59 protein-coding genes and 2 tRNA genes (2 of these 61 only partly in view) are annotated in these 57671 nt (G+C 30.3%); 36 read left to right on the top strand and 25 right to left on the bottom strand.

Translation table 11 applies throughout. The features are described 5' to 3' along the window. Together V7R38_RS04610 and V7R38_RS04605 are read left to right on the top strand one after the other, a co-directional pair. Positions 1-647 carry the 3' portion of an aldose 1-epimerase gene (locus V7R38_RS04610; protein WP_334056234.1) on the top strand. It extends 145 nt beyond the left edge of the window, so the window shows 647 of its 792 coding nt (coding positions 146-792); its start codon lies off the left edge, out of view; it ends in the stop codon at positions 645-647. A 4-nt stretch (positions 648-651) separates the two neighbouring features. Then, on the top strand, positions 652-1221 hold the full coding sequence (locus tag V7R38_RS04605; RefSeq protein ID WP_334056233.1) for a pseudouridine synthase: 570 nt from the start codon (positions 652-654) through the stop codon (positions 1219-1221). Here V7R38_RS04605 and V7R38_RS04600 read toward each other — a convergent pair. The 4 genes from V7R38_RS04600 to V7R38_RS04585 all read right to left on the bottom strand — a co-directional run bounded on the left by V7R38_RS04600 (position 1218) and on the right by V7R38_RS04585 (position 3853). Then, positions 1218-1658: a GNAT family N-acetyltransferase gene (locus V7R38_RS04600; RefSeq protein ID WP_015481499.1), complete on the bottom strand. Its 441-nt coding sequence runs from the start codon at positions 1656-1658 to the stop codon at positions 1218-1220. The genes V7R38_RS04605 and V7R38_RS04600 overlap by 4 nt on opposite strands. After that, positions 1658-2092: a ribose 5-phosphate isomerase B gene (gene rpiB / locus V7R38_RS04595; protein ID WP_334056232.1), complete on the bottom strand. Its 435-nt coding sequence runs from the start codon at positions 2090-2092 to the stop codon at positions 1658-1660. The genes V7R38_RS04600 and rpiB overlap by 1 nt, the downstream gene beginning before the upstream one ends. A 573-nt stretch (positions 2093-2665) precedes the next feature. Beyond that, positions 2666-2839: a hypothetical protein gene (locus V7R38_RS04590; protein ID WP_015481501.1), complete on the bottom strand. Its 174-nt coding sequence runs from the start codon at positions 2837-2839 to the stop codon at positions 2666-2668. Positions 2840-2917: 78 nt separating this feature from the next. Further along, complete coding sequence (locus tag V7R38_RS04585) at positions 2918-3853, bottom strand: diacylglycerol/lipid kinase family protein (RefSeq protein ID WP_334056231.1); 936 nt, start codon at positions 3851-3853, stop codon at positions 2918-2920. A gap of 112 nt (positions 3854-3965) precedes the next feature. Here V7R38_RS04585 and rnr point away from each other — a divergent pair, with 112 nt between their 5' ends. The 4 genes from rnr to tatA all read left to right on the top strand — a co-directional run bounded on the left by rnr (position 3966) and on the right by tatA (position 7528). After that, positions 3966-6185 carry a ribonuclease R gene (gene rnr, locus V7R38_RS04580; protein WP_334056230.1) on the top strand — a complete coding sequence of 740 codons (2220 nt, stop codon included), beginning with the start codon at positions 3966-3968 and terminating at the stop codon, positions 6183-6185. Positions 6186-6194: 9 nt separating this feature from the next. After that, on the top strand, positions 6195-6518 hold the full coding sequence (locus V7R38_RS04575) for a YbjQ family protein (protein ID WP_015481504.1): 324 nt from the start codon (positions 6195-6197) through the stop codon (positions 6516-6518). A gap of 89 nt (positions 6519-6607) precedes the next feature. Next, positions 6608-7297 carry a head GIN domain-containing protein gene (locus V7R38_RS04570; RefSeq protein WP_334056229.1) on the top strand — a complete coding sequence of 230 codons (690 nt, stop codon included), beginning with the start codon at positions 6608-6610 and terminating at the stop codon, positions 7295-7297. Between the two features lie 42 nt (positions 7298-7339). Then, on the top strand, positions 7340-7528 hold the full coding sequence (gene tatA / locus V7R38_RS04565) for a twin-arginine translocase TatA/TatE family subunit (RefSeq protein WP_015481506.1): 189 nt from the start codon (positions 7340-7342) through the stop codon (positions 7526-7528). A 180-nt stretch (positions 7529-7708) separates the two neighbouring features. On the opposite strand, the gene V7R38_RS04560 is transcribed toward tatA, so the two are convergent. The 5 genes from V7R38_RS04560 to V7R38_RS04540 form a co-directional block, all read right to left on the bottom strand. Next, a complete protein-coding gene (locus tag V7R38_RS04560; RefSeq protein WP_334056228.1) occupies positions 7709-8590 on the bottom strand; it encodes a LytR/AlgR family response regulator transcription factor in 882 nt (293 codons plus the stop codon). Positions 8591-8613: 23 nt separating this feature from the next. Continuing rightward, positions 8614-9540, bottom strand: coding sequence for an SPFH domain-containing protein (locus V7R38_RS04555; protein WP_334056227.1), 927 nt, complete (start codon positions 9538-9540; stop codon positions 8614-8616). 151 nt (positions 9541-9691) lie between these two features. Then, entirely contained in the window at positions 9692-10240 is a 549-nt protein-coding gene (locus tag V7R38_RS04550; protein WP_015481509.1) for a hypothetical protein, read from the bottom strand. Continuing rightward, on the bottom strand, positions 10240-11763 hold the full coding sequence (gene gltX / locus V7R38_RS04545; RefSeq protein ID WP_334056226.1) for a glutamate--tRNA ligase: 1524 nt from the start codon (positions 11761-11763) through the stop codon (positions 10240-10242). The genes V7R38_RS04550 and gltX overlap by 1 nt, the downstream gene beginning before the upstream one ends. A 77-nt stretch (positions 11764-11840) precedes the next feature. Next, entirely contained in the window at positions 11841-12680 is an 840-nt protein-coding gene (locus V7R38_RS04540) for a transporter (RefSeq protein WP_334056225.1), read from the bottom strand. A 111-nt stretch (positions 12681-12791) separates the two neighbouring features. On the opposite strand from V7R38_RS04540, the gene V7R38_RS04535 reads away from it, so the two are divergent. Genes V7R38_RS04535 through V7R38_RS04520 form a run of 4 tightly spaced genes read left to right on the top strand, consistent with a single transcriptional unit; the run spans position 12792 to position 19408 of the window. Beyond that, positions 12792-16160 carry a DUF4175 family protein gene (locus V7R38_RS04535; protein WP_334056224.1) on the top strand — a complete coding sequence of 1123 codons (3369 nt, stop codon included), beginning with the start codon at positions 12792-12794 and terminating at the stop codon, positions 16158-16160. Positions 16161-16163: 3 nt separating this feature from the next. After that, positions 16164-16577, top strand: coding sequence for an rRNA maturation RNase YbeY (gene ybeY / locus V7R38_RS04530; protein ID WP_334056223.1), 414 nt, complete (start codon positions 16164-16166; stop codon positions 16575-16577). A 44-nt stretch (positions 16578-16621) separates the two neighbouring features. Beyond that, positions 16622-18499, top strand: coding sequence for a tRNA uridine-5-carboxymethylaminomethyl(34) synthesis enzyme MnmG (mnmG, locus tag V7R38_RS04525; RefSeq protein WP_334056222.1), 1878 nt, complete (start codon positions 16622-16624; stop codon positions 18497-18499). 48 nt (positions 18500-18547) lie between these two features. Then, complete coding sequence (locus V7R38_RS04520) at positions 18548-19408, top strand: class I SAM-dependent methyltransferase (protein ID WP_334056221.1); 861 nt, start codon at positions 18548-18550, stop codon at positions 19406-19408. Positions 19409-19549: 141 nt separating this feature from the next. Here the strand turns inward: V7R38_RS04520 and V7R38_RS04515 are convergent, their stop codons facing one another. The 5 genes from V7R38_RS04515 to panB all read right to left on the bottom strand — a co-directional run bounded on the left by V7R38_RS04515 (position 19550) and on the right by panB (position 22828). After that, complete coding sequence (locus tag V7R38_RS04515) at positions 19550-19948, bottom strand: DoxX family membrane protein (protein ID WP_334056220.1); 399 nt, start codon at positions 19946-19948, stop codon at positions 19550-19552. A gap of 17 nt (positions 19949-19965) precedes the next feature. Then, positions 19966-20352 (bottom strand): VOC family protein, encoded by a 387-nt coding sequence (locus V7R38_RS04510; protein WP_334056219.1) that lies wholly within the window; start codon positions 20350-20352, stop codon positions 19966-19968. Positions 20353-20354: 2 nt separating this feature from the next. Further along, on the bottom strand, positions 20355-20813 hold the full coding sequence (locus V7R38_RS04505) for a DUF1801 domain-containing protein (protein WP_334056218.1): 459 nt from the start codon (positions 20811-20813) through the stop codon (positions 20355-20357). A 33-nt stretch (positions 20814-20846) separates the two neighbouring features. After that, on the bottom strand, positions 20847-21785 hold the full coding sequence (locus V7R38_RS04500) for a 2-hydroxyacid dehydrogenase (RefSeq protein ID WP_334056217.1): 939 nt from the start codon (positions 21783-21785) through the stop codon (positions 20847-20849). 224 nt (positions 21786-22009) lie between these two features. Further along, entirely contained in the window at positions 22010-22828 is an 819-nt protein-coding gene (panB, locus tag V7R38_RS04495; RefSeq protein ID WP_015481520.1) for a 3-methyl-2-oxobutanoate hydroxymethyltransferase, read from the bottom strand. Positions 22829-22951: 123 nt separating this feature from the next. On the opposite strand from panB, the gene V7R38_RS04490 reads away from it, so the two are divergent. The 4 genes from V7R38_RS04490 to V7R38_RS04475 all read left to right on the top strand — a co-directional run bounded on the left by V7R38_RS04490 (position 22952) and on the right by V7R38_RS04475 (position 25044). Further along, positions 22952-23431 carry a nuclear transport factor 2 family protein gene (locus V7R38_RS04490; RefSeq protein WP_334056216.1) on the top strand — a complete coding sequence of 160 codons (480 nt, stop codon included), beginning with the start codon at positions 22952-22954 and terminating at the stop codon, positions 23429-23431. A gap of 30 nt (positions 23432-23461) precedes the next feature. Next, positions 23462-24028, top strand: coding sequence for a sigma-70 family RNA polymerase sigma factor (locus V7R38_RS04485; RefSeq protein ID WP_334056215.1), 567 nt, complete (start codon positions 23462-23464; stop codon positions 24026-24028). A gap of 3 nt (positions 24029-24031) precedes the next feature. Beyond that, on the top strand, positions 24032-24295 hold the full coding sequence (locus V7R38_RS04480; RefSeq protein ID WP_015481523.1) for a hypothetical protein: 264 nt from the start codon (positions 24032-24034) through the stop codon (positions 24293-24295). 104 nt (positions 24296-24399) lie between these two features. Then, positions 24400-25044: an O-methyltransferase gene (locus V7R38_RS04475; RefSeq protein ID WP_334056214.1), complete on the top strand. Its 645-nt coding sequence runs from the start codon at positions 24400-24402 to the stop codon at positions 25042-25044. Between the two features lie 3 nt (positions 25045-25047). On the opposite strand, the gene V7R38_RS04470 is transcribed toward V7R38_RS04475, so the two are convergent. Beyond that, complete coding sequence (locus tag V7R38_RS04470; RefSeq protein ID WP_015481525.1) at positions 25048-25332, bottom strand: Sec-independent protein translocase subunit TatA/TatB; 285 nt, start codon at positions 25330-25332, stop codon at positions 25048-25050. A 249-nt stretch (positions 25333-25581) separates the two neighbouring features. Here V7R38_RS04470 and V7R38_RS04465 point away from each other — a divergent pair, with 249 nt between their 5' ends. Continuing rightward, positions 25582-26079 (top strand): hypothetical protein, encoded by a 498-nt coding sequence (locus tag V7R38_RS04465; RefSeq protein WP_015481526.1) that lies wholly within the window; start codon positions 25582-25584, stop codon positions 26077-26079. An 89-nt stretch (positions 26080-26168) separates the two neighbouring features. Continuing rightward, positions 26169-26405, top strand: a complete 237-nt coding sequence (locus V7R38_RS04460; RefSeq protein ID WP_334056213.1) for a hypothetical protein — start codon at positions 26169-26171, stop codon at positions 26403-26405. Between the two features lie 3 nt (positions 26406-26408). Here the strand turns inward: V7R38_RS04460 and V7R38_RS04455 are convergent, their stop codons facing one another. Further along, a complete protein-coding gene (locus tag V7R38_RS04455; protein WP_334056212.1) occupies positions 26409-26867 on the bottom strand; it encodes an RNA methyltransferase in 459 nt (152 codons plus the stop codon). Continuing rightward, a complete protein-coding gene (mutS, locus tag V7R38_RS04450; protein WP_438825591.1) occupies positions 26857-29436 on the bottom strand; it encodes a DNA mismatch repair protein MutS in 2580 nt (859 codons plus the stop codon). The genes V7R38_RS04455 and mutS overlap by 11 nt, the downstream gene beginning before the upstream one ends. A gap of 156 nt (positions 29437-29592) precedes the next feature. Between mutS and V7R38_RS04445 the strand changes: the two genes are divergently transcribed. After that, on the top strand, positions 29593-30126 hold the full coding sequence (locus V7R38_RS04445) for an RNA methyltransferase (protein WP_334056210.1): 534 nt from the start codon (positions 29593-29595) through the stop codon (positions 30124-30126). 119 nt (positions 30127-30245) lie between these two features. On the opposite strand, the gene mgtE is transcribed toward V7R38_RS04445, so the two are convergent. The 4 genes from mgtE to V7R38_RS04425 are packed head-to-tail and all read right to left on the bottom strand — an operon-like array spanning position 30246 to position 34541. Then, positions 30246-31598, bottom strand: a complete 1353-nt coding sequence (gene mgtE / locus V7R38_RS04440) for a magnesium transporter (protein ID WP_334056209.1) — start codon at positions 31596-31598, stop codon at positions 30246-30248. Beyond that, positions 31588-32391, bottom strand: coding sequence for a 16S rRNA (adenine(1518)-N(6)/adenine(1519)-N(6))-dimethyltransferase RsmA (gene rsmA / locus V7R38_RS04435; RefSeq protein ID WP_334056208.1), 804 nt, complete (start codon positions 32389-32391; stop codon positions 31588-31590). Before rsmA ends, mgtE begins: the two co-directional genes overlap by 11 nt. 4 nt (positions 32392-32395) lie before the next feature. Beyond that, positions 32396-32725, bottom strand: coding sequence for a DUF4286 family protein (locus V7R38_RS04430; protein WP_015481533.1), 330 nt, complete (start codon positions 32723-32725; stop codon positions 32396-32398). Between the two features lie 10 nt (positions 32726-32735). Next, the gene (locus V7R38_RS04425; protein WP_334056207.1) at positions 32736-34541 is read right to left on the bottom strand and encodes a tetratricopeptide repeat protein; all 1806 of its coding nucleotides are present in this window, start codon (positions 34539-34541) and stop codon (positions 32736-32738) included. A gap of 123 nt (positions 34542-34664) precedes the next feature. Here V7R38_RS04425 and V7R38_RS04420 point away from each other — a divergent pair, with 123 nt between their 5' ends. After that, the gene (locus V7R38_RS04420; protein ID WP_015481535.1) at positions 34665-34808 is read left to right on the top strand and encodes a hypothetical protein; all 144 of its coding nucleotides are present in this window, start codon (positions 34665-34667) and stop codon (positions 34806-34808) included. Here the strand turns inward: V7R38_RS04420 and serS are convergent. Together serS and V7R38_RS04410 are read right to left on the bottom strand one after the other, a co-directional pair. Beyond that, the gene (serS, locus tag V7R38_RS04415) at positions 34801-36075 is read right to left on the bottom strand and encodes a serine--tRNA ligase (protein ID WP_334056206.1); all 1275 of its coding nucleotides are present in this window, start codon (positions 36073-36075) and stop codon (positions 34801-34803) included. The two genes, V7R38_RS04420 and serS, sit on opposite strands and share 8 nt — an antisense overlap. A gap of 60 nt (positions 36076-36135) precedes the next feature. Beyond that, entirely contained in the window at positions 36136-37068 is a 933-nt protein-coding gene (locus V7R38_RS04410; RefSeq protein WP_334056205.1) for a bifunctional riboflavin kinase/FAD synthetase, read from the bottom strand. Between the two features lie 191 nt (positions 37069-37259). On the opposite strand from V7R38_RS04410, the gene V7R38_RS04405 reads away from it, so the two are divergent. From V7R38_RS04405 to V7R38_RS04385, 5 genes are all read left to right on the top strand, one after another. Further along, a complete protein-coding gene (locus V7R38_RS04405) occupies positions 37260-40073 on the top strand; it encodes a TonB-dependent receptor (RefSeq protein WP_334056204.1) in 2814 nt (937 codons plus the stop codon). Between the two features lie 18 nt (positions 40074-40091). Next, the gene (locus V7R38_RS04400; protein WP_334056203.1) at positions 40092-41627 is read left to right on the top strand and encodes a G-D-S-L family lipolytic protein; all 1536 of its coding nucleotides are present in this window, start codon (positions 40092-40094) and stop codon (positions 41625-41627) included. 159 nt (positions 41628-41786) lie between these two features. Beyond that, positions 41787-41858, top strand: a tRNA-Gly gene (locus V7R38_RS04395). A gap of 22 nt (positions 41859-41880) precedes the next feature. Continuing rightward, a tRNA-Leu gene (locus tag V7R38_RS04390) sits at positions 41881-41966 on the top strand. Between the two features lie 168 nt (positions 41967-42134). Next, entirely contained in the window at positions 42135-43580 is a 1446-nt protein-coding gene (locus V7R38_RS04385) for a BLUF domain-containing protein (RefSeq protein ID WP_334056202.1), read from the top strand. A gap of 4 nt (positions 43581-43584) precedes the next feature. Here V7R38_RS04385 and V7R38_RS04380 read toward each other — a convergent pair whose 3' ends face one another. Then, positions 43585-44400: a helix-turn-helix transcriptional regulator gene (locus tag V7R38_RS04380; RefSeq protein ID WP_334056201.1), complete on the bottom strand. Its 816-nt coding sequence runs from the start codon at positions 44398-44400 to the stop codon at positions 43585-43587. 93 nt (positions 44401-44493) lie between these two features. Continuing rightward, positions 44494-44616 carry a hypothetical protein gene (locus V7R38_RS04375; protein ID WP_334056200.1) on the bottom strand — a complete coding sequence of 41 codons (123 nt, stop codon included), beginning with the start codon at positions 44614-44616 and terminating at the stop codon, positions 44494-44496. A 140-nt stretch (positions 44617-44756) separates the two neighbouring features. Here V7R38_RS04375 and V7R38_RS04370 point away from each other — a divergent pair, with 140 nt between their 5' ends. From V7R38_RS04370 to V7R38_RS04310, 13 genes are all read left to right on the top strand, one after another. Further along, entirely contained in the window at positions 44757-45338 is a 582-nt protein-coding gene (locus tag V7R38_RS04370) for a HupE/UreJ family protein (protein WP_334056199.1), read from the top strand. A gap of 58 nt (positions 45339-45396) precedes the next feature. Further along, complete coding sequence (locus V7R38_RS04365) at positions 45397-45822, top strand: deoxycytidylate deaminase (protein WP_015481543.1); 426 nt, start codon at positions 45397-45399, stop codon at positions 45820-45822. Further along, on the top strand, positions 45815-47386 hold the full coding sequence (locus V7R38_RS04360) for a S41 family peptidase (protein WP_334056198.1): 1572 nt from the start codon (positions 45815-45817) through the stop codon (positions 47384-47386). The genes V7R38_RS04365 and V7R38_RS04360 overlap by 8 nt, the downstream gene beginning before the upstream one ends. A 15-nt stretch (positions 47387-47401) precedes the next feature. Further along, the gene (locus tag V7R38_RS04355) at positions 47402-48166 is read left to right on the top strand and encodes a UDP-2,3-diacylglucosamine diphosphatase (protein ID WP_334056197.1); all 765 of its coding nucleotides are present in this window, start codon (positions 47402-47404) and stop codon (positions 48164-48166) included. A gap of 118 nt (positions 48167-48284) precedes the next feature. Beyond that, entirely contained in the window at positions 48285-49274 is a 990-nt protein-coding gene (locus V7R38_RS04350) for an AAA family ATPase (protein WP_015481546.1), read from the top strand. A 57-nt stretch (positions 49275-49331) separates the two neighbouring features. Further along, the gene (locus tag V7R38_RS04345; RefSeq protein WP_334056196.1) at positions 49332-50201 is read left to right on the top strand and encodes a DUF58 domain-containing protein; all 870 of its coding nucleotides are present in this window, start codon (positions 49332-49334) and stop codon (positions 50199-50201) included. Positions 50202-50209: 8 nt separating this feature from the next. After that, entirely contained in the window at positions 50210-51124 is a 915-nt protein-coding gene (locus V7R38_RS04340; RefSeq protein WP_334056195.1) for a BatD family protein, read from the top strand. Then, positions 51111-52118, top strand: coding sequence for a vWA domain-containing protein (locus V7R38_RS04335; RefSeq protein ID WP_334057109.1), 1008 nt, complete (start codon positions 51111-51113; stop codon positions 52116-52118). Before V7R38_RS04340 ends, V7R38_RS04335 begins: the two co-directional genes overlap by 14 nt. Further along, positions 52119-53168, top strand: a complete 1050-nt coding sequence (locus V7R38_RS04330) for a vWA domain-containing protein (protein WP_334056194.1) — start codon at positions 52119-52121, stop codon at positions 53166-53168. A gap of 1 nt (position 53169) precedes the next feature. After that, complete coding sequence (locus tag V7R38_RS04325) at positions 53170-53997, top strand: tetratricopeptide repeat protein (protein WP_334056193.1); 828 nt, start codon at positions 53170-53172, stop codon at positions 53995-53997. Between the two features lie 21 nt (positions 53998-54018). After that, complete coding sequence (locus tag V7R38_RS04320; RefSeq protein ID WP_334056192.1) at positions 54019-55782, top strand: BatD family protein; 1764 nt, start codon at positions 54019-54021, stop codon at positions 55780-55782. 1 nt (position 55783) lies between these two features. Then, a complete protein-coding gene (locus tag V7R38_RS04315) occupies positions 55784-56542 on the top strand; it encodes an SH3 domain-containing protein (protein ID WP_334056191.1) in 759 nt (252 codons plus the stop codon). Positions 56543-56680: 138 nt separating this feature from the next. Beyond that, a protein-coding gene (locus V7R38_RS04310) for a SulP family inorganic anion transporter (RefSeq protein ID WP_334056190.1) crosses the window boundary here: on the top strand, positions 56681-57671 show its 5' portion. 587 nt of this gene lie beyond the right edge of the window; only the first 991 of its 1578 coding nucleotides appear in the window; the start codon lies at positions 56681-56683; its stop codon lies off the right edge, out of view.

Below are 57671 nucleotides of genomic sequence, written 5' to 3'. Positions count from 1 at the left end.
CTGTTATTGGGCCTACCTCTATGAATAATTACAGAATGCATACCAAAAAAGGTGAGGCCATACAAGATCAGCATGGTTTACTTCGTGAATTAGACTATGAATTATTTTATAAAGATAATGCTTGTGTAAAATTTATAAAAAGTTATGCTGCTAATACTAAAATTAACAATGCAAAGTTTCCAGAAAAATCTACTGAATCGCTTTTAAATTGGCCTTTTGATTTTACCTTCGAAAAACACTTTACATTAAAAGAAGGTATGCTAGAAATAAATTTTATTATTAACTCAGAAGAAGGTATGCCTTACATGTTGGGTTATCATCCTGCATTTATGTTGTCTGACAGTGGTAAAGAAACTTTAATTGCTAATGATAAAAATATCACATTAGAAAATATTTACGAAGCTGGGCATAATGCATTTCCTGTTTTAAATACAGATAAGATTGTTCTTAAAAATATAGATAAAAACGATTTAGAAATCACAACTACAGGTTTTGATAATTTTATGTTATGGACACAGGTTGATAACATGTTATGTATAGAACCTATTACACAATATACCTCTTATACAGATCAGAAATTTTCTGAAGAAAACATGCGTCTTTCTAAAGGTAAAAATGAATTTTCTGTGAAGTTAAAAGTTATTTAAGTTCATGAAAGAACATCGTCATTTTATCCTTCATAAACCTTATGGTTATTTATCTCAGTTTATCACCAATCAAACTAAGAGAAAGAAAAAAATGTTAGGAGAATTGTATGATTTTCCTGAAGGAACAATGGCTATTGGACGTTTAGATTTTGCATCTGAAGGTTTACTTTTATTAACAACAGATGGTAAAGTATCTCAAGAAATTAGGAGCAGTAAATACGAAAAAGAGTATTATGTTCAGGTAGATGGTTTAATAACTCAAGAAGCTATAGAACAACTTAAAAAAGGTGTAGAAATTGGTTTTGAAGGCAAAAAGTACATAACAAAACCAGGAAAAGCGTCTATTATTAACAATCCTGAATTTCCTTTAAGAAGTCAGAAAATTAGAGATGACAGACATGGGCCCACAAGTTGGATTTCTGTAATTATAAGAGAAGGTAAATTTAGGCAAGTTAGAAAAATGACAGCTGCTGTTGGTTACCCAACTTTACGTTTATTACGCATTAGAATTGGTACAATTACTATTGATGATTTAAAAAATGGTGAAGTTCAAGAAGTAAATCAATTACTTTAATCTCTATCCATTCTAATATGTGGTATACCATCTTCTAAATATTCATCATTTACTTGATAAAAACCATGCGATTCATAAAACTTCTTTAAATACTTTTGTGCTGAAATAGTAATTTTATCAACTTTATAATACTCTTTAATAGCTTTTAAAGAAGCTTTCATAATTTGATGACCGTAGTTAAATTTTCTTTCAGTTTCTTTAACTAAGACTCTACCAATACTTGAATTATCAAAATAATCTCCAGGTTTAAAAATACGTGTGTATGCAATTAAAACATCATTCTTATAACCCAAAACATGCAAAGCTTTTTGATCTTTAAAATCGATATCTTGATACACACAGTCTTGTTCTACCACAAAAACTTCAGATCGTAATTGAAGAATACTGTACAACTCTGTAGTATTAAGTTCTGAAAAACTTTTTACTAGAGTATTCATTAGCCAGCACAAGAAATTTTGTTTACTCTATTTGCATGACGTCCACCTTCAAATTCGGTGTTTAAAAATACATCTACAAAACCAAGAGCTTGTTGTAAAGACACAAAACGTGCAGGAATAGTTAAAATATTAGCATCATTATGTTGTCTTGTTAAAGCAACCAACTCATTATTCCAACACAAAGAAGCTCTAATACCTTGATGTTTATTAGCTGTCATTTGTGCACCATTACCAGAACCACATAAAATAATACCTAATTCTGCTTTACCAGATTCAACTGCATCTGCTGTTGGGTGAATAGCATCAGGATAATCCATAGAATTGTTAGTATCCGTTCCAAAATTTAGAACAGTATATCCTTTTTCCTCTAAATGTTTTATAATTTCGAACTTGTATTCAGTTCCTGCGTGATCATTACCTATGGCAATTGTCATAATAAATTGATTTTATTGCGTTTAACAGGTGCAAAAATATAGAATTTAATGGTTATTAACAGTTACAAATTTTTAAAACTTATCAATTTTTAATAACTACTTATTTTTAAAGCTTTTATGTGTTTTAAGCCAATGTTAAGAACTTATCATTAAAAACTTGAAAGTTTTTTTGGTGTATTTAAATATTATTACAATACAAGGAGGTAAACCACATACGCAACTTTTATTATTGATTTTTGATAAAAGTTTATCAACATAAATTTTACAATTAATTTACATTAAATCTTCTATTAATTATGAGTAAAAGTATGTGAACTACTGTTTATAAGTTTTGTTAATAAGTGTATTTTTTAATTGATTTTTAAGAAGTTGGGTTACTTATAAAATGTCAATAGTTTTTAATAACTGATATTATAAAATTTAAATCTAAAATTTTATTGTAGCTATTCACATCCTATTATAAACATCATTGTTTTTTAAAATTTTTAAAAAGAAAAAGTATAATACTATATAATGTTAATAAGTACAGAAATTTTAAAAATTAGAATTTCAAAAAATTAAAATAAAGGAAACTTAAACAGTTTTGTTATTTGTTTTATGAATAGAAAGTGTGTCTTTTTGAACTTCTACAGTTTCTTTTGGAATCTCAGTTTTGTTAAGCGTAGTATTTACAAGGACAACAGTAATTAAAATGCCTGCTACAAAGATGAAAGAGAATAAAGCAATGATTTTACGTAGATTTTTCATGGTAATTGGTTGACCTTCATTAATAAAGACGTAAAAAATTGCGAATTGTTACATAAAATTTAAGATTTCTTTAACTTTTTAAGAATTCACCACAAAATTAATGGCCTTATTAACAATAGTAAAAGTTACTTTTTGATTTCCAATTAATTCACCATCAGCTTGTATATAAGTATTTTTAGTATTCGATTCTATGGTAATTTTATTAGTTTTATAGGTAGATACTTCTTCTAATTTGTAAAGCGTTCCTTTAAATAAGTTGTTGATATTTAGTAATATAGTACTAAATTTTAGATTTTTTGCAATGGTAATATCAAACAAACCATCAGTAGTATTTACATGATCTGTAAATTGCAAACCACCACCAGCATATTTACAAATACCTACAATTGTTAATAAGGAGCTAGTTTCTATACGTTTATCATTAAAAGAAATTTTAAATTTTGATTTTTTATACCTTATCAAACTACTTATACCCGCTAATAAGTAACTAACAGCACCAAATTTTTTAAAATTGTTTAGTTTATGAATTACATAACCATCAAAGCCTAAACCAGCTACGTTTGCAAAATAATTTAGTTTACTATCTTTAGTAGTACACAAGCCTATATCTTGTAAAATGATTGATTTATTCTTTATAATTTTGATAGATTCTACTATAGAATTTGGAATGTTATAGGTTTTAACCCAATCATTTCCAGTCCCAATTGGTATTACTCCAATAGTTATATCAGAAGTTTTTACGTATGTTTGCAGCATAATACCATTAACTACATGATGTAGAGTGCCATCTCCACCTACAGTTATTATTTTTCTAAATCCTTTTTGAATTGCTTGTTGCACCAACTCAATTTCATGTTTAGAAAATGTTGTGAAAGCAAAAGAGTAGCTAATATTATTTAGTGCTAATTGCGTTTTTATTTCTCTCCACTGTTTATTAAAAACCTTGTTTCCTGCAGTAGGATTTGCAATTACAAACCAAGAATTTTCATCATTTTTATTGATGAATTCAGACATAAAATATAGAATTAAAAAACTTCAAAATACAAAATTGAATTATAATAGTTTGTTAACCTAACTAAAGTGAATTAATTAGTATTTTGGTAATGATAATAATAGAATAAAATTAATGACAAGAAAGAAAAGAAAAATCTTTAAAAAGAAAGGAAAAGTCATCAAAGATTTAACAAGAAATATATTCAAAATATTGAATGAAGATAGTAGTAAGTTTTACAACTACAAACAAATAGCTGCAAAATTAAATGTATCAGATACTGATGGTAAAACTCAGATTTTAAAAAAATTAGCAGAATTAAAAGCGAATAAAAAAATTAAAGAGGTAGATAGAGGTAAGTTTCAAATTAATGAGGATAGAAAGTATTCTATTGGTACTTTAGATATTACATCTAATGGTAATGGTTATTTTGTAACTGAAGATTATGAGAACGACATTTTTATACCAAATATTAACCTAGGTAAAGGTTTACATGGAGATGTTGTAAGAGCTTATGTTTACAAACGTAAAAGAAGTCATAAACTAGAAGCAGATGTTGTTGAGGTTATAGAAAGAGCAAAAACAGAATTTGTTGGTGTATTGCAAAAAAGTAAAAACTTTGGTTTTGTAATTTGTGATAACCATAAGATGTATGCAGATATTTTTATCTCTCAAAATAAAATGAATGGTGCAGAACATGGAGACAAAGTGCAAGCGACCATTTCTGATTGGCCAGAAAATTCTAAAAATCCGTTTGGAAAAATTACCACTGTTTTAGGAAAACCAGGAGATCATAATACAGAAATGCATTCTATTTTATTAGAATACGATTTACCTTATGAGTTTGATCCAGAAGTCGAAAAAGAGGCACAAGAATTACCTATAGAAATTACAGACAAAGAAATTGCGAAACGCAGAGATATGCGAAACGATTTAACGTTTACCATAGATCCAAAGGATGCAAAAGATTTTGATGATGCTTTATCATTCACAAAATTAGAAAATGGTAATTATGAAATAGGAATTCATATTGCAGACGTTTCTCACTATTTACAGCCTAAAACTATTTTAGATGATGAAGCTTTCGATAGAGCAACATCTGTTTATTTAGTAGATAGAGTTGTACCTATGTTACCAGAAATGTTAAGTAATGGTGTTTGTTCATTAAGACCAAATGAAGAGAAATTAACTTTTTCTGCAGTGTTTGAAATTAATGAGAAAGCACAAATTAAAAAACAATGGTTTGGTAGAACTGTTACTTATTCAGATCAACGATTTGCTTATGAAGAAGCACAACATATTATAGAAAATTGTAAACTATCAGATGATGTACAGCCTTTTACAATGCCAGAAAATGTTTCTATTACAGATAGCGCTTACGAAGTAAAAGCAGAAGTAGTAGAAGCAACTTTACAATTAGATAAATTAGCTAAAATTCTACGTAAAAAAAGAATGAAACAAGGTGCCATTTCTTTTGATAGAGTGGAGGTTAAATTTAATTTAGATGAAGAAGCAAATCCTGTAGGTGTTTTCTTTAAAAGCTCTAAAGATGCTAATAAATTAATTGAAGAATTTATGTTATTAGCTAATAGAAAAGTGGCAGAATATATTGGTAGCAAACAAGGTAAACCTTCTAATAAAACATTTATTTACAGAGTTCATGATGAGCCAGATGTAGAAAAATTGGCATCATTACAAAACATCATAAGTAAATTTGGATATAAGATAAATACAGAAACTAAAGAATCTACATCTGAATCTTTAAATCAGTTATTAAATGATGTGCAAGGTAAAGCAGAATCTAACATGATTGAGACTTTAGCTATTAGATCTATGTCTAAGGCAGTGTATACTACACAGAATATTGGTCATTATGGTTTGGCTTTTGATTATTACAGTCATTTTACATCACCTATTAGACGTTATCCAGATGTAATGACACATAGATTGCTTCAGCATTATTTAGATGGTGGAGAAAGCCCAAAAGCAGATCCTTATGAAGAAAAATGTAAACACTCTTCTAAAAGAGAAGAATTAGCCTCTAAAGCAGAGCGTTCATCTATAAAATACATGCAAGTAAAATACATGCAAGATCACAAAGACGAAGTTTTTGAAGGTGTAATTACAGGTGTTACTGAATGGGGTATTTATGTAGAAATTACCAAAAACAAATGTGAAGGAATGGTTAGAATTAGAGATATAAAAAGCGATTATTATATTTTTGATGAAGATCAGTACGCAATTGTTGGACAGTCTACAAAACACATGTACCAATTAGGAGATGATGTTAAAGTGCAAGTAAAAAAGACAGATTTAGAACGCAAACATTTAGACTTTAACTTAATAGAAGATTAAATTAAAACCATGATATTAACTACAACAAACAACATAGAGAATTTTAAAATTGTAGATTATTTAGGCATTGTAACAGGTACAGCTTATGATTCTAGTTATTCTTCTAATGGCAAGAAAATGTCTTTTACAGATATGTTTAGCATGTCTAAATACAGAGAAATGTATACTTTAGGTTTAGAAAGTATTAAAGAAAAGGCATTTCAAGATTTAAGAGAGAATGCTGTAAAACTTGGTGCAAATGCAGTAGTTGGTATACAGTTAGATGTAGAACCTTTAGCAAATTCTGCTACATTATTGGTTTCTATAACAGGTACAGCAGTTAAGGTGCAATAAATAGGGTATCATCACAATATAATTTGTTATTTCTCATTATATAATTTATATATTGCTCTTTTAATTTAAGAGGATTCAAACTTTAAAAAATGAAGAAATACATTAGTTTATTCATATTATGTTGTGGTTTTACTGTTTTTGGGCAAACTACAATTACAAAGAATTTAGGAGATTATACTACATTAAAAGTTTATAATGGTATTGAGTTAGAGTTGATAAAATCAACAGAATCGAAACTAGTAATTACAGGTAATAAATCTGAAATGGTTACTGTAAAAAATGTAGATAATACATTAAAAATTACACTACCATTTTCAATTAAACCAGAAAATAATAGTGCTAATGGTCAGGTTTTAGTTAAACTTTATTACATGAATCCTATTGCAGTAATAGATGCAAACGAAGGTGCAACCATTACAGGTAAGGAAATTAAGCAAGAAAAATTAGAAGTAAACTCTCAAGAAAGAGCTTTTATCAATTTGGTTTTAGATGTAAAACATTTAGAGGTAAGAGCTTCATCTGGAGGAATAATTAAACTTTCTGGTTCTGTCAAAAATCAAGATGTAAATGTAGATTTATATGGTATTTACAACGGTTATACACTGTTAGCAAGTTCAAATAGTACTGTAAATGCTGGTACAGGAGCAAAAGCAGAAATTTCTGCAGGAGAAACTTTAAAAGCGAAAGTTAGTTTTGGTGGCTCTATTTTTTATAAAGGAAATCCTGAGGTGTTAAAAGATAAAAAAGTGGTGGGTGGTATCATTCAAAAAAGAAATTAATAAAAAGCTTTTTGTATCTTTGCAATAATAAAATATAACTAAATGATGAGTTTACATACTTTTTTAGCAATACCTGGAGGTTACTCAATAATTTTAATTGTTGTAGTAGTTTTATTACTTTTTGGAGGTAAAAAAATACCTGAATTAATGAAAGGTTTAGGTGGTGGTATTAAGGAGTTTAAAAAAGCTTCTAAAGACGATAATGAAGAAAAATTAGAAGAAAAGAAATAAACCTCTTTTTTTAATTTCATAAACTAAAAAAGCTCTATTCGTATGAATAGAGCTTTTCTTTTGTTAATTAAAATCCCCCAATTTTAATTTGGGTAAATATAGTATACTATCCTCTATGATAGTATAATTTGTTTTCAACTGGTAAATTTTAGGTATTTTTGGGATAAATGGGAAACCATTTTATCCAATTAAGCCCATAAGAGCCTTTTTACTAAAGTTTCTAGATACAGGTATTTGATGATCTATAAGTGCAGATTCTAATAAATAACCTCTTGCATTACCTTTAATTTCATTAATGTATTTTGTATTTACAATATAAGATTTATGACATCTAATAATGTTAGGATACTCTTCTAAGTTCTCTTTAATTTTGGTTAACGTAACTCTAAGTATTTTTTCTTTGAGCTCGTTTTTATTATTTTTTAAAAAGAAGCTGGCATAATTTCCTTGTGATGTTATGTAAACTAAATCTTCTATAAAGAAAGCTAGACTTTCTTTTTTATTGCCAGATTTAAGAATTACTTTATTTGGTAAAACAGGTTTTTTTTCTTCTACTTTTTGCGTTTTAATGCTAGTAATTTCTTCAGCCTTTTTCTGTCTACGAAGTCTAACCATTTTTTCGTTGAAGAAAACTCCTAAAAGAATGGGTATTACACCCACCAAAAACGTGTAATATATAAACATCAAGTACTCTATATGTTGAATGTCTTTTTCTGCCTTAAACCATTTACCATAATACCAAAGTACAGATCCAACTAGAAATAACCCTAAAGCAATTAATAGAATACTTTTACCAACAGTCCAATTATCTTCTTTAAAATACTTTCTAAATAGTAATGGTGGTATAGCTAAAGTTAAAAAACTACATGCAAATGTTATTAGACCAATGCTAAAGGTATATTCTAATAAATATTCTTTAAAACTGTATAAAGTAAAAGGTCTAAAAACATACAGAAATAGAAACACAAATAATCCAAAAACTAAACTTACTTTAAATTTAAATTTAGTTGATGGATTAAAGTAATAAGGAGTTGCAAGCCAAGTTTTAAGATTTGCAATCATATTTATTAATTATTACAAACTTGTTATTCTTTTAACTTTTTAGGTTTTGCATTTTTCATAGCCTCACCTATTTGATTACTAGCTGTAAAACTTGCAACCATATCATTTAACATTTGACTACCTGCTTGTGGTGAGTTAGGTAACAATATTAAATTACTATTGGTTTCTTGTCCTATAGATTGTAAAGTATCATAATGTTGAGTAACAACAATTAGAGCAGATGCCTCTTGACTGTTAATACCAACTTTATTTAATACTTCTACAGATTCTTCTAAACCTCTTGCAATTTCTCTTCTTTGATCTGCAATACCTTGTCCTTGTAAGCGCTTGCTTTCTGCTTCTGCTTTTGCACGTTCTACAATTAAAATACGTTGTGCATCACCTTCAAATTGTGCAGCCGTTTTTTCTCTGTCTGCAGCATTAATTCTGTTCATGGCAGCTTTTACCTGAGCATCTGGATCAATATCTGTAACTAAAGTTTTTATGATATCAAATCCGTAATCAGACATGTATTCTTTTAATTCTCTTTTTACAGCAATGGCAATGTCGTCTTTTTTAACAAAAACATCATCTAATTTCATTTTTGGCACTTCTGCTCTAACTACATCAAATACAAAAGAGGTTATTTGCTCATGAGGATAATCTAACTTATAAAAAGCATCATAAACTTTTTCTCTAATAACCATGTATTGTACAGAAACTTTTAGTTTCACAAATACATCATCTAACGTTTTAGTTTCAATAATTACATCTAATTGCTGAATTTTTAAACTTACTCTACCAGCAACTTTATCTACTAAAGGAATTTTTAGTTGTAAACCTGATTGTCTTATTGAACTAAATCGTCCAAAACGTTCTATAATTGCTGCTGTTTGTTGCTTTACTAAGAAGAAGGAAGCAAAGAAAATTATAAATATAAATACTACTAGAATAATTAATAATGGATTCATAGGTTGGTTTTTTTTAAGAGTTTATAAAGTGATATGTAAATATACTGATTTTAGGCAGTTATTTATTGGACGCAAATATTTTTAAATTGTTACATTTTTTAAATTAAAGAGCAATAAAAAACCCTGAATATCAATTATTCAGGGTTTTTAATTATTCTTTTTTCTCTTCGTCTTTTGGAAAAACTTTGTACATTTTTCGATTGTACTTAATCCATTTTTTATACTGTTTTTCAGATAAAATTTCTTTGATTGATTTATCTAAAGCCCTGTCTTTTGTTCTTAATGTTTCAGAAATTGGCGTTAAATTCTCTACCATTTTCTTCTGTACTTTTGTTCTATCTGAAAAATCTCCATTTTTTTGAGCATTTTTCTGAAAGTTCTCCATCATTTCTTTAGTACTTCTAAGGGTAAAGCTATTAATTCGTCTAATATCCTTAATTTCTTTATTGTACTTGGTTAACAAGGTTTTGAACTTTTTACCTTCTTCTGATGATAATTTAATACTCGATTTTTTTGCTGCTTTTTCAATGTCATAAATTACAATACCTAAGTATTTTTCTACTTGAAAATTAGGTTCTGGAGCTTTTCTAGGTGTCTGATTCATCTGATTTTGACGACTGTTTCTCATTCCACCTCTGTTTAGCTGACTATGTGCTAAAAAGCTTGTTAACAACGTAAGTATTAAAAGATATTTTTTCATTATGATAATTTTTCGATTGCGTTTTCTATTCTCTGTATCGTTTCTTCTTTCCCAATCATTGCTATAATATCGAACAAATGAGGCCCTGCTAATTTACCAACTAAACTTAAACGTAAAGGTTGCATTACTTTACCAAAACCAATTTCCTTGCCAGAAATCCATTCTTTGATAATTTTTTCTGTGTTTTCAGAAGAAAAGTCTTCAATATTTTCAATAACTGAATTTAATTCTTGCATTAATTCAGAGGTACCTTCTTTCCAGTTTTTCTTGCTTGCTTTAGCATCATACTCTGTAGGAGTTTGAAAGAAAAAATGAGATAGTTCCCAAAAATCTGCAACAAAAACAGCTCTTTCTTTAATAGCAGCAACTACTTTTTGTACGTAATCAATGTTTTTAGTAATGCCTTTTTCAGCTAATATAGCTAAATACAAATCAGTGAGTTCAGCATTATCTTTCTGCTGCATGTACTGTTGTTGGAACCATTTTGTTTTATCTGGATTAAATTTGGCTCCAGATTTACTAACTCTTTTTAAATCGAATTCTTTAATCAATTCTTCTAAAGAAAAGATTTCTTGTTCTGTTCCAGGATTCCAACCTAGGAAAGCTAACATGTTTACTACAGCTTCAGAAAAATAACCATCTTCTTTATATCCACGTGAAACATCGTTTGTTTGTTCGTTAGTATAAGCTAATGGAAAAACAGGAAAACCTAATTTATCTCCATCTCTTTTACTCAATTTACCTTTACCAACAGGTTTTAAAATTAATGGTAAATGTGCAAATTTTGGAGCTTGCCAATCAAAAGCTCTGTATAATAAAACGTGTAAAGCCATAGATGGCAACCATTCTTCACCACGAATTACGTGGCTAATTTCCATTAAATGATCATCTACAATATTAGCTAAATGATAGGTTGGCATTCCATCACTTTTAAATAGAATTTTATCGTCTAAAGTATTTGTAGCTATAGATATTTTACCACGAATTTTATCTTCCATTTCTAAAGTTTCGTCTTGTGGACTTTTAAAACGGATTACATAATTCTCTCCAGAATTTATTTTTTCTTGTACAATTTCATCAGACAAAACCAAAGAATTTACCAAACGCCCTTTTTCACGATTGTGCCAATTGTAAATAAATGTTTTGCCTTCTGCTTCATGTCCTTTTCTGTGTGCATCTAATTGTTCTGAAGTATCAAAAGCATAATAAGCCCAACCTTTTTCAAGAAGAATATCTGCATATTTTTTATACAAATGTTTACGTTCAGATTGTCTGTAAGGCCCAAATTTTTCGTTTTTATTGATGCCTTCATCATAAGGAATATTACACCAATTTAAAGCATCAATAATATATTGTTCTGCATTGGCTACATACCTATTTTGGTCTGTATCTTCTATTCTTAAAACAAAAGTTCCATTGTGTTTTTTAGCGAATAAATAGTTATATAAAGCTGTTCTTACACCTCCAATATGTAAAGGTCCTGTTGGGCTTGGTGCAAAACGCACACGAACATTAGATTTCATTTTCTTAAATTTAAAATGCAAAGATACTTTTTCTAAAAAGAGAATAGAAATAAGAGAAACAAAGAATTTTTATTTTCTTAGAAAGTATTAAAAATACCAAATGAAATGGCTGCTTTTTTAGGAACATTATTACCAGATAATGCAGACCCAAAACCAGCAGTTAAGCCAAAATCGCAAAACTGTAAAATGCCTTTAAGACCATAAGCTACATATTCTTGATCGTTAACATATAAATTGTTGGCTGCATTGTTGGCAGGGAAAGTAATATTGCCATTATTTAAAGACTGAGAAATATCTACAAAACCAATTAGCCATATATTCTGCGTTAGTTTTCTACCAATTTCACCACCAATTTTTAAATTTGAACTGTAATTATTGGTTCTAATATCTGCACCAACAAAAGATTGAAAATAGTTTTTACCAAAACTTGTACCTGCTAAAAACATAGGTGTAAAAGTATAAGCATCGTAACCAGTTCTTATAGCCGAATTTTCATCATAAGAACTTGTGTTAATTTCCATATTTAATTGGCCAGATAATACCCATTTTTTCTTACTAAAATTGTGTTTTAATCCTAATGTGATATTACCAAAAGCAGTTTCACTAAAACTCTCAGAACAATCTCCTTGACATAAAATTGCAGGATCTACATAATTGTTGATATCTATTGATTTTAAAGGAATGTTTACCAACAGACTTGTACTGTTGGTTAAACCATATTCGCCATAAAACTGATAAGTTCTGTCTGTTATTGTACCAGACACATTAAAATCTGGATCGCCAAATAATTCTGAATAATCAGAAATAGAAGAATAAGATAGGTTGGTAAAAAATTGTCCTTTTTCTTTTGTCCAAGGGCTTTGTGCAGTTGCTTGAAGTGTTAAAAAAAGGGCAGTTAATAAATATATAGGTTTCATAAGGTATAGTTTATGATGTTTTAGTTGTACTATGTTAGAATTACTTACAAAGTGTTTTAACAATTATTTGATGGTGAATCTTATCAAAAATAGTATTTTTATTTATTGATTATGAGCCATTTCCAAAACATACAAAAAAAGTTATATCAATTTACGCGTAAATTTTATACAAATGAGTTGATAAAAGGAAGCATTTTATTTGCTTCACTAGGTTTCTTGTACTTGTTTTTTATTCTTTTTATAGAGTATTTTTTATGGTTAAAACCAACTGCTAGAACAGTTCTTTTTTGGATATTTATCCTTGTAGAATTATTTCTTTTAATAAAATTTATTTTTATACCTATTGCCAAATTAATTGGGCTTAGAAAAGGTATTTCCTTACAAGATTCTTCAAAAATTATTGGTGCTCATTTTCCTGAAGTAGAAGATAAACTTTTGAACGTTTTACAACTACAAGAAAATAAGGAACAATCAGATTTAATTTTGGCAAGTATCAATCAAAAATCTGAAGAATTAAACCCAATACCTTTTACAAAAGCAATTGATTTTAAAAGCAATACAAAATATTTAAAGTACGCTATAATTCCTGTTTTAATTTTTTTAATTAGCTTATTTACAGGTAATTCAATAAGTTTAGGTAAAAGTTTAGAGCGTGTTGTAAATCACAGAACAGCCTACAATCCTCCTGCACCATTTGCTTTTAATTTAATCAATCAAAGTTTACAAGTTATTCAAGGAGAATCTATTACAATCCAGTTTAAAACTATTGGAAATACAGTGCCAAATGAAGGTAAAATAGTTTACGATGATCAAAGTTATTACTTAACCTCTAATGGCAATGCCGCTTTTTCTTACACCTTTTCAAATGTTCAAAAAACTGTCGATTTTTATGTAGAAGCGAATGGTGTGCAGTCTCAATTTTATCAAATTCAGGTTATTGGTACTCCAACAATTAACAACATTAGTTTAGATTTGAATTATCCTAAATATTTAGGGCAGAAAAATAAAACAATTCAAAATTCGGGAAATTTAATTGTTCCTGAAGGAACCACCATTACTTGGAATGCACAAACAAGTAAAACTACTAGTCTAACTTTTATAAATAACGCAGAACGATTTGCTTTCGATGAAACATCAAATAATAACTTCCAGTATCAAAAGCGAATTTTATCGCCTTTAAATTATCAGATTGCATCATCTAATAAGGATTTAGTCGATTTTGAAAAGTTGCAGTTTTCTGTGGCAGTTGTAAAAGATGAATATCCAATAATTTCTGTGAGTTCAAATATTGACAGTATTTCACGTGGAACAGCACAATTTGCAGGTCAAATTTCTGATGATTATGGAATAAGAAAATTGCAATTGGTGTATTATAATGAAGATACTCCAGAGCTTAAAAAAGAGTATTCAATTCCTGTTACAAGCCAAACCATTCAAACGTTTTTTTATGATTTTCCTAAAGGCATTAATTTGCAGGAAGGCATTAATTATGAAATGTATTTTCAGGTTTTTGATAATGATGGTGTTAGAGGAAGTAAATCTGCTAAAAGCAAAGTATTTAGTTACAGACAAAAAACATCCGAAGAAATAGAAGAAGAATTATTTCAAGAACAAAGAAATACCATTAATGATCTAGAAAATGCAGTTCAAAAGCAGAAAAAGCAACAACAGCAATTAGAAGAAATTCAACAAGATTTACAGAACAAAAAAAGTATAAATTGGAATGATAAAAAGAAAGTTGAGAGTTTTATAAAGCGTCAAGAACAGTATAAGAAAATGATGCAAAGACAAACTGATCAGCTTCAAGAAAATTTAGATGAAAAGAAAGAGAATGATCCTTCTTTACAAGAAAAGAAAGATGATTTAAAAGAACGAATAAAAGAGTTAAAACAACTTAGCAAGCAACAAAAGTTGCTAGAGGAAATTCAGAAAATGGCAGACAAGCTAAACAAAGAAGATTTAGTACAAAAAGCCAAAAAATTAGCACAGCAAAACAAACAGCAACAGCGTAGTTTAGAGAAAACCTTAGAAATGGTGAAGCGTTTTTATGTAGAGCAAAAAACCATGCAGATTGCTAATAAAATAGAAGAACTTTCTAAGGAACAAGAATCACTAGAGAAAAATGAGAATAATCTAGAAAAGCAACAAGAGGTTTCTAAAAAATTCGATGATATTCAAAAAGATTTAGAAGAACTCAAAAAGGATAACGAGAAATTAAGGAAACCTATGGATTTGCCAGAGGTAGAAAATGAAGAGAAGCAAATTGATGAAGAATTAAAGAACGCTGAAGATTTAATAGAAAGCAAACAATCACCGAAAGCAAAAAGTAGTCAAAAAAAGGCATCTGAGAAGATGAAAGAAATGAGTGCAAAAATGCAGAAATCTATGATGGATATGCAATCGGACTCTATGGAAGAAAACATGGAAGATTTGCGAAAAATTTTAGAAAACTTGGTCATTTTCTCTTTTCAGCAAGAGCAACTGATGGATAAGTTTAGTGAGAGTTCTACTTCGAGTCCAGATTTTGGAAAAGATTTAAAGAAACAAAATGAAATTAGAACTTATTTCGAGCATATAGATGATAGTTTGTATGTATTAGCAATGCGTGTTCCAAAAATTTCCACTAAAATTCAAAACGATCTATCTTCTGCACATTATAATTTAGAACAATCCTTAGAAAATTTTTCTGAAAATAGATTTAATAATGGTTTGGCAAATCAGCAGTATGTGATGACTGCTACAAATAATTTAGCAGACTATTTGAGCAATATCTTAAATGGCATGCAGAATAATATGTCTATGAAAATGGGCAAAGGTAAAAAGAGTGCTAAACCAGGTTTTAGCTTGCCAGATTTAATTCAGAAACAAAAGGGTTTGTCTGAAAAGATGGAAAAAGGTATGAAGAAAGGAGAGAAGAAAGGTGATGGAAAAAAAGGCAGTAAGCCAGATAAAAATGGAAAGCCTGGTGATAAAGGTAATGAGGGTAAAGAAGGAGATAAAGGGAATAATCAAGGAAAGAATGGTGAAGGTGAAGGTAATGCTAATGATGATTTGGATGGTGAGTTGTACGAAATTTTCAAACAACAAACTCAGTTAAGACAAGAATTGGAAAATGCCATTAAGGAAAGTGAAAATGGTAAACCTGGTGGAAATGGTGCCGCAAAAAAGGCTTTGAAAACAATGGAACAGTTAGAGAATGAAATTTTAGAAAAAGGTTTTAATTCGAATACACTCCAAAAAATGCAGAATTTAGATTATGAGCTTTTAAAATTAGATAAGGCAGCTTTAGAGCAAGGAAAAGATAAAAAGCGTAAGTCGAATGCAAATAGCATAGAAAACCAAAGAAATAGAGCAAAAGCATTAAAATTTAAAAAGCAGTTCTATAATCAAATAGAGATATTAAATAGACAATCATTACCTTTGCAGCAAAATTATAAAAAGAAGGTGAGAGCTTATTTCTCAGAAGCTAAGAAAATATAATTAATGATTGAATTTAATTACGAAACAGAATTTATTTTAGAAGATGAAACATCTTTAAAAAATTGGATTAATGCTGTTGCTTCACAACAAGAATTTGAGGTAGGAGAGATCAATTATATTTTTTGTGATGATGCTTATTTGCATAAATTGAATGTTGAATTTTTAGATCATGATACCCTAACAGATATTATTAGTTTCGATAATTCTTTAGGTAAATTATTAAATGGTGATATTTTTATTTCTGTAGAAAGAGTTAAAGATAATGCAGATGATTTTAAAGTTACTTTTCAAGAAGAATTGCATAGAGTAATGATTCATGGTATTTTACATTACATGGGTTATAAAGATAAGTCTGAGGATGAAAAGAAAGAAATGAGAAAACAAGAAAACCTTGCGATTTTAAAATTAAGTAATTGAATATCAATAATATAAGATGTAAGTTTCACGTGGAACTATAAGATATGAGTTTATTTTCAAGAACATATGACGTTATTGTAGTTGGTGGTGGTCATGCAGGTAGTGAAGCTGCTGCTGCTGCTGCAAACATGGGTGCACATACCTTATTGATTACAATGAATTTGCAAAATATTGCTCAAATGAGTTGTAATCCAGCAATGGGTGGAATTGCAAAAGGTCAAATAATTAGAGAAATTGATGCTTTAGGTGGTTATAGTGGAATTGTTACTGATAAAACAGCGATTCAATTCAAGATGCTTAACAAATCTAAAGGACCTGCAATGTGGAGTCCAAGAGCTCAATCAGACAGAATGCAGTTTGCTGAATGTTGGAGAACTATGTTAGAGCAAACTGAAAATGTAGATTTTTATCAAGATTCTGTGAATGGTTTAGTGTTTGATGGTAACAAAATTATTGGTGTTAAAACAGCTTTAGGTCTGGAGATCAATGCTAAAACAGTAATTATAACTGCTGGTACATTTTTAAATGGTTTAATTCATATAGGTGATAAAAGTTTTGGAGGAGGTAGAGCAGGTGAAGGTGCTTCTAGAGGAATAACTGAGGATTTAGTGGCTAAAGGTTTTGAGGCTGGTAGAATGAAAACAGGAACACCTCCAAGAGTAGATGGTAGGTCTTTAGACTATTCTAAAATGACTGAACAACCAGGAGATGAAATCACAGAAAAGTTTTCTTATTTACCCACAACGAGTGCTTTAAAAAAACAACGTTCTTGTTGGCTAACTTATACAAATCCAGAAGTACATAATTTGTTGCGCGAAGGCTTTGATAGATCACCAATGTTTAATGGTAGAATTCAATCTTCAGGACCAAGATATTGCCCATCAGTAGAAGATAAAGTAGATCGTTTCGCAACGAAAGAAAGACATCAGATTTTTGTAGAGCCAGAAGGATGGTCTACTATTGAAATGTATGTAAATGGTTTTTCAACTTCTTTACCAGAAGATATTCAAGATAAAGCAATTCGTGCTGTAGCTGGTTTTGAAAACGTAAAGTTTTTAAGGTATGGTTATGCCATTGAGTATGACTTTTTTCAACCAACTCAACTGAAACATTCTTTAGAAACTAAGTTGATTGAAAACTTATTTTTCGCTGGTCAAATTAATGGTACAACTGGTTATGAAGAAGCAGCTGCTCAAGGATTAATGGCTGGTGTAAATGCAGTTTTGAAAGTACAAGGTAAAGATCCATTTACATTAAAACGTGATGAGGCTTATATTGCTGTTTTAATTGATGATTTAATTACAAAAGGAACAGAAGAGCCATATAGAATGTTTACTTCTAGAGCGGAATATAGAACGTTGTTAAGACAAGATAATGCAGATTTAAGATTAACACCTAAAGGATTTGAGCTTGGTTTAGCCTCTCAAGAACGTATGGATCGAGTTTTAGAGAAGCAACGAAAAACAGATTTGTTAATTCAGTTTTTAGAGAAAACTAGTGTTAAAAAGGAAGAGATTAATCCAATATTAGAGGCTAAAAATTTAGCACTAATTAATCAGTCTATGAAGCTTTTTAAAATTGCTGCTAGGCCACAATTAGATTTTTCTGATTTTAAATCTGTGGAGAAATTAAGTGCTTTTATTGAAGAGAATGATATCGATAAAGAGATAATAGAGCAAGCAGAAATTCACCTTAAATATTCTGGTTATATCAACAAAGAAAAGAACAATGCTGATAAGTTAAATCGTTTAGAGAATGTAAAAATTCCTGCATCATTTAATTATCATAAACTACAATCTTTATCTTTTGAAGCACGTGAAAAATTAACCAAGATTCAACCAACGTCTATTTCTCAAGCCAGTAGAATAAGTGGAGTTTCACCTAGTGATATTTCTGTTTTGTTGGTGTATATGGGTAGGTAGAATTCTTTCTAAAATTTAAAATGTTCCACGAGGAACAATCAACTTTCTATGTCAGATAAAATCGATTTTTATAAAGATCTTCAGCCTTTTTTAACTTGTAAAGATTATACAGTTTCTGGTGAGTTGTATCAGGTAAAATTGAATAAAGAATTTGATATGCTTGTAACAACACCTGTTCCAAAAAACTTGGGTGAGTATTACAAAAGTGAAGACTATATTTCGCACACAGATGCAAAAGATTCTTTGTTTGATAAAGTATATCAGTCTGTAAAAAATATTACTTTAAAGAAAAAATTGAAGTTGATTAACTCTTTCAATTTAACATCTAAAACCATATTAGATGTTGGTGCAGGTACAGGTGATTTTTTAAAAGTTTGTCAAAATAATTCTTGGGAAGTTTTTGGCACGGAACCTGATTTGGATGCAAGAACAATTGCGAAAAATAAAGGGATTAATTTACAAGAAAATTTAGCAAAATTTGGCTCTCAAAAATTTGATGTAATTACTCTTTGGCATGTTTTAGAGCATGTAGAAAATTTACAAGAGTATATTAAATCTTTAAAAGAATTATTAAAAGTTGATGGCAAAATAATCGTTGCTGTACCCAATTATAAAAGTTTTGATGCTACATCTTACAACCAATTTTGGGCAGCTTTTGATGTACCTAGACATTTATGGCATTTTTCTCAAAAATCCATTTCTAAATTATTTAATAAAGAAAAGATGGTTGTAGAAAAAATACTACCTATGAAATTTGATTCTTTCTATGTTTCATTATTAAGTGAAAAATACAAACATGGAAAAATGAAACCTTATTCAGCTTTTAGAAAAGGTTTGCAATCAAATTTAAAAGCTAAAAGGACTGGAGAGTATTCTTCTTTGATTTATATCATCAAAGAAGCTAAATAATCAATTTTAGAATGTTTTAATTCCTTTTTATTAATGTACTAATGAAAATATATTAGAAAATTTTAAAAAGTTCTTAAAACGGATGTTTTAAGAACTTTTTACATAGGTATTACTTATAGTTATGTTATAATGTTATAAGATTTAATTATTTAATAGATATACACCCAAGAGTGTAACTAAAAAATAGACTGCTAGGCTCATTGCTCCTGCATAATCTTTTGCCAAACGTTGGCCTATTAATAAAAATATTAAAGCTATTGCACAAAGCTCTGTTCCTAAAAGTGCAATTTCTTTTGCTCCAGAAGTATACAATTGATATACGCCAAATACCATCAGTAAACCTGCAATTATTTCTAGTACTAAGATAATTGCTAGTAGTAAAGGTACACTGTTTTTTAAAGGAGAGTTTTTAAAATGCTCTTTGATGAAAGATACATTTCCATTCCAATCTACTAATTTGTCTATACCAGATTGTAAAAAGGTTACTATTAAAAAAAGTAGTACTAAAACTTCTGTTGGGTAGTTTGATAAAAAATTCATGTAGTTAAGTTTTATAATTATTTAAAAGCGGCATCTATAGGTTCCCAAAGTTCAATTTTATTGCCTTCGTTATCTAGAATCCAACCAAATTTTCCATATTCAAATTCTTGCATTTCACCTACTATGGTAACTCCTTCTTTTTCTAACTCCGCTAAAAGTTCAACTAAATTTTCAACTCTATAGTTAAACATAAATTCCTTCTTAGAAGGTTCAAAATAATTAGTGTCTTTTGTAAAAGGACTCCATTGTGTAGAGCAATCATTGCCTTCTTTATTTTGCCACCAAAAGGTAGAACCATAATCATCAGTGTTAAAACCTAAATGTTTTTTATACCATTCTTTAGCTGCTTTTGGATCATCACTTTTAAAGAATAAACCACCAATTCCTGTAACTCTATTTTTCATAATTACTTTTTCTTTATATTATTTTCGTAAATCGAAATCCATTCTTCTACACTCATTTTAGTACAAAGTTCTGCAATTAATTCATAGGGTATTTCTTCAATTTTTTTGAATCGTATACAACTTTTACCCATATCTAACTTACGTTTGCAATGTTTAGGATATGCTTCTACAAACCAATCTAATAATTCTTTTTTAGCATAAATACCTGAATGATAAAGGTTTATAGAGTTTTTCTGTGAGGCTATGTTTATAAATGGTAAAGGTGTATTGGGTTGACAGTGATAACCTTCTGGATAGGTGTTTAATGGAACATAATAACCAATCATTTTATATAACATTCCTTCTTCAAAACCTTTTGGTAGATTTTCTGAAATTGTTTTTTGTAATTGTTTAAACGCTTGCTGTCTTTCTTCTGGAATTTGGGCTACGTATTCTTCAGGTGAGTCTGCTTCGTAAGTCATACTACTTATTGGTTGATTGTTGAATGCCTTAAGTTAATAAAAATTATCTTTTATTTTGTCTACGATTGTTTGTGCCAATTTTTCTTTGCTTTCAATAGTCCAACCCGCAACATGTGGAGATAAGATTACATTGTTTGCTTGTATTAAATACTGAAACGCTTTGGGCATATTATTATCTAAAAACAAATTTTCAAAAGATGATTTTTCATACTCTAAAACATCTAAACCTGCACCTAATATTTTACCAGATTTTAAAGCAGCTACTAAATCTTTTGTTACTACAGATGTTCCACGTGCTGTATTTATCAGCCAGAAATTTTTCTTAAAATTATTGATAAATTCATGATTTATCATGTTTTTGGTAAGTTCAGTTTGAGGGGTGTGCAGACTTAACACATCACTTCTTTCTTGCAATTCTTGCAACGATACTTGAGTGCAATTTTCATCACCTACATTTGGTTTTAAATCGTAACAAAGTACATCAACATCAAAACCTCTTAATTTTTTAGCAAAAGATTTACCCATATTTCCATAGCCAATTAAGCCTACAGTTTTACCATCTAATTCTAATCCCCTATTGTCTTCACGCAACCATTTTCCTTGCCTAACTTCATTATCTGCTTTATTTAGTTTATTAAATAAGCCAAGCAACACACCTAAAGAATGTTCACCAACTGCATTTCTATTACCTTCTGGAGCAGCAATTAGTTTTATTCCTCTACTTTCTGCATAATCACAATCTATATTTTCTAAACCAGCTCCTACTCTACCAATAAATTTTAGGTTTTTAGCTTTATCTAAAAATGGCTTATCAATTTTAAATCGACTGCGAATAATAAAGCCATCATATTTATGAATTTTAGCTTCTACTTCACTCTTTGATGAAGTATAAGCTTCATCATTTGTAAAACCTAAATCATTTAATTGTTGAATAAGTAATGGATGGTTACTGTCTAAATGCAGTATTTTCATAACGTTACTTTTTGTTGATTAACCTATGCTCTAGTTCTTTTATTCGTTCATTTTTAGTTTTCAATTCCAATTTATAATAGTATAAACTGGAGATTAAATAAACTACAACAGAAGCTTGCCTTAGGCTACTATTTTCAGAAAACTGAACATCAAAAAATGTATCTAGAAGATAGAGAATTGCAAAAGCTATTAAAGAAATGTAAGAAGTACTCTTTAAAATAAGTTTAATATTGTTCCTCTTCATTTGGAAAATCTTTACTTTTTACATCAGCAATATATTGTTGAAATGCTCCTGTCATTTCTTTATATAAATCTAAATATCTTCGTAAAAACCTTGGGTTGAATTCATGTGTCATACCAACCATATCATGAGTCACCAAAACTTGACCATCTACTCCATTTCCTGCTCCAATACCAATTACCGGAATTGAAATTGCTTCAGCTACTTTTTGTGCTAATTTTGCTGGTACTTTTTCTAAAACCAAAGCAAAACAGCCAATTCTTTCTAGCATTAGTGCGTCCTCCATTAATTTTTCTGCTTCCTCTTCTTCTTTTGCTCTTACAGTATAAGTACCAAATTTATATATGGATTGTGGCGTTAAACCTAAATGACCCATAACAGGAATACCTGCATTCAAAATTCGTTTTATAGACTCCTTAATCTCTTTTCCACCTTCTAATTTTATAGAATGCCCACCACTCTCTTTCATAATTCTAATTGCAGAACGTAAAGCTTCTTTTGGGTCTGATTGATAACTACCAAAAGGTAAATCTACAACCACTAAAGACCTTTCTATAGCTCTAACTACAGAGCTTGCATGATAAATCATTTGATCTAAAGTAATAGGCAACGTAGTTTCATGACCAGCCATAACATTTGAGGCAGAATCACCAACCAATAATACATCTACACCTGCATTATCTAATATTTTAGCCATGGTATAATCATATGCAGTTAACATAGAGATTTTCTCTCCATTGGCTTTCATTTCAACTAAAGATTTTACAGTAACTCTTTTGTACTGTTTTTTTGCTACAGACATAATGCGTTTTTTTGACGATGGTAAAAGTAAGAAATAATCACAGATTTTTAAGGTCTTAATACTTTCTATAATTTTATTGATATGCTTTTTTTAAGTAGATTTATAGATTCTAAATTTATTGATATGCAAAAAAGTATTGTATTTATTATTGTTTTGGTATTCTCAATTACATTAAATGCCCAAGACAATTCAGCACAAAATGATGTAAAATTAGTTATTGATACCTTTTTTGAAGGATTACATAAAGGGGATAGTACTTTAATGGCCTCTACTCTTCATAAAGATATAAAAATACAAACTACATCTAGCATGAGAGGGTCTAATGGGTTGTTGCAAACAGACTCTAGAACTAAATTACTTACTGCTATAGCAAATAAAAATCCAGAACATGTGTACTTAGAAAAATTACTTTCTTACGATATAAAAATTGACGGAAATATTGCTTCTGTTTGGACACCTTATGAGTTTTATTTTAATTCTAACTTTAGTCATTGTGGCGCAAATTCTTTTCAACTTTTTAAAGATAATTCCAAGTGGAAAATTATTTATTTGGTAGATATGAGAAGAAGAAATAACTGCCAAGCTTTAAAAGAAAAAAAATAAGTTATATTTGATTTTTTCCTGAAAATAAGAATGTTACAAAACAAAAATACTTTAAACCCCAATAAATGGATAGACCAATATGCAGACTATCTATTTAATTATGCTGTTGTGCGTGTTAACAATAGCGATTTAGCAAAAGATTTGGTACAAGACACTTTTTTTGCAGGATTAAAATCTGCAAAGAATTTTCAAGGTAAAGCTTCAGAAAGAACTTGGCTGGTGTCTATTTTAAAACGAAAAGTAATAGATCATTATAGAAAAATCAACTCTAAAAAAGGCCAGGCAGAAGTTAGAATGAACTTTTATAATGATGGTGAAAATGAAGGAAATTGGCTCGAGGAAAGAGTACCACAAGATTGGAACAATGCTTCAGAAAAAGCCATTGAAAACGAAGAACTTAAAAGTCAAATAGATGCATGCATAGATAATTTACCAGAAAAATATGCTATGGTGTTTAGAATGAAAACAATACAGGAATTCGAAACAGAAGAAATCTGTAAGGAGTTAGAAATAACTGCGTCCAATTTATGGGTAATTATCCATAGAGCTAGAACGCAATTAAGAAAATGTATGGAAGATAACTGGTTTAATAATTAAGAGATGTTTAAAAGATTAAATATAACTTGTGATGAAGCCACAAAAATTTGTGACAAAAATCAATATGGAGAGGCTACACTTTTAGAAAAGATAAAATTAAATCTTCATTTTTTGCGCTGTGAAATTTGTAAACTTTACACAAAACAAAACTTACTACTTAGTGTTTTTTATAAGAAAAAAGCAGAGGGTTGTAAAAAAATCAATCATTGTTTAACTTCTGAAGAAAAAGAAGTTTTAAAGCAAAAACTAAAAGAGGTTAAGGCCTAAATAATTGCAGTGCACGTCACTGTTTTTTTAATAACAACTAAAATAGAAACGGATTTTTATAGAAATATAAAGTCCGTTTTTTTACTTTTGATAAAAATTTAAGCATGCATTTTCTACCTGAAAAATTAGATGATTATGTTGTGAATCATTCACAACAAGAACCTCAAATTCTTAAAGAACTAAGTAGAGAAACTTGGCAGAAAGTATTAAACCCTAGAATGTTAAGTGGTGCTTACCAAGGTAGGTTGCTTTCTATTTTATCTAAATTAATAAATCCGAAACATATTTTAGAAATAGGTACTTACACAGGGTATTCTGCACTATGTTTGGCAGAAGGTTTACAAAAAGAAGGCACTATTATTACTTTAGATAAAAATGAAGAGTTAGAAACCCTTCAAAACAAATACTTTGAAAAATCGGGTTATAGAAATCAAATTGTACAAAAAGTAGGTAATGCTTTAGAAATTATACCTACAATTTCAGAAAAGTTCGATTTGGTTTTTATTGATGCAGATAAATCAAACTACTCAAATTACTTTCATTTAATCATTGATAAAATGAAACCAGGAGGAATTATTTTATCTGATAATGTTTTATGGAGTGGTAAAGTAATTGAAGAACTAGATCCAAAAGACAATGATACTATAGAATTATTGGCTTATAATACGTTATTAAATACAGATGATAGAATAGAAACTGTGCTTTTGCCAATAAGAGATGGCCTTACAATAAGCAGGATTAAGCAGTAATTTTTATCGATTTCTTTTAATTGGGCCAGTAAAATCGTCTAATTTATCTTTAACCCCATTTACCTCTTTAGTGATGTCTTTGGTAACATCAATATCTAAATCGTTTAATTTAGCACTTTCGTTAATTTCTTTTTTGATGTCATTAGTAGCGTCTTTTACTTGACGAATTCCTTTGCCTAAACCTCTGGCTATTTCAGGAATTTTATCTGCACCAAAGACCATAACTACAATTAACATAATTACAAAAACCTCTGGAGTACCAATAAACAGAAAATGTGTGCTTAACATGCTGCAAAGATAAAGTTAATTCTAATAAATAATTTGCTCAATTGGTCAAAATTTTAGTTTTTAACGCTTATTTAATATTCTGATAGTTAAATAATTGTAAATTCTTTAATTTTTAAAACATTGTAAATCAATTGATTAAAATTAAAATAAAAGTAAATCTTTCCAAAATGGAATATTTTTTTAAAGTTCGTTCGGTTTTAATGAAAATTATTATTTAACTTTGTTGCTTTAACCCTTAAACCCCTTAAGATGAAACCCCTAAGAAAAGTTGCAGCGCTAGCTGTAGTACTTGTTGGTATATTTGCTTTTAGTAAAGCAGAAATGTCTTCAACAAAACCAAGCCTTAATTTAGATACCATTAACGTTATTGAAACCTTATCCAAACAGCAGTTTGAGTGTAGGCCTACGTCTGATTTTATGTTTTACGTAGAAACAGATCTTGTTAAAAAGATTCGTGGTGCAAACAACGTAAATGCCAAAGTTTATATTTTAGATAAGGTATCTGGTAGAAAAGCTTTATTGGCAGATGAAAACATTCAAATTAAAAAGTTTGAAGGTGCTATTGAGTTAAAAGATCATAGTGCAACTAATAATTTTAAAAGTTCATTAATTAAAAATGGCGATTTAATTATTGGTAATGCAAATGCAGCTCCATATAGTTTTGATGAGTTAATTCAATACGAATCTATTTACAATAGTTACTTAAACTCAACCAACAAATTACTTAGATTAAAGAGGTCTATCTAACAATATATATTACCCCTAAAACCCCTTAGAATCTAAAACCTAAAAGCAATTTTTTTGCTTTTAGGTTTTATTTTTTTATGTTTATACCAATGATAGATTTAAGTGTAAAAGAAATATATACAATAGTGGGTGTACTAATGTTGCTAATGGCAGCATTTACTTATTCTCAAAACAAAAAACTTACGTTAGTCTTTGGTATTTCAGGTGCTTATTTGGTGCTTAATTATTTTCTACCTAAAAACTTATTTTTTGATATTGTTTCTTTTGTTGTATTAATTACTCCCTTTGTTTATGCTAGAGTTTATAAGAAGAGCTTGTTAGATTAAATGCTATTGGAAATTTAATTTAGCTTGCCTATCATACATAACAATACTACCAGCTACAGCCACATTTAAACTTAATTCAGATTTAAATTTTACAAGATGATGCGCTTTTTCTACAGCCAATTTAGGTAAACCATGATCTTCTGCTCCTAGTAAATAAACACAACGTCTAGGGTGTGTAAACGTTTCTAATTGAACCGCTTTTTCATGTAGCTCTACACCAACTAACATTGCACCTTTGGGTAAATTATCAAAGAAATCATTAAAATTTTTGTAATGAAAATAAGGCATTGCACCAGTTGCTTTATGTGTATCACAGGCTTGTTTTGCATATCTATTACCAATGGTAAAAATAAAACTTGCACCCATATTTTGTGCAGACCTCCAAAGAACGCCTAAATTTTCAGGTGTTTTTCCATTCTGAATACCTATGCCAAAAAAGCCTTGTTCTAGATTATTTACCATTTTCTTTAATCAACATTCGCTTTATTTCGTTCAATTTCATTAAAGCCTCAATTGGTGTTAGTGTATCAATATTTGTTGCCAATATTTCTTCACGAATATTTTCTAATAAAGGATCATCTAACTGAAAAAAGCTAAGCTGCATTTCTTCATGCTGTGTTTGTTTTAAAACATCCTTTACCTCATCATTTTTATTATTTTTTTCTAGTTGAGCTAGTATTTTATTCGCTCTATGAATTACCATATTTGGCATTCCAGCTAATTTAGCAACGTGAATACCAAAACTGTGATTTGAGCCTCCAGATACTAATTTGCGTAAGAAAATAATGTTGTCTTCTAGTTCTTTTACAGACACATTAAAGTTTTTAATGCGCTCAAAAGTGGTGGTCATTTCATTCAATTCGTGATAATGGGTGGCAAATAATGTTTTTGCTTTGGTAGGATGTTCGTGTAAGAACTCAGAAATGGCCCAAGCAATAGAAATACCATCATAAGTAGAGGTTCCTCTACCAATTTCATCTAACAAAATTAAACTGCGCTCAGAAACGTTATTTAAGATTGATGCTGTTTCGTTCATTTCTACCATAAATGTAGATTCTCCCATAGAAATATTATCACTAGCACCAACTCTGGTAAAAATCTTGTCTACAATCCCAATTTTTGCATTTTGAGCAGGCACATAACAACCCATTTGAGCCAGTAAAACAATCAAAGCAGTTTGACGTAAAATGGCTGATTTACCAGACATGTTTGGTCCAGTAATCATTATAATTTGTTGTTGATTCCTGTTTAAAACAACATCATTAGCAATATAGGTTTGATCAATAGGAAGTTGTTTTTCAATTACAGGGTGCCTTCCATTTTTAATCTCTAAATCTGTACTTTCATCCATAATTGGGCGTACATAATTATTATCTATAGCCAATACAGAAAAAGACAACAAGCAATCTATTTTTGCAATTATTTGCGCATTTTCTTGTACAACATCAACAAATTGAATGATGTATTGTAAAAGCTTAGAGAAAATTTCTTGCTCTAATTTGGCTATTTTTTCCTCTGCTCCTAAAATTTTGGTTTCGTATTCTTTAAGCTCTTCAGTAATGTATCTTTCAGCAGAAACTAAGGTCTGTTTTCTAATCCATTGTTCAGGAACTTTATCTTTATGCGTATTTCTAACCTCTATGTAATAGCCAAACACATTGTTGAACGCAATTTTTAAGCTTGTAATTCCTGTAGCTTCAGTTTCACGCGCTAACATATCATCTAAAAACTGTTTTCCTGATGATGAAATTGCGCGTAAATCGTCTAATTCTTGATGTACATTGTTGGCAATTGCATTTCCTTTATTGATGTTTACAGGAGCTTCATCAAACAAGGTTTCAGAAATTTTAGTGATTAAATCTTCACAAGTGTGGAGTTGTTTTCCTAAAAGTTGAACAGCTTTATTTTTACTCTTTGCTGCATTTTTTATCGGTAAAATTGCTTTTAGCGAATCTTTTAACAATACGATTTCTCTTGGAGAAGCTTTACCTGTAGCTACTTTAGAAATGAGCCTTTCTAAATCAGAAATTTGTTTTAATTGATAGGTTACAGTTTGTGAAAATTCATCAGAATCTATAAAAAACTTTACCAATTCATGACGATTTTTTATTTCATCAATATTTTTTAATGGTAAAGCCAACCAGCGTTTTAATAACCTTCCACCCATAGGTGAAATTGTTTTATCAATTACATCTAAAAGCGTAACTGCGTTTAAAGAATTTGGATTGTACAATTCTAAATTTCGTACCGTAAAACGATCCATCCAAACATAATTATCTTCAGCAATTCTGCTGATATTTTGAATGTGTTTTAACTGATTGTGCTGTGTTTCTGATAAATAATACAATACTGCACCAGCAGCAATAATTCCGTTTTTTAAATCTTGAACTCCAAACCCTTTAAGTGTTTTTACCTCAAAATGATTTTGTAACGTTTCATGAGCATATTCTTTTTGATACACCCAATCATCCAAGTAAAATGTGTAATACCTATTCTCAAAAAGTTCTAAAAATTGTTGCTTATTTTGTTTCTGAACTAAAACTTCACTTGGGCTGAAATTCTGTAACAATTTATCAATATACTCTGCAGTTCCTTGTGCAACTAAATATTCACCTGTAGAAACATCAAGAAATGAAATTCCGAGTTGTTTTTTATCAAAATGAACAGCAGCTAAAAAATTGTTGCTTTTGCTTTGTAAAACTTCGTCATTTAAAGAAACTCCAGGCGTAACCAATTCTGTAACTCCACGTTTTACAATGGTTTTGGTCATTTTTGGATCTTCTAACTGATCGCAAATGGCAACACGCATTCCTGCTTTTACCAATTTTGGTAAATACGTATTTAAAGAATGATGAGGAAAACCAGCTAAAGCTGTTTCAGAGTCTGAACCTGCACCTCTTTTGGTAAGTGTAATGCCTAAAACTTGTGCTGCTTTTTTAGCATCATCACCAAAAGTTTCATAGAAATCTCCAACACGAAAAAGCAACATAGCATCAGGATATTTAATCTTGATGGCATTGTATTGTTTCATTAAAGGCGTAACCTTTTTCGCTTTTGATTTTGCCAAGTTTTTGGAAATTTTCAGTTAGTTTTGCGAAGATAAAAAAAAGACTTTAGCCATTGGCTTTTACCTGTTAGTTTTCATAGTAAACGGACTAAAAGCCAAAAGATAATAGTACAAGCAACCATGAGGAAATTAAAAAATAACGAGTTAGGTAGAATTTCTGTTGATGAATTTAAAGCTGTAGAAAAGACGCCTATAATTGTAATTTTAGATAATGTAAGAAGCCTAAATAACATTGGCTCTGTTTTTAGAACTAGTGATGCTTTTTTAATTGATAAAATTTACCTGTGTGGTATTTCTGCTACTCCACCTAATAAAGACATTCATAAAACTGCTTTAGGAGCTACAGAATCTGTAGATTGGGAATATGTAGAAGATACTTTAACCTTGGTGAAAAAGTTGAAAAAAGAGGGTATAAAAGTACTATCTATTGAACAGGCTGAAAATTCTACAATGCTTGATACTTTTACTCCTAAATTGGGTGAAAAGTATGCAATTGTTATGGGAAATGAAGTTAAAGGTGTGCAACAAGAAGTCATAAATGCTAGTGATTTTTGTATAGAAATTCCACAATTGGGTACCAAGCACTCTTTAAATATTTCTGTAACTACTGGAGTTGTAATTTGGGACTTATTCATTAAAATTAGAAGTTTATAAAGTATAAGTTAGCTTATAAATTCTTATAGTTTATAAATAGGTTTAGCCCAGATTGAATGGCCTGTTTGAGCTCTTTTTATTTTTATAAAAAAGCGAGTAATGAAAGCTGGAAATGGCTTCTAAAAACCTAAAACTAGTTGGGCTATTGTAAAATAGATTAAAATACCTAAAATATCATTACTAGTAGTAATAAATGGGCCAGTTGCTAAGGCAGGGTCTACACCTCTTTTTGCTAAAATAATAGGTATAAATGTGCCAATAATTGAGGCAATAATAATTACAGAAATTAATGAAGCTGCAACTGTAATACCTAAGTTTAAAGGAAAACCAAGAAATAGCATTCCTGCAGACATTAATAGTGCTGCCAAAACAAAACCATTTAGTAAACCTTGTAGAATTTCTTTTAACAAACGTTTAAAAAGCGAACCTTTAAGGCTATCATTTGCCAAACCTTGCACAATAATTGCAGAAGATTGTACACCAACATTACCAGCCATTGCTGCAATTAAAGGTGTAAAAAAGAAAAGCTCTGGATATTCATTCATGGCACTATCAAAACTACCTAAAACAGATACTGAAATAAAGCCACCAAAAAGTGCTAAAATTAGCCATGGTAAACGTGCTTTGGTAATTTCCCAAATGCTATCATTTACTTCTACATCTTGAGAAAAACCTGCAGCCATTTGGTAATCTTTGTCTGCTTCATCTCTAATTACATCTACAATATCATCAATGGTAATTCTACCTAACAAAACGTTATTATCATCTACAACTGGTATGGCTTCTAAATCGTATTTGGCCATAATTTTTGCAATTTCCTCATCATCTTCAGAAACATTTACAGCATCTACTTTATGTTTAGAAATTTCAGCAATTTTTTGATCTGATTTTGCAATAATTAAGTCTTTTAAAGAAAGTCTACCAACTAATTTTTCTTCTTTATCTACTACATAAATAGAGTGAACTCTGGTTACTTCTTTGGCTTGCCCACGAATTCTGCGCATACAGCCTGCAACTGTCCAAGTTTCATATACTTTAACTAATTCTTTAGCCATTAAAGCACCTGCAGTATTTTCTTCGTAAGATAAAAGTTCTTTAATATCTGCAGCAAGTACATCATCTTCTAACGCATTAATTACCCTGTTTTGACGCTCAATAGATAACTCTCCAATAATATCTGCAGCATCATCTGAGTCCATCTCACCTACTTCATCCGCAATTTCTTGTGCAGATAAGTTTTGAAGAATTTTTTCACGAATATCTTCATCTAATTCAGTAAGAATTTCTGAGGTTTTTTCGCTATCTAAAAGTTTTATGATGTAAATAGCCTCTTCAAAATTTACCTCATCTAAAACTTCTGCTATATCTGCAAAGTGAACATCAGCAAATAGGGCAGTAATTTCTTTAGATTTATCTAATGCAATTAGATCTGATAGGTTATCTAAGAATTCTTCTGAAATATCAAATGGCATTATTTGCTATTTTTTGCGTGAGTGAAATAAATTCTTGAACAGACAATTGTTCTGGTCTTCTCGCAAATATAGGGTCTTCTTTTAAAGAATCCGAAAGTTTAAAGGATTTTAAGCTAGACCTTAGCATTTTTCTTCTTTGGTTAAAAGCGGTTTTTACGACTCTAAAAAATAGTTTTTCATCTACAGGTAAAGAATAGTCTTTTTTTCTGATTAAACGAATTACACCAGAATCTACCTTTGGTGGTGGATTAAAAACTGTTGGAGGCACAGTAAATAAATATTCTACATCAAAAAAAGCTTGTGTTAGTACAGATAGAATTCCGTAAACTTTAGAACCTTCTTTTTCTGCAATTCTTTGGGCTACTTCTTTTTGAAACATACCCGCAAATTCTGGTACAAATTCTCTATTTTCTATAGCCTTAAAAACAATTTGGGTAGATATATTATAAGGAAAGTTACCAATAATAGCTACCTGCTCTTTATTAAAAAGTGTTTGTAAATCTTTCTTTAAAAAATCGCCTTCTATAATTTGAAAATTATCTGAAGTAGTATTTAAATTTAAATGTTCAATTGGAAAAACGTCTTTTAAATAACTTACAGATTCTCTATCTAACTCTAAAACAGTAGTTTTAGGTTTTTTCTGTAACAAGTATTTGGTTAAAACACCCATTCCTGGCCCAATTTCTAAAACATGGTTATATCCTTCTTCAGTTAGAGCATCTGCAATATCTTTTGCAATACTTTCATCTGTTAAGAAATGTTGGCCAAGGTGTTTTTTTGCTTTTACAGACATAGTTTTAGTTGCTCATTGCTGTTGGATAAAACTCTTTAATTAGTCTTAATTCGGTTCTGAAAGCTAAAATTTTGTCGCCAAATTTTTGCAAAGTTTCTATACGTAAAGCCTCTGCATCATCATTATAATAATCTTCTAAATCATCTTTAGTTTCTGCAGTGTATTGCACAGAGTAAGATTTACCTCCCATTTCTTCTTCAACCATAATCTGGGTGAATTTTGCAGATATAAATTTACCTGTGTTTAAAACATCTAAAATGTGAGTTTCCATCCAAGTTAACCATTCTTCATGAACAGCATCATCTACATTTATAGTTACGTTGTATATGTACATTTTATATTTTTTAAAGGTTATCTCCTCTTAATTTTCTAAACTTTTTTCTTGCCTCTACTAAATAAATGCTAGAAGGATGGTCAAAGATAATTTTTTGATAGAACTCTTTGGCTTTTTCTGCATCATTTAACTGATAATTGTAGGTTTCTGCCATTAAAAAGTAAATATCATCTACTAAAAAACTTTGATTATCTGTTGCAATTATTTTTTCTAAACTGGCAATAGCCTCTAAAAAACTATCTTCTTTAATTAACAGTTTGGCTTGTAAAAAAAGAGCATCATCATAAATTACTTCTCCAGGAACTAAACCATTTACAAATAAATCTTTAGATGAAAATAAATTAGCAATTACCTCTAAACCTTCTTGGTTTTTATTTTGATAAGATAACAATTCTGCTTTTGCCAATTGTTTTAATCCAGAAGGTATAGAATCTACTGGTTCATTGTCGGTAATTTTTAAAAATAAATCTATGGCGTCATTAGCTATAAGTTTGGTTGTAGCGCCTTTTAAAACTTTTAATTGTGCCTTCGCCCAAGTAAAATCGCCCTTAAAATAACTTGTCTGTGCTACTTTAAAGCGTGCTTCTTGTGCTAATTCAGAGCCTTTTAACTGCGTTTGAATCTGTGAGAAATATATAAGTGCTTTGTTAAACTGCCCTCTAAAAACCAACACATCTCCTAATTTTAGTTTGATGTTGCCTTTTTCGAATTTAGAATAAGCATAAGACAAAGCTTCTTCTAAAACTTTAGTGGCTTGTAGAGGTTCGTTTTTAACAAAGGTTAAGTAGTCTGCATATTCTACTTGCAATGCTATTGTTAGTTGATTTTTACCAAGCTCATTAAATAAATTTTGAAATAAATTTTCTGTTTCTGGATTTTTGGTAACAACTGCTATTTTGGCTAGGTATACATTTGAATCTACACGCTCTTCTACTAAAAATGCTTTTTCATTAACAAAATTAAAACAATCTTGAGCTGCTTCATAAGCTCTGTTTTCAAAAGCTATTTTACCCAAATTAAAAATTTGGTCTAAGTTGCCACTATTTCTTTGATACAAGGCTTTCTCTTGTATAAATGCTTTATTGTAATCTTTCTGTTGTGCAAAAAGCCAACTTAAGAGAATGTTCCATTCGTTTTTTGGATTACTAGCAGCTTTTCTTAAAAGTGTTTTTCTAAAAATTTGATTGGTAGTATTTTCGGCATCATCTGTAATATATCTGCTAGCATATCTTTGCACCAAATCTAAATAAGAATTGTTTTTATCTAAAAGGTTTATATACGATTCAAACATTTGTTGATAATTACCTTTTTCTCCATAAATCTGGGCAATTTGAAAGTTATAGTTAACATTCGGATTTTTTTGCATGGCTTTTTCATACGCCAATATTGCATTATCTAAAAGGTTGTAATCTTTAAAAAGCCTACCCATAATGCCTCCATAATTGGCAAATTTTTCTAAAGAGTTTATTGCTTTTTTATAGTTCGCATTTGCCAATTCTTTTAATTGTTGTCTATCAAAATTATAGCCTAATAAAACGTACAAATAACTATGAGTTGCATTTTCTTTAATTCTATTTTTTAATAAATTTTCTGCAACATCAAATTTATCTGTTTCTTGGTAGCAAGAAATTAAGCGTGTTAAATAGGTAGTATTGAATGAACTTTTTTGATAAAGTTTCTCAAAAATTTGAGTTGCTTTTTCGTATTCTCCTTGCCTATAGTAGGTTTCTGCTAAATAAAAGCTGTTTTGATCTTCACTCTGTGCAAAAGACAAACAACTAATTAATAGAAAAAAGGTTAGGAAAATTTGTTTCATACTTTTCAAAGATAATCAACATAAATGTTAATTTTTTACTAAACAAACCTTATTTAGATGAATTGTTTGTAACATTTTGGCACGAATGTTGTCTATATGATAAATAACTAAACTAATAAGATTATGAAAGATCTAACTAACAAATACGAAAACGCAAAATCTAGCTCTATAGAGTTTATGAAAAACGGACAAATAAGTGCTTATTTAAACTCGCTTTTAGAGATGAATAAATACAAGAGATTAATGGTAGCAATTACTGCTAATTAATCATTTCAAAACCAGTATAAGGAATCAAGACTTCCGGAACTTGAATTCCACTTTCTGTTTGATAATTCTCTAAAATTCCAGCTAATACACGTGGTAAAGCCAATGAGCTACCATTTAACGTGTGTGCTAATTCGCTTTTACCTTCTTTGTTCTTAAAACGAAGTTTTAATCTGTTTGCCTGAAAAGTTTCAAAATTAGAGGCAGAACTAATTTCTAACCATCTATCTTGAGCTGTAGAAAACAATTCAAAATCGAAAGTTAAAGCAGAAGTAAAACCTGTATCTCCACCACACAAACGTAAAATTCTGTAAGGTAATTTAAGCTCTCTTAGAATATTTTTAATGTGTTCAACCATTCCATCTAAAGCCTTGTAAGAATTTTCTGGGTGCTCTACTCTTACAATTTCTACTTTATCAAATTGATGCAATCTGTTTAAACCACGAACGTGAGCACCATAACTACCAGCTTCGCGTCTAAAACAAGGTGTATAACCAGTTAAAGCAATAGGAAAATCTGATTCTTGAACCAAATCTCCACGAAACATATTTGTAATTGGTACTTCTGCAGTTGGTATTAAATATAAATCATCTACAGTTGAATGATACATTTGGCCATCTTTATCTGGCAATTGTCCAGTTGCAGTTGCAGAAGCTGTATTAACCAAATGTGGCACTTGCACTTCTTTATAACCAGCAGCTGTATTTTTATCTAAAAAATAATTGATTAAAGCACGTTGTAATCTTGCTCCTTTTCCTTTATAAACAGGAAAACCAGCACCAGAAATTTTAGTACCCAATTCAAAATCAATAATATCATATTTTTTGGCCAACTCCCAATGAGGAAGGGCATGATCTCCTAAATTAGGGATAGTGCCTTCATTAAAAATATTCTCATTGTCTTCTTCTGAAGAGCCTGCTTTTACAGAAGCATGAGGTACATTTGGTATTTGATACAAAAGTTGGTCTAATTCATCAGAAAATTGAGACAGTTTTTCAGACAATTCTTTAGAGCTCTCTTTTAATTGCCCTGTTTTTTCTTTTAAAACATTAGCCTCTTGTGCTTTTCCTGTTTTGTACAAGTTACCAATTTCTTTAGATAGTTTATTAGATTCTGCTAAGGTATTATCAAGCTCAACTTGTGTAGCTCTTCTGTTTTCATCTGCAGTTAAAACTTGTTCAATAAGTGTTTCAGCATCAGCAAAATTACGTTTTGCTAAACCTTCTAAAACTTTGGTTTTATTTTCTCTAATAAACTGTACTTGTAACATTTTTTCGATGTTTTATAAGCCGCAAATATACACGAAGATTAAGACTTTGGCAATCTACTTTTAGAGATTGTTTTTAATGTAATCTCTTGCAATACGTTCGTCTTTTTTAAGTTGATGAATTAGTAAATCTAAAGATTCGAATTTTTGTTCGTCTCTTAAAAAGTATAGCAATTCTATGGTTAAATTTTGATGATATAAATCTTTATTAAAATCAAAGAAATGTACTTCTATGGTTTGATGATTTCCATTAACAGTTGGCCTGTTGCCAATATTCATCATTCCAAAAACCTCTTCTTTATCAATACTAGATTTTACAACATATACCCCAGTTTTCGGAATTAACTTGTAATCCTCCTGAATATCAATATTTGCAGTTGGATACCCAATTTTACCTCCTAATTTTTTGCCATTTACAACATTACCATTTAGCATAAAATTATAACCCAGATAATCGTTGGCCGTTTTTAAATTACCTTCATGCAAGGCACGTCTAATTTTTGTGGAGCTTACAGAAACATCATCAATATCTTGCGCAGGTATCTCTTCTACCTTAAAATCGTATAAATAGCTGTATTCTGTTAATTGAGTTATGTTACCTTCTCTATTTTTACCAAAATGATGATCATACCCAATAATTAGTTTTGATATGTTTAGTTGATTTACCAAAATATCTCTAACAAACTCTAATGCTGTGGTTCTAGAAAAAGCTCTACTAAAGGGATGAATTATCAGGTAATCTAACCCTGTTTTTTCTAATAAATTTGCTCTTTCGTTGATGGTATTTATCAATTCTATAGACGCATCTTTCTGCAAAACCATCCTTGGATGAGGAAAAAACGTCAATAGAACTGATTTTTTTTGCTCTTTTTTTGCTTCAGAAACTAATTTTTCGATAATTTTTTGATGCCCAAAATGTACACCATCAAAAGTACCAATTGTCACAAAAGTTTTCTCTTCTGAAGAAAAGCTAGAAGTTTTTTGAAAAATTTTCAAGAAAATACTGTTTTACGTTACAAATGTACAATATCTAGAAATTAAAAAAAGACTTTTGTATTATCATTTTACACTAATCATATACTAAATAAAACTGCTGATAATTGTTAAAATGATAAATTTAATAATCAATTATTCTGAAATTCAAAAAAAATTGTATTTTGCGTAGAAGTTAACAAACAATTCAAATTATGATAAAAAAGACTTTACTCTTGGTATTTATAGCTTTTGCTAGTTTATCAATGGGTGCACAAACTACTATTACTGGTGTAGTTAAAGATGCTAAAACAGGTGAAACACTTCCTGGTGCAAATATTAAAATTTCGAGAAAAGCGGTTGGTACAAACACCGATTTTGATGGAAAATTTGTTTTAACAACAACTGATGTGCCCCCTTTTACATTAGAAATATCAATGTTAGGGTTTCAAACAGAAGAGGTTCAGATTACAAAAAACAATCAAGAAGTTACTGTAATGCTTAAAGAAAATGAAACTGCTTTAGATGAAATTGTAGTTTCTGCTTCTAGAACACCTGAACGTATTATGGAATCTCCTGTAACCGTAGAAAGAATGGATACTAGAGCAATTAAAAACACCTCTGCTCCTTCTTTTTATGATGGGTTAGAAAATTTGAAAGGTGTTGATATTAATACAAACAGTTTAACGTTTAAATCTGTAAATACTCGTGGTTTTGCAACATTTGCAAATACACGTTTTATGCAGTTGGTAGATGGTATGGACAATTCATCACCAGCCTTAAACTTTGCAATTGGTAACTTATTAGGTATGTCTGAGTTAGACGTAAAAACGGTAGAATTATTACCTGGTGCATCTTCTGCATTATATGGTGCAAACGCATTTAATGGTATTATGTTCATGACTAGTAAAAGTCCTTTTGACGATCAAGGAATTAGCGTTTCTGTTAAAGGAGGTTATACAAGTCAAGAAGCTGCAGGTACTAATGAGTTTTACGACATGAATATTAGAATGGCGTATGCGTTTTCAGATAAATTTGCTGCAAAAGCAACTTTAGCCTATTTAGATGGTACAGAATGGTTTGCTACAGATTACAGAAACAACAGAGAAGGTACTTCTGTTGATGGTGACTATATTGCTGGTACTAGAGAAACTGATCTTAACTACGATGGTTTAAATATTTATGGTGATGAAGTTTCAACAAACATAAATGGTGTTGCACAAACTTTAGAAGGTTTAGGTATTATACCTAATGGTGCTTCTGCTTTAATACCAAGTGTTGATGTAAGTAGAACTGGTTATGAAGAAAGAGATTTAATGACTTACGAAGCTAAAAGTGTAAAGTTTGGTGGTTCTTTAAACTATAGACCTTTTGGTGATGATCGTTTAGAAATTATTTGGAACTCGAAATTTGGTGTTGGTAATACTATTTATCAAGGTACAAACAGATATAACATTCAAGATTTTTACTTAGCTCAACACAAATTAGAGTTTAGAGGTAAAAACTTTTTTGTAAGAGGTTATGTAACTAATGAAGATGCAGGTAATTCTTACGATACTCGTTTTGCAGCAATTAACATTAACAGAGCTTGGAAAGACGATAACACTTGGTTTGGTGAATATGTTGGTGCCTATTTAACAGGTACTTTAGGAGGTTTAAACTCAGATCAATCTCATGCTTTGGCAAGACAAACTGCTGAAACAGGAAGATTTGAGCCAGGAACTCCAGAATTTCAAGCTGCTTTTAACAGAGTAACTTCAGATCCAGATTTAGTAACTGGATCAAAATTCCAAGATCAAACTAAATTATATCATGGAGATGTAAACTACAATTTTCAAGATGTTATAGATTGGGCAGAGTTTCAAGTAGGTGGTTCTTATAGAAGATATTCATTAAATTCTAATGGAAGCATTTTTACAGATTATGATGGGCCAATTGATTATGATGAATATGGTGTGTATACCCAAATGCAGAAAAAGTTTTTAGAAGACGATCGTTTAAAGTTTACAGCTTCTATTCGTTATGATAAAGCTCAAAACTTTGATGGTAATTTCTCACCAAGAGTTTCTTTAGCATATGCAGGTGGTGAAAATAAAAACCAAAACTTTAGAGCATCTTTTCAAACAGGTTTTAGAAACCCAACTACTCAAGATCAATATATTGGTTTAAATGCAGGTAGAGCATACTTAGTAGGTTCTGCACCAGACAATTTAGATAGATATCAAACACAACCATTATTGGTTAGTGGATTTGGACAAGGTATTTTAGGTACAGCAACAACTACTGTTTCAGGTAGAGCAGCATATGAAAACTCTTTTGCAGCATCATCTGTAACTGCAGGTGCACCAGTAGCAGCAAATGTAGATTTAGTAGCTCCAGAAAAAGTAACTGCTTACGAAGTTGGTTATAGAGGTTTAGTAAATGCAGGTTCACAAAGAATTACTGTAGATTTAAGTGCTTACTATAACAGTTATGAAGATTTTATCTCTGGTAAAAATGTAATTACTCCTTTTTACGGAACTGTAGGTGATAATTCATTATCATTAGCAGCATTAGCTAATGGAGATTTTACGGTATTTCAAACTTATACAAACTCTGCAGCAGATATTAGTTCTTATGGTGCTTCAATTGGTTTAAATACAAAAATACTTAACGGTTTCGATTTAGGATTAAATTATACGTATGCAAAGTTTGACTTTGATAGAGATTCAGATCCAGATTTTGAACCAGGATTTAATACACCAGAACATAAAGTAAAAGTTCAATTCGGAAAAACTGATTTATTTGAAAACTTTGGTTTCAATATCAATTTAAGATGGCAAGATGAGTATTTATGGGAATCTACTTTTATGGATGCTACAATCGAAGGAAGAACTGTTTTAGATGCTCAGATCAACTATTCTGTACCAAGCATTAAGTCTATATTTAAATTAGGTGGAGCTAACTTAACAGGTCAAGAATACTTAAGTGCTCCAGGTGTTGGTGCAATAGGTTCTCAGTACTACCTTTCTTGGACAATAAATAACTAATAATAATTAAAATATTTTATGAAAAATTATAAATATATATCACTTTTTTTACTGTCATTAGGGCTTATTTCTTGTGATGTAAATAATGAATTAGATGAAATTCAAGCTGAGCCTGTAGAACAGGTAGAGTTGAATACAAACGGATTAGATTTTTCTTCGTATGTTTCTGTAGGTGCTTCTTTTACAGCAGGTTTTACAGATAATGCCTTATTTATTGCAGCACAAGAAAATTCTTTTCCAAATATCCTAGCAGGTAAATTTGGAACTAATTTTGCACAACCATTAATGAATGATAATATTGGTGGACTTTTATTTGCAGGAAATGTAATTCAAGGACCAAGATTGTTTTTTGATGGTGCAGGTCCAGCTGGTTTGCCAGCTACACCTTCTACAGAGGTTACTTCTGCATTATCAGGTGGCTTTAATAATTACGGTGTTCCAGGCGCAAAAAGTTTTCATTTTGTAGCTTCAGGTTATGGTAATGTTCAAGGTGTGCCAGTTGGTTTGGCTAACCCATATTTTGCAAGAATGGCTTCTAGCGCTTCTGCAACAGTTTTAGGAGACGCTATGGCTCAATCACCAACCTTTTTCACATTATCTGAAATTGGTGGTAATGATGTTTTAGGATACGCTTTATCTGGTGGTACAGGAGTTGATCAAACAGGAAATTTCGACCCAACAACTTATGGTGGTTCAGACATTACAGATCCAAATGTATTTGCACAAGTATTTACAACAATGGTTTCTACCTTAACTTCAGGTGGAGCAAAAGGTGTTGTGGCTAATGTACCCTACATTACAAACTTAGCTCACTTTACAACTGTGCCTCATAATCCAATTCCTTTAGATGCAGGAACAGCTGCTGCAGTAAATGGTGCTTATGCTCCATATAATGCAGGTATACAGCAAGCTTTTGGAGCTTTAGTACAATTAGGTTTAATGACGCAAGAAATGGCTGCAGCTGAAATTGCTAAAAGAACTATTTCATTTTCAGCAGGTTTAAATGCTGTTGTAATTATAGATGAAGATTTAACAGATTTAGAAGCGCTTAATCCTGCCTTTGCTGGTTTAAAGCAATTCAGACAAGCTACTGCAGATGATTTATTAGTATTAACTAGTTCTTCTTTTATTGGTACTTTAGCGGATCCTAACAATCCATTATCAGTAAATGGAGTAGGTGTAGCTTTAGCTGATCAATGGGTAGTTACGCCAGAAGAGCAATTAGCAATTAAAACTGCTACAGATGCATATAATGCTACAATAGAGGCAACAGCTTCAGCAAATCCTAACGTTGCATTAGTAGATTTTAAAGCTGTTTTAGAAGAGGCTTCTATGGGTATTATGTTTGATGATTATACATTAACTACAAGTTTAGTTACAGGAGGTTTAATTAGTTTAGATGGTGTTCATTTAACAGCTAGAGGTTATGCTTTAATGGCTAATAAAATTATGGCTGCTATGGATGCTGATTTTGGAACTAACTTTACTTCTGCTACTGGAGGTTTAGCGGTTGCAGGAGATTATCCTACCAATTATTCACCAGTACTTAGATAGTAGTTTACTACAAAAAAATAAAGGGTTGAAAACGTTGTTTTTCAACCCTTTATTTTTTAATTACAGATATTTTAAAAAAAGTATTTGCAGGGTTAATAAAACTTATTATATTTGCACCTCTCTAATAACAATTTAGAGATTGTTCATTAAAATAAGACTGCGAAAGTAGCTCAGGGGTAGAGCATCACCTTGCCAAGGTGAGGGTCGCGGGTTCAAATCCCGTCTTTCGCTCTAAACTATATAAGATTTCCATGCTGAAGTGGTGGAATTGGTAGACACGCTGGACTTAAAATCCAGTGAGCAGTAATGCTCGTATGGGTTCAAGTCCCATCTTCAGTACAAGAACCGTAACATTTATGTTACGGTTTTTTTGTTTTAATACTTCCCTGTTTCCATATTGTAATAATAACCGGTATTATTAGGAATAAAGTTATTTTTTCATCGCTTTTTTGTTACTCGTCTTATCAATATAAAAATATATTTGTTACTTAATTTTTATTTGATTTGATGAAAATTTTTTATGCCATAGATTCTTTAAGAAGAGTTTCTAAAGGAATAGATGGAGATTTTATTGAAAACATAAGTGGAGGGTTTTTGACATTTAAAAATAAATATGGAAAGGGAAATGCAAAAGCCTTTAAACTATTTACTGGTTTAGAGGTTTTATCCTTTAATATTTTAGATTCTGAAACTATTGTTTTAGAAGATTTATATAAGAATTGTAATTGTTTACATTTTATTTTTTGTACAGAAGGTTTTCTAACACATTATCTTAATAAAGCCGTTGAAAAACAGAATATTCATCGGCTTCAAAATGTAGTCATTGGTAATAATAAGAATAATGCTAGTACTATTGTTATTCCTGCGAATACAAAGGTTAAGTTTACTATTATTACAGTTATGGAGGTCTCTCATTTATCTAACGATTTAAAAAACGGGAGTCAACTTTCTAATTTGCTATCTAACATCATGTCTAATGTTAGCAGCAGAGAGAATTATACGTATTTTGGAGAGATTTCTAGTAAAACAGCCACTTTTGTAGATACAATAATCAATACTAATTTATCTGGTTTATCTAATAGGCTTATCAATGAAGCATCAGTTTACAGAGCATTAGCCTCTCAATATTCTAGTCCTGGGAATAATATAAAGAAGGTAGAAAATAAAAACCCATTATCTAAGAAAGATACTTTGCAGATTATTGAGTTGAGTGATTATATTTCACAAAACTTACATGAAACAATTCCGTTAAAAAAGTTAACCTTAATTAGTGGACTAAATCATAAGAAAATTCAAAAAGGATTTCAGTATTTTTTTGGTGAAACAATGAACAAATTCATCACTAATCTTAGAGTTTTGAAAGCTAAAGAATACTTAGAAGAAACCGATTTTTCTATCTCAGAAATCGTATACAAGGTTGGTTTAAATAGTAGAAGCTATTTTTCTAAGATATTCAAAGAAAAGTATGGTTTAATTCCTAAAGAATATAAAAAGTATCATCACCTTTCAAATCCTACATTTCAACTTTCTTACTATTCAGAAGCAGTAGAAGGCATTACTAAAAAAGATTTAACAGCTGTTTTAGAGGCTTCTAAAAGAAATAATAAGCTACAGGGTATTTCTGGTTGTTTAATTTATTATAAAGCTTCTTTCTATCAAATTTTAGAAGGACCAAAAACTGAAATTTTAAACCTTATTGAAATTATTAAAACAGATAAAAGGAACAAAAATGTGAACGTTATTTTTGAAGGGGTAAAGTCTGGTAGAACTTTTGGTGAATGGAATATGGCTTTAATACAAGATGATTTTAACACTATAGAGAGCAACGATGATTTTGATGTAATACCTATAGAATTTTTACCAATGACGGATATCAAAAACCTGTTAGTTAATAAATATTTATGGGAAAAGGCTAGAAATTACTTAATTATTAATCAAGAAGTAGATAAATAAAACTTTAGTAAAATCTAATTTTAGAAAGCTTAGAATCTCTATAATTAGATGGTGTTACTCCATATCTTTCTTTAAATGTTTTCGATAGATAACTATTGCTTTTTATACCCAATTCATGTGCAATTTCTGCCATAGACATTCTTGTAGTTTCCAATAGAATACGAGCTTGATTTAATCTTTTATTTCTTGTAAAATCGTTAACAGAACACTTATAATAGGTTTGAAAAAGCTTTTGCAATTTACTTTCAGAAACAAAATTACGCCTTGCAATTTCCTCGATAGTTGGTAAATTGTTTAGGTTGTTTACAATAAAATCAGAAATTTCTAAAACAGTATCTACTTCATCAGCAGCTAATTCATCTTCACAATCATCACACTTTCTAGCCATGTATTGCTCTAAAGTATTAGACAATAGAGTGTAGGTAATTCCTTCTTTATATAAAGATCCAATAAAACCTTCTTTAGAATTGGTTATGATTTTTTTTATTTGATCAAACTCTTCTGCACCAAAAGGATATGTATAAAAGAAAGGATTAATTGCTTTAACATCTCTTAAAAGTTCTGTTAAATCATCACCCAAATCAAACTTAAAACTTTTTAATTTGTGTTCAAATAAGGTTCTGTTTAGTTCAATACTAAAAAAGTGAATATTTTTTTCTTTCGGAATTTTAAATGTATGCACCTTTTCTATAGAGCTACCAATTATTGCTCCACTATATTTATTAATACCTTCAAACTCACTTTCGTTATTAAATTTATGATAGAAAGTATCACCTAATTTGAAGATAAATTTTAACGGATTTACCTTATGTTTTTGCATTTTAATAATGAAATCCTCACTTAAATTGTAATCTGTATTTATAATACCTAAACCAGATGCAAATTGAGTAGCTTCTATTTTTCCAGAACCAAATTATTCAGGCACAGATACTTTGGTATTGTTGTGTTCTTCTAAGTAAAGAGCGTGCATGCTCTTTGCCATTTCTTTAACAATTTCTTCTACAAAAAGGTCTTCAACAACTAGTTTTTGAGTCATTTTTAAGGTCTAATTTAAAACGCAATATACGTTTTTCAATATACTTTTTAAACTAGGTGTAAGTTTTAAAAAAATAACCAGATTGCACTTTTACTTTTGTTGATTTCAATATATTTGAAGCTCATAAAATAACTCTCCCTATGAACGATTTTGTTTTGTATTTTAAAATGGGTTTAACCCATGTTTTAGATTTTGCTGCTTACGATCACATTTTATTTTTAATCGTATTGGCTGTTGTTTTTAATTTTAGACAATGGCAAAAAGTATTATGGCTAGTTACATTATTTACTATTGGGCATTCAATTACCTTAGCATTATCAGCATACAAAATAGTTCAATTTCCTATAGATATAATTGAGTTTTTAATACCATTAACCATTTTTATTACAGGGTTTATTAATGTTGTATTTATAAAAAATACAGGAGCAAAAAACGGTTCTTTAAACCTAATATTTGCTTTGTTTTTTGGTCTAATTCATGGTTTAGGTTTCTCTAATTATTTTAAAATGATGATTGGCCAAGAAGAAGACAAATTAATGCCACTTTTAGAATTTGCTTTAGGTATTGAAGCAGCACAAATTATAATTGTTTTAGGTATTTTAATACTAGGTGCTATTTTTCAAGGCCTGTTTAAAGTTTCTAAAAGAGATTGGGTTATGGTAACTTCCTCTATTGTAATAGGTTTTGCTATTCAAATGATGATTGATAGAGTTTTCTGGTAGATTAAAAATTGTCTTATAATTAACGTTCAGTTTCTGTAAATCTCATTATTTTCGTGATATGACAGAAAAGAAACAATTAAAATATGATAAAGCCTATTTAAGAATGGCTTTAGAATGGGGTAAACTGTCTCATTGCAAACGCAAACAAGTAGGTGCCTTAATTGTAAAAGATAGAATGATAATTTCAGATGGATTTAATGGAACTCCTACTGGTTTCGATAATTGCTGTGAAGACGAAAATGGCGCAACAAAATGGGAAGTTTTGCATGCAGAAGCCAATGCTATTTTAAAAGTAGCTTCCTCTACACAATCTGCTAAAAATGCAACCTTATATATTACACTATCACCTTGTACACAATGCAGTAAATTAATTCATCAAGCAGGTATTAAAAGGGTTGTTTATGCAAATGCCTATAAAGATCCTTCAGGCTTAGATTTCTTAAAAAAGGCTGGTGTTTCATTAACCTATTTGCCTTATGAATAGAAATAACTTACCAATATATTTTGCAATTGCTTTGGTTCTTGGAATACTAATTGGCGTATTTTTTGGAGGAGATGCAAAAGATTTATTATCATTTTCTGAAGGAAACAAACAAGAGCAAAAAATAAAAAAACTCATCAATTTCATAGAACAAGACTATGTAGATGATGTAAATACAGATGATTTACTAGATGGTGCTATAACTCAAATGTTGGGCAAATTAGACCCTCATTCTGTGTACATACCAAAAGAAAATTTGCAAGCAGTTACAGAAAGTATGCAAGGTAATTTTGTAGGTATAGGTGTACAGTTTAGAATGATAAAAGATTCTATTACAGTAATTCAACCTATTAAAGGAGGCCCAAGTATAAAAGCTGGTATAAAAGCTGGAGACCGAATTCTAATGGCTAATTCAGACACTTTATTTGGTAAAAATCTTAGAACTGGTTCTGTACCAAAATACTTAAAAGGAAAACCAAATACAGATGTTTCTTTGCAAGTTTATAGAAAAAGCAACGATTCACTTTTCAATGTAAACATCACCAGAGGGAAAGTAAATATTAAAAGTGTAGACTTGGCTTATATGATTAATGATTCTGTGGGGTATATCAAGTTAGATCGTTTTGCAAGAAATACCTACAGCGAATTTAAGACCTCTTTAAACCAGTTAAAAAAGAAAGGCATGACCGATCTTGTTTTAGACCTTAGAGGAAATGGAGGTGGTTTCATAGAAATAGCAAACAGAATAATAGATGAGTTTTTAGAAAGTGATAAACTCATGGTATTTACAAAAGACAATAAAGAACAGGTAGAAAATTTTTATGCAACTTCTATGGGTGCTTTTGAGGATGGTGGTTTATATGTTTTAATAGATGAAAACTCTGCATCAGCCTCAGAAATTGTAGCAGGGGCTTTACAAGATAATGATAAAGGTACCATAATTGGTAGAAGGTCTTTTGGTAAAGGTTTAGTGCAAATAGAAATGGATTTAGGTGATGGTTCTGCAGTTCGTTTAACCACTGCAAGGTACTACACACCAACAGGTAGATCTATACAAAAACCGTATTCTGGCAATGGTAATAAGAGTTATTTTAAAGATTATCAGCAACGAGTTTTAAGTGGAGAATTATTAAGTAAAGACAGTATTAAAGTAGTAGATTCTTTGCAATACAAAACACCAAAAGGTAAAATCGTTTATGGTGGAGGAGGAATTATACCCGATGTTTTTGTAGCAATAGACACAACCTCTAGAATGACTAATTTCTATTTTAATACCATCAATAATTTTGCTTTTGATTATGTAGATGAAAATAGAAAAGAATTAAATGAATGGACTATTGATACTTTTGTGCAAGAATTTGATGCCAATGATGAAATTTATGAAAGTTATTTGTCATCCATAAAAGACAAAGTAACTCCCTCTTTTAGAACAGAACAAACCATAAAACCTTATTTAAAAGCATCTATAGCAAATGTACTTTTTGGCGATGTTGGTTTTTACAGAATTATGCATCAAGATGATAAAATGCTACAAAAAGTCTTGGAGTTGGAAAGTAAAAAGGAATAGCTTTTCTTTGTAAGAATGATTTCTATAACAACATCAAAAAATAAGAAAGTTTACTTTGCTTCAGATCAGCATTTAGGAGCACCAACAGCAGCTTTAAGTTTACCTCGCGAAAAGAAGTTTGTAGCTTGGTTAAATGAAATAAAAGAGAGTGCAGAAGCTATTTTTTTGATGGGTGATTTGTTCGATTTTTGGTTCGAATATAAAACAGTAGTACCAAAAGGGTTTGTGCGTGTATTAGGTAAGCTAGCAGAAATTTCAGATGCTGGTACACCCATTTATTTCTTTGTAGGTAATCATGATTTATGGATGAAAGATTACTTTAAAGAAGAATTAAACATTACTGTTTATCATAAGCCACAAGAATTTTTAATCAATAATAAAAAGTTTTATATTGGTCATGGAGATGGTTTAGGGCCTGGAGATAAAGGGTATAAGCGAATGAAAAAAGTATTTACTTTTCCTTTATTTAAATGGATGTTTCAATGGCTTCATCCAGATTTGGGTGTTAAATTAGGGCAATACATGTCTGTAAAAAACAAAATGATTTCTGGTGATGAAGATGCAAAGTATTTAGGAGATGACAATGAATGGTTAGTGCAGTATTGCAAAAGAAAATTAACTCAAAATCATTACGATTATTTTGTATTTGGGCATAGGCACTTACCTTTAGAAATAAAATTACAAGAAAACAGCAAATACATAAATCTTGGAGATTGGATACAATATTTTACATTTGGCGTTTTCGATTCAGCTACATTTCGTTTAGAAAAATTTAACTGAAAGCCCTATCATTACTAATAAATTGGCCAAAATCTTTAACCTTGTTTTAACAGATAAATTTTGTTAAAATTGTAGTTTTGTTTTTCAGAAAAAATTAATAATCAATTCGTATACTATAATGGACGTAGATGTTAGAGCAATTAACGAGAAAATAGAAAGAGAAAGTGCTTTCATAGACATTCTTACTTTAGAAATGAATAAAGTAATTGTGGGTCAAAAACAAATGATAGAAAGTTTGTTAATTGGTTTGTTAGGTAATGGTCATATTCTTTTAGAAGGTGTGCCTGGTTTAGCAAAAACTTTAGCTATTAATACACTATCTAAAGCTGTACAAGGCTCTTTTAGTAGAGTACAATTTACGCCAGATTTATTACCTGCAGATGTTGTTGGTACCATGATTTATAATATGAAAGAGAATGATTTTTCTATTAAAAAAGGACCAATATTCGCAAATTTTGTGTTAGCAGATGAAATTAACAGAGCACCTGCAAAAGTGCAGTCTGCTTTGTTAGAAGCCATGCAAGAGCGCCAAATTACTATTGGAGACACTACTTTTAAGTTAGATGAACCATTTTTAGTAATGGCAACTCAGAATCCAGTAGAGCAAGAAGGTACTTATCCTTTACCAGAAGCACAAGTAGATAGATTTATGCTAAAGGTGGTTATAGATTATCCAAAAATTCAAGATGAGCAAGTTATTATGCGTCAGAATTTGAGTGGAGGTTTCTCTAAAGTAAACCCTGTAATTTCAGTAGAGCAAATTAACAGAGCAAGAGAAGTTGTGAATGAGGTGTATATGGATGAGAAAATAGAAAAGTACATTTTAGATATCATATTTGCAACACGTTACCCAGAAAAATACAACCTACCAAATTTAAAAGATTTAATAAGTTTTGGAGCTTCTCCAAGAGGTAGTATCAACCTTGCAAAAGCTGCTAAATGTTATGCCTTTATTAAAAGAAGAGGTTATGTAATTCCAGAAGATGTTAGAGCTGTTGTAGGCGATGTTTTACGTCATAGAATAGGTATTACTTACGAAGCAGAAGCAGAAAATGTAACCTCAGTAGAAATCATCAATCAAATTATTAACGAAGTAGAAGTACCTTAGAATTAGCTCTTAGCGTTTAGCAAAAATCAAAAAGCAAAAAGCCAATAGCTTATAAAAATGGATACAAAAGAAATACTTAAGAAAGTTCGTAAAATAGAAATTAAGACAAAACGTTTGTCTAATGATATTTTTGGAGGTGAATATCATTCATCTTTTAAAGGACGAGGTATGACTTTTTCTGAAGTTCGTCAATACCAGTTTGGAGATGATGTTAGAACCATAGATTGGAATGTTACAGCTCGTTATAACGAACCTTATATAAAGGTTTTTGAAGAAGAACGCGAGTTAACCATGCTATTAATGGTAGATGTTTCAGGGTCAGAATTTTTTGGTACAACCAATCAATTTAAAAAAGACACCATTACCGAAATTGCTGCAACACTAGCCTTTTCTGCAACTCAAAACAATGATAAAGTTGGTTTGGTTTTATTTTCCGATGATATAGAGCTATACATTCCTCCTAAAAAAGGAAAAAGTCACGTATTAAGAATCATTAGAGAATTAATTGAGTTTAAGCCAAAAAGTAAAAAAACAAATATCTCTGTAGCCCTAAAATTTTTATCTAGTGTTTTAAAGAAAAGAGCAATTGTATTTATGTTATCAGATTTTATGGATGATGATTACGAAAAAACGGCAAAGATTGCTGCCAAAAAACACGATTTAACAGGCATAAGAGTGTATGACAAACACGATGAAGAAATTCCGAATTTAGGAATGGTACCAATGTTAGATTCAGAAACAGGTACAATACAGTATGTAAATACATCATCTAAAACAACCAGAAATAACTATAAAGCAAACGCTTTAAGATTAACAGATTATTACACCAATACTTTTCAAAGAAGTGGTGCAGGTACTATTAATACTAGGGTTGATGAAAGTTATGTAAAAAAGTTATTAGGATATTTTAAACACAAAGGAAGATAGTTTAGAGCATGAAAAAACACATTTTAAATATTTTTTTATGGATATCTGCCATTGGTTTTTCACAAACCTCAATGGTAAGTGCAGATATAGAAACCTCTAATATTAGAATTGGTGAACAGTTTAGTTACAAAATTGTAATTAATGAAACCGAAAACGTAATTCTGCCTAAGTTAGAACTTCAAGGTTTAGAAGTTATCGATTCTGCTAAGGTTGATACTATTAACAACAAGTTAATTCAAAAGTACATTCTTACAGGTTTCGATAGTGGAGCATATTACATTCCACAGCAACAAATATTCATTAAAAACCAAGCATACTTAACAGATTCTTTATTAATAAATGTAGCTACAGTAGCCATAGACACAACTCAAATAAAGAAATACCCAATTAAATCCATTAAAAAAGAACCTTTTGTTTTTGATGATTTTAAAATATACATCTATCTTTTAATTGCAGCCTTACTAATTATAGGTTTCTGGATTTACTGGTTTGTTATTAGAAAAAGAAAAACGCAAGAAGAAGAGCCAACTTACAGAGCATTGCCACCTTATGAAGAGGCTATGTATAGGCTGAATGAGTTAGATGAAAAATTGCTTTGGCAGAATAACAAAACCAAACAATATTATAGTGAGTTAACAGAAATTATTCGTGGTTATATAGAGCGTGAACTTAAAGTACCTGCTTTAGAAAAAACATCAGATGAAATTATAGAAACCTTAAAAGATTTTCACAATGCTAAAACCATTAGAACATCACAAGCAACAATTCAAAAGTTAAAAGAGCTATTCCAAGAAGCAGATTTAGTAAAGTTTGCAAAATCGAAACCTTTAGCTTTAGAAATTGAAGAAGACAGAAAAGATGCAGAAGCTATTGTTGGCGACTTAAAACCTAAAATTATTAGCAAAGATGATGAATTGGAGTAATTTTGAGTTTCTAAACCCAGAGTTTTTATGGTTGCTAATTCTAATTCCGTTATTAGCATTATGGTACTTTTTTGTACGAAAAAAAGATGCAGCAGTATTAACGGTGCCAAGTATAAAAGGCTTTAAAACCAAAGCCTCTTTCTTAGCGAAGTTAAAGCCAATTTTATATGTATTTAGATTATTGGCCTTAGCAGCAATAATTGTTGCACTTGCAAGACCTAGAAATGTATCTGTAAGCAAAAGAACAAAAACAAATAGAGGTATAGATATTGTTATGGCTATAGATGTTTCTGCAAGTATGTTGGCTAGAGATTTAAAACCAAACAGACTAGAAGCTTTAAAAAAGGTAGCCGTAGATTTTGTAGATAGAAGGCCAAATGATAGAATTGGTATCGTAGTTTATGCAGGAGAAAGTTTTACACAAACACCAATTACTAGCGATAAAACCATTGTAAAAAGAACCATAAATCGTTTGCAATGGGGTCAATTAGAGGGTGGTACTGCAATTGGTATGGGTTTAGGTTCTGGGGTTAATAGATTAAAAGATAGTAAAGCCAAAAGCAAGGTTATTATTTTACTTACAGATGGTGTAAACAATGCAGGGAATATAGACCCTACAACAGCAACAGAATTAGCAAAAGAATTGGGTATTAAAGTTTATACAATTGGTATTGGTACAAATGGAATGGCCGATTTTCCTTGGAGTAAAGACCCAAGAACAGGAATGTTAAACTTTAGAAAGCAACAAGTGCAAATAGATGAAGATTTGCTGAAAAATATTGCAGAAGAAACACAAGGGAAATACTTTAGAGCTACAGACAATACATCATTAAAAGAAATCTATGATGAAATTGATGCTTTAGAAAAAACAAAAATTGAAGAATTCAAATACTATAACTATCAAGAAATGTATAGAGATTTGGTATTCTTGGCCTTAGGTTTATTGATTTTAGAATTTTTATTAAGAAACACATTATTTAAGAGTTTTATTTAAATGTACAGATTAGAAGAACCAATTTATTTTTATGCATTAGCAATCATACCAGTTATGATTGTAATCTATTTGTTGGTTTTATGGTGGAAAAAAAGGACGCAGCGTAAATTCTCGAATGCAGAATTATTACAAAAAATAGCACCAAATTCTTCAGTTTTTAAATCAACATTAAAACTAATTATGTTGTTATTAGGTATTTCTTTTTTAATACTTTCTTTAGTAAACCCAAAAATGGGATCTAAACTAAAAACGGTTAAGAGAGAAGGTGTAGATGTGGTTTTTGCTCTAGACGTTTCTAAAAGTATGTTGGCAGAAGATATTGCACCAAACAGATTAGAAAAGGCAAAACAAATTATATCAAAAATTATCGATAAATTAGGCTCAGATAGAGTGGGTGTTATAATTTATGCAGGTAATTCATATCCGCTTTTACCAATAACAACAGATCATGCAGCTGCAAATATGTTTTTGCAAAATGCAAATCCAGATATGGTTTCTAGCCAAGGAACAGCAATTAATGAAGCTTTAGAACTGGCAAAAACGTATTATAATAACGACGAACAAACCAATCGTTTTTTAGTAATTATTTCTGATGGAGAAGATCATCAAGAAGAAACAAAACAAGTGGCACAAAATTTGTCTAATGATGGTGTAAAGATCTATACTATTGGTGTTGGTACAGAAAAAGGTGGCCCAATTCCTATGCGTTTAAATGGTTCTATGATTGGTTATAAAAAAGACAATCAAGGAGAAACTGTGATAACAAAATTAACGCCAGATGTTTTAGAAGATATTGCAGATGCAGGAAATGGAAGATATGTGAATGGTAACGTTACAGAAACTCCAGTAAATATAATTTCTGAAGTTATTGCTAATGCTCAGAAAAATGAATTTGAAACCAAACAATTCTCTGATTATAAAGACCAATTTCAATGGTTTTTAGGAGCAGGTATTCTATTTTTATTGCTAGATATTTTCTTGTTTGACAAGAAAACAAAATGGTTAAGAAAAGTAGATTTGTTTAATGAAGAAAAGGTTAAAAACAAATAATATGAAAACGTATTTAAAAATAACAATGCTCTTTTTGATGCTGTTTTCTATCAACGAAATAACAGCACAAAAAGATTCTACAGCTTTACAACGTAAAGCCAGAAGTATGGTTAGACAAGGCAATGAATTGTACCAAAACAAGCAATATACAGATGCTTCTGTTGCCTATAAAAAAGCACTAAGTAACAGCTCTTATTATGATAAAGCCAGTTATAATTTAGGTAATGCTTTGTATCAAAGTAAAAACTTTAAAGAAGCTTTACCTCAATATGAATTAACTGCAAAAACAGCAGAAGATAAACTTACTAAAGCACAAGCTTATCACAATATTGGTAATGCACATATGGAAACCAAAAATTATCAAGGTGCTGTAGAGGCTTACAAAAATTCGTTAAGAAACAATCCTACAGATGATGAAACTCGTTATAATTTAGCTGTAGCTCAAAAATTGTTAGACAAAGAAAATCAGCAAAATAAAGACGATAAAAACAAGGATAACAAGGACAAGAAAGATCAAAAAGACCAAGATAAAGATCAAAAAGACGATCAAAATAAAGATCAAGACAAGGACAAGAAAGAGGGTGATGATAAGGATAAGAAAGATGACAAAGATGGTGAAGGAGATAAAGACAAAGACAAGAATCAAGATCCTAAAAAAGACGATAAAAAAGATCAAAATAAAAAGCCTAAACCACAGCAAGGTAAAATGTCTCCACAGCAAATTAAGCAGTTGTTAGAAAGCTTAAATAATGAAGAAAAGAAGACACAAAAGAAAATGAATGCTAAAAAGGCGAAAGGCAAAAAAACAAAACAAGAGAAAGATTGGTAAAACTAGCAATTTAGAAAGACGATGAAGTTGAGATTTTACATATCACTATTTATAACCTTATGCACACTATCTGTTGCTGCTCAAAAAGCAGAGCTAAGTGTTGCTGTAAGCAAGAATAAGTTAGGCTTAAATCAGCGTTTACGAATTGAATATTCTATAAATAAACAAGGTGCAGATAACTTTAAGGCCCCAGATTTTACAGGGTTTGATGTTATTCAAGGGCCAAGCCAATCTGTGAGTCAATCTTGGATTAATGGTAAAGTAAGTTTTTCTCAATCTTATTCTTACATCTTAAAACCCAAAAGAAGAGGAGAATTAATTATACAGCCTGCAAGTATTAAAATTAATGGTAGCACAATAGATTCTAAAATGATGAAAATCATTGTAACAGAACCTATTGCAACTCCAGATAATCCTAATGATCCAGATTATATTGCTGAACAGAACATACATTTAGTTGCAGAGATTTCAAAATCTAGACCTTATGTAGGTGAAGGTATTTATGTAGAATACAGATTATATGTTAGCGAAAATGTAAGTGTTTACGATACGTCTGTAACAGAAGCTCCTCAGTACAATGGTTTCTGGAATCAAGAAATTAAAATAAACGGTTTCCCAGTAAAAATGGGAAAATACAATGGAGAAAACTATAGATATATTGTTTTACAGAAAGCACTGCTAATACCTACTAAAACTGGCAGACTTACTATAGATCCTATGAAAATGGATATTGTAATTGGTGTACCAACAGGAAGAGCAGATTTCTTTGGTAACGTAATTACAAAAAACATTAAGAAAGATTTTTCTTCTGTTAAAAAGGTAGTACAGCCAAAAAGTTTACCATTAGAAGGTAAGCCAGAAAATTTTACAGGTGCTGTTGGTCAATTTAATTTTGAGGTTAGTTTGAGTAAAGACATCCTAAAGGCAAATGAATCATCGCAAATAAAAGTAGCCGTAAATGGTAGAGGAAACTTAAAGTTATTTGAGTTGCCAGCAGTTAAAACACCAAAAGAATTAGAAACTTATCAGCCAGAAAGAAAAGAAAGCGTTAGAATAACTAGCAATGGTTTGTCTGGTTCTTTCTCAGACACCTATACAGTTGTTCCTCAATACAAAGGAAAATACAAATTACCAGATATTTCATTTTCTTATTTCGATCCTAAAACAGAACAATACAATACCATAAATACAGATGATTTGTATGTAGATGTTTTAGAAGGTAAAGAGCTAATTACAACAACAGAAAATACAGCTGTGCAGCAGAAAAATGTAGTTTCTTCTGGTAAAAGTTTTAGGTATATACAAACAAAAACAGAATTAGAAATAAAAGACGAGAGCGATTTTTATCAATCTAACCTTTTCTATATTCTACTAATTTTACCTTTATTATTTATACTATTAGCTATTTTAATTGGTAAAAACAATGAGAAGAGAAGAAGCGATGTTGTTGGTTTACGTTTAAGAAAAGCAGAGAAATTAGCCAAGAAATACTTGTCTGAAGCCCAAAAACAATTAGGTAAAAAAGAAGCTTTTTATGAGGCTTTGGAACGTGCATTGCACAATTACCTTAAAGCAAAATTAGGCGTGGAAACTGCAGATATAAGTAAAGAAAATATTACGTTAATTTTAGAAAAGAGAGCAGTTAGTGATGCTACCATAAAGCAGTTTATAGATGTTTTAAAAGCATCTGATTTTGCAAGATATACTCCTGTTACAGATACAGAAATGAAACAGGAATATGGAAGAGCCAAAAAAGTAATCGTTGAATTAGATAAACAGTTATAAGATGAAGAAAATCCTATTTTTATTACTGCTAGTTGCTAATGTATTTTATGCTCAAGATGAGCAAAAGATATTCGAATCTGCGAATGAAATGTACAAACAGCAGAATTATGAAAAAGCGATTGAATTATACAAAACTTTAGAAAAACGTAACCTAGTTTCTTCAGAGTTGTTTTACAATATAGCTAATGCACATTACAAATTAAATGAGGTTGGGCCTGCTATTTTCTATTATGAAAAAGCATTGCAAATAGACCCAGACAATGAAGATGTAAAAAACAATTTGGTATTTGCAAAAAGGTTGGCTTTAGATACTATAGAAGAATTACCAAAAACATTCTTTCAAAAAATTAATAGTAATTATATTCAACAATTATCTTACAATGAATGGGCAATAGCAGTTATAATCTTTGCCTTTTTAGGAAGCATTTTATTCTTACTATTTTATTTTTCTAACAAACCTGGTACCAAACGATTTTTCTTTGTTTTTAGCATGTTTAGCTACTTGCTTTTAATCATCACTTTTGTTATTACCATCAACCAACATTCTTTAGCAGGCAAAAGTAAAATTGCTATTGTGTTTGCAGAAGAAACAGAGGTTATGAATGCGCCTACTTTAAATTCAGAAGAGTTATTTACTTTACATGAAGGTACTAAGGTTACTGTTTTAGACAGAGTTGATAACTGGAAAAAAATTAAGTTAGCAGATGGCAAAATTGGCTGGATCATAGCTAACGAAATTAAAGAGTTAGACGAAATATAATTTTCAATTTCACTTAGAAATATCTTTTTCTTTTTATATTGCATTGTTTCCAGTAAATGGATACAAAAATCAATCAATCAAAAAACTTCTCTCGATTTACGATATCGATATAAGTTCATTTAATACAAAGTAAAATTTATGTTTAAGTATTTAAAGAATGATTTACCTGCAAGTGTTGTAGTCTTTTTTGTGGCTTTACCTCTTTGTTTAGGTATAGCTTTAGCAAGTGGTGCACCCTTATTTTCTGGTTTAATAGCAGGTATTGTTGGTGGTATTGTTGTTGGTGCATTATCTGGTTCTAAAATTGGTGTTAGTGGGCCTGCAGCAGGTTTAGCAGCAATCGTTTTAACTGCCATTGGTGCTTTAGGAGGTTATGAAAACTTTTTAGTAGCAGTAGTTATAGGTGGTGTAATTCAACTAATTTTTGGAGTTTTAAAAGCAGGTATTATTGGATATTATTTTCCATCATCTGTAATTAAAGGGATGTTAACTGGTATTGGTATTATCATTATTTTAAAACAAATTCCTCACTTTTTTGGTTATGATGCAGATCCTGAAGGAGATTTTGCATTTTTTCAGGTTGATGGAGAAAACACATTTTCGGAAATTTTTAAATCGATTAATAACATTAGCTTAGGGTCTACTATTGTTGGACTTGTAGGTTTAGGTATATTGATTCTATGGAGCAATGTTTTATCTAAAAAAGGAAAGATTTTTCAATTAATTCAAGGGCCATTGGTGGCTGTAGTTTTTGGTATTGTTTATTACATATTTACAGATTCTACTTCTAAATTTGGTATCAGTTCAGAGCATTTAGTAAGTGTTCCTGTTCCTGATAGTTTCGATTCTTTTTTAGGTCAATTTAGTTTTCCAAATTTTGCAGCAATAACAAATCCGCAAATTTGGGTAGTTGGTTTTACAATTGCATTGGTAGCAAGTTTAGAAACATTATTATGTGTAGAAGCAACAGATAAATTAGATCCGCATAAAAATGTAACACCTACTAATAGAGAATTATTAGCACAAGGAACAGGTAATATATTATCTGGTTTAATTGGTGGTTTACCTGTAACACAAGTAATTGTAAGAAGTTCTGCAAACATTCAATCTGGAGGAAGAACTAAGTTAT

This window comes from Polaribacter sp. P097, assembly GCF_036864555.1.
Classification (GTDB): domain Bacteria; phylum Bacteroidota; class Bacteroidia; order Flavobacteriales; family Flavobacteriaceae; genus Polaribacter.
The sequence above is the reverse complement of the archived record's forward strand: the minus strand, read 5'-3'. Positions and strand labels throughout refer to the sequence as shown.

Excerpts from the sequence above, each read along its gene's own strand:
- V7R38_RS04340 (WP_334056195.1), top strand. The coding sequence starts at position 50,210 with ATGAAAAAACACATTTTAAATATTTTTTTATGGATATCTGCCATTGGT.
- V7R38_RS04500 (WP_334056217.1), bottom strand. The coding sequence starts at position 21,785 with ATGAAAATACTGCATTTAGACAGTAACCATCCATTACTTATTCAACAA.
- V7R38_RS04515 (WP_334056220.1), bottom strand. The coding sequence starts at position 19,948 with ATGAATTTTTTATCAAACTACCCAACAGAAGTTTTAGTACTACTTTTT.
- V7R38_RS04320 (WP_334056192.1), top strand. The coding sequence starts at position 54,019 with ATGAAGTTGAGATTTTACATATCACTATTTATAACCTTATGCACACTA.
- V7R38_RS04490 (WP_334056216.1), top strand. The coding sequence starts at position 22,952 with ATGCAAAAAAGTATTGTATTTATTATTGTTTTGGTATTCTCAATTACA.
- rpiB (WP_334056232.1), bottom strand. The coding sequence starts at position 2,092 with ATGACAATTGCCATAGGTAATGATCACGCAGGAACTGAATACAAGTTC.
- V7R38_RS04520 (WP_334056221.1), top strand. The coding sequence starts at position 18,548 with ATGTCAGATAAAATCGATTTTTATAAAGATCTTCAGCCTTTTTTAACT.
- V7R38_RS04345 (WP_334056196.1), top strand. The coding sequence starts at position 49,332 with ATGGATACAAAAGAAATACTTAAGAAAGTTCGTAAAATAGAAATTAAG.
- V7R38_RS04365 (WP_015481543.1), top strand. The coding sequence starts at position 45,397 with ATGACAGAAAAGAAACAATTAAAATATGATAAAGCCTATTTAAGAATG.
- V7R38_RS04470 (WP_015481525.1), bottom strand. The coding sequence starts at position 25,332 with ATGTTAAGCACACATTTTCTGTTTATTGGTACTCCAGAGGTTTTTGTA.
- V7R38_RS04330 (WP_334056194.1), top strand. The coding sequence starts at position 52,119 with ATGTACAGATTAGAAGAACCAATTTATTTTTATGCATTAGCAATCATA.
- V7R38_RS04600 (WP_015481499.1), bottom strand. The coding sequence starts at position 1,658 with ATGAATACTCTAGTAAAAAGTTTTTCAGAACTTAATACTACAGAGTTG.
- tatA (WP_015481506.1), top strand. The coding sequence starts at position 7,340 with ATGATGAGTTTACATACTTTTTTAGCAATACCTGGAGGTTACTCAATA.
- V7R38_RS04605 (WP_334056233.1), top strand. The coding sequence starts at position 652 with ATGAAAGAACATCGTCATTTTATCCTTCATAAACCTTATGGTTATTTA.
- V7R38_RS04510 (WP_334056219.1), bottom strand. The coding sequence starts at position 20,352 with ATGAAAAATAGAGTTACAGGAATTGGTGGTTTATTCTTTAAAAGTGAT.
- rsmA (WP_334056208.1), bottom strand. The coding sequence starts at position 32,391 with ATGTCTGTAAAAGCAAAAAAACACCTTGGCCAACATTTCTTAACAGAT.
- V7R38_RS04570 (WP_334056229.1), top strand. The coding sequence starts at position 6,608 with ATGAAGAAATACATTAGTTTATTCATATTATGTTGTGGTTTTACTGTT.
- V7R38_RS04315 (WP_334056191.1), top strand. The coding sequence starts at position 55,784 with ATGAAGAAAATCCTATTTTTATTACTGCTAGTTGCTAATGTATTTTAT.
- V7R38_RS04430 (WP_015481533.1), bottom strand. The coding sequence starts at position 32,725 with ATGTACATATACAACGTAACTATAAATGTAGATGATGCTGTTCATGAA.
- V7R38_RS04535 (WP_334056224.1), top strand. The coding sequence starts at position 12,792 with ATGAGCCATTTCCAAAACATACAAAAAAAGTTATATCAATTTACGCGT.
- V7R38_RS04375 (WP_334056200.1), bottom strand. The coding sequence starts at position 44,616 with ATGACTCAAAAACTAGTTGTTGAAGACCTTTTTGTAGAAGAAATTGTT.
- V7R38_RS04480 (WP_015481523.1), top strand. The coding sequence starts at position 24,032 with ATGTTTAAAAGATTAAATATAACTTGTGATGAAGCCACAAAAATTTGT.
- panB (WP_015481520.1), bottom strand. The coding sequence starts at position 22,828 with ATGTCTGTAGCAAAAAAACAGTACAAAAGAGTTACTGTAAAATCTTTA.
- V7R38_RS04370 (WP_334056199.1), top strand. The coding sequence starts at position 44,757 with ATGAACGATTTTGTTTTGTATTTTAAAATGGGTTTAACCCATGTTTTA.
- V7R38_RS04425 (WP_334056207.1), bottom strand. The coding sequence starts at position 34,541 with ATGAAACAAATTTTCCTAACCTTTTTTCTATTAATTAGTTGTTTGTCT.
- V7R38_RS04465 (WP_015481526.1), top strand. The coding sequence starts at position 25,582 with ATGAAACCCCTAAGAAAAGTTGCAGCGCTAGCTGTAGTACTTGTTGGT.
- V7R38_RS04585 (WP_334056231.1), bottom strand. The coding sequence starts at position 3,853 with ATGTCTGAATTCATCAATAAAAATGATGAAAATTCTTGGTTTGTAATT.
- V7R38_RS04405 (WP_334056204.1), top strand. The coding sequence starts at position 37,260 with ATGATAAAAAAGACTTTACTCTTGGTATTTATAGCTTTTGCTAGTTTA.
- mgtE (WP_334056209.1), bottom strand. The coding sequence starts at position 31,598 with ATGCCATTTGATATTTCAGAAGAATTCTTAGATAACCTATCAGATCTA.
- V7R38_RS04590 (WP_015481501.1), bottom strand. The coding sequence starts at position 2,839 with ATGAAAAATCTACGTAAAATCATTGCTTTATTCTCTTTCATCTTTGTA.
- V7R38_RS04485 (WP_334056215.1), top strand. The coding sequence starts at position 23,462 with ATGTTACAAAACAAAAATACTTTAAACCCCAATAAATGGATAGACCAA.
- V7R38_RS04555 (WP_334056227.1), bottom strand. The coding sequence starts at position 9,540 with ATGAATCCATTATTAATTATTCTAGTAGTATTTATATTTATAATTTTC.
- rnr (WP_334056230.1), top strand. The coding sequence starts at position 3,966 with ATGACAAGAAAGAAAAGAAAAATCTTTAAAAAGAAAGGAAAAGTCATC.
- V7R38_RS04380 (WP_334056201.1), bottom strand. The coding sequence starts at position 44,400 with ATGCAAAAACATAAGGTAAATCCGTTAAAATTTATCTTCAAATTAGGT.
- V7R38_RS04325 (WP_334056193.1), top strand. The coding sequence starts at position 53,170 with ATGAAAACGTATTTAAAAATAACAATGCTCTTTTTGATGCTGTTTTCT.
- V7R38_RS04445 (WP_334056210.1), top strand. The coding sequence starts at position 29,593 with ATGAGGAAATTAAAAAATAACGAGTTAGGTAGAATTTCTGTTGATGAA.
- V7R38_RS04355 (WP_334056197.1), top strand. The coding sequence starts at position 47,402 with ATGATTTCTATAACAACATCAAAAAATAAGAAAGTTTACTTTGCTTCA.
- V7R38_RS04335 (WP_334057109.1), top strand. The coding sequence starts at position 51,111 with ATGAATTGGAGTAATTTTGAGTTTCTAAACCCAGAGTTTTTATGGTTG.
- mutS (WP_438825591.1), bottom strand. The coding sequence starts at position 29,436 with ATGAAACAATACAATGCCATCAAGATTAAATATCCTGATGCTATGTTG.
- serS (WP_334056206.1), bottom strand. The coding sequence starts at position 36,075 with ATGTTACAAGTACAGTTTATTAGAGAAAATAAAACCAAAGTTTTAGAA.
- V7R38_RS04350 (WP_015481546.1), top strand. The coding sequence starts at position 48,285 with ATGGACGTAGATGTTAGAGCAATTAACGAGAAAATAGAAAGAGAAAGT.
- gltX (WP_334056226.1), bottom strand. The coding sequence starts at position 11,763 with ATGAAATCTAATGTTCGTGTGCGTTTTGCACCAAGCCCAACAGGACCT.
- V7R38_RS04575 (WP_015481504.1), top strand. The coding sequence starts at position 6,195 with ATGATATTAACTACAACAAACAACATAGAGAATTTTAAAATTGTAGAT.
- mnmG (WP_334056222.1), top strand. The coding sequence starts at position 16,622 with ATGAGTTTATTTTCAAGAACATATGACGTTATTGTAGTTGGTGGTGGT.
- V7R38_RS04385 (WP_334056202.1), top strand. The coding sequence starts at position 42,135 with ATGAAAATTTTTTATGCCATAGATTCTTTAAGAAGAGTTTCTAAAGGA.
- V7R38_RS04400 (WP_334056203.1), top strand. The coding sequence starts at position 40,092 with ATGAAAAATTATAAATATATATCACTTTTTTTACTGTCATTAGGGCTT.
- V7R38_RS04505 (WP_334056218.1), bottom strand. The coding sequence starts at position 20,813 with ATGACTTACGAAGCAGACTCACCTGAAGAATACGTAGCCCAAATTCCA.
- V7R38_RS04420 (WP_015481535.1), top strand. The coding sequence starts at position 34,665 with ATGAAAGATCTAACTAACAAATACGAAAACGCAAAATCTAGCTCTATA.
- V7R38_RS04560 (WP_334056228.1), bottom strand. The coding sequence starts at position 8,590 with ATGATTGCAAATCTTAAAACTTGGCTTGCAACTCCTTATTACTTTAAT.
- V7R38_RS04360 (WP_334056198.1), top strand. The coding sequence starts at position 45,815 with ATGAATAGAAATAACTTACCAATATATTTTGCAATTGCTTTGGTTCTT.
- ybeY (WP_334056223.1), top strand. The coding sequence starts at position 16,164 with ATGATTGAATTTAATTACGAAACAGAATTTATTTTAGAAGATGAAACA.
- V7R38_RS04540 (WP_334056225.1), bottom strand. The coding sequence starts at position 12,680 with ATGAAACCTATATATTTATTAACTGCCCTTTTTTTAACACTTCAAGCA.
- V7R38_RS04455 (WP_334056212.1), bottom strand. The coding sequence starts at position 26,867 with ATGGTAAATAATCTAGAACAAGGCTTTTTTGGCATAGGTATTCAGAAT.
- V7R38_RS04550 (WP_015481509.1), bottom strand. The coding sequence starts at position 10,240 with ATGAAAAAATATCTTTTAATACTTACGTTGTTAACAAGCTTTTTAGCA.
- V7R38_RS04475 (WP_334056214.1), top strand. The coding sequence starts at position 24,400 with ATGCATTTTCTACCTGAAAAATTAGATGATTATGTTGTGAATCATTCA.
- V7R38_RS04460 (WP_334056213.1), top strand. The coding sequence starts at position 26,169 with ATGATAGATTTAAGTGTAAAAGAAATATATACAATAGTGGGTGTACTA.